The organism is Agrobacterium sp. 719_389 (genome assembly GCF_900188475.1).
Classification (GTDB): domain Bacteria; phylum Pseudomonadota; class Alphaproteobacteria; order Rhizobiales; family Rhizobiaceae; genus Agrobacterium; species Agrobacterium radiobacter.
Genome location: NZ_FYEM01000005.1, coordinates 55,774 through 113,444 on the forward strand (window position 1 = coordinate 55,774; position 57,671 = coordinate 113,444).

The following is a 57,671-nucleotide window of genomic DNA, read 5'->3' on the forward strand; positions in this document are numbered from 1 at the left end:
CCGCGACTACGGATACGAATACGGATCCGAATGTCTATAGCGACGGGACTGCCAATTATCTCCGCCTTGCCGAAAACGTATGGGTGAAGGTGACGGCGACAAATCCGTCGAGCGGTGGCACCACCGTTTCTCCCGCCTATCGCGACACCAGCAGCAACGACTGGTTTTACGACCTCAGCGGCGGGGCGGCTTCCGCCGATCGTTCCCTCGGGTTTTCCGTGTCCACCCTCAATCTCGGTAATCTCGATGTCGTCGCCGCAGCCATGGGCGGTTTTGCCGGCGGCGGCACGACCTACACCGACGCCGACGCCATCGACATGATGATGTCCTTCGTCGACGGGCAGCTTGAGGCGATGACCAGCACGGCTTCCAGTCTCGGTTCGCTGCAGAGCCGCATCAGCATGCAGGATAACTTCGTTTCCAGCCTGATGGATGTGATCGACAAGGGCATCGGCCGTCTTGTTGATGCCGACATGAACGAGGAATCGACCAGGCTGAAGGCGCTGCAGACGCAGCAGCAGCTCGGCATCCAGGCTCTCTCCATCGCCAATGCCAACGCGGAAAATATCCTCCAGCTCTTCAAGTAACGGGTTCGACCGGCGTGGGCGCGCGGGGATGAATGGGCGCAGGCTTGCCGATCACGCCCGCCTTCATCCTCGCACAAGTTTGAACACCTAACGTCGGGTCAGTATGGGGCGGATCGCATGGCGTGATCCGGCCGGGAAACGTGGAAGAGACGGGCAGGGTAGCAAGGATGACGGTGGTGCCGCCAAACGGCTTAGAGCATTTCCAGGAAAAGTGGACCCCGGTTTTCCGTCTGGAAATGCGGCGAGGCTTTTGCGATTCGCGCGGGCAACGAAACATGTCTGGCCCCTTTCTCCTGTTTTGCCGGAGGCAGACATGAGCGCGTCCATTGCACGGTTTCTCAAGGACTTCGGTGAAGCGCAACCGCAACCGGCGGCGCCGGCCCTCGGCGACCCGTTGGCCGATACAGATTTCCTCTCCGGTTTTGCCGATGGTGCTTCCGCTTTCGACGAATTTGCTCCCGTTGACGTGGAGAGCGAGAAACAGGCGGCCTATGACCGCGGCCGCGAAGACGCCACCCGCGAGATCACCGAGAAGATGCAGGCGGAACGGGAAGAGCTGATCGCTGCCCATGCGGCCGAGCTGGAGGCCCTGCGTTCGGGCCATCTCGAAGAAATTGCGGCGTCCCTGTCCCGTGGTCTGCGCGAGGGTATCGACGCGATCGCGGCCAATCTCAGCGAACAGACAGCCAATATCCTTGCCCCCCTTCTGACGGAAAAGCTGTCGCTCAAGGCGGTTACGGCGCTGGCCGATGTGGTGCGCGCCGCCATGCCGGATGGCGAAGGGGTTACGCTTGTCGTGAAAGGCCCGAAAGATTTGTTCGAGCGACTGAAGACGCAGCCGGGCTTTGAAGAAGAAACGATGAAATTTACCGAGACCACCGATATCGATCTTTCCGTCGAGTTGGGTGAAAGCGTGTTCGTGACGCGCATGTCCGCCTGGGCCTCCAGTCTTCGCAAGGTGATGAAATGAGTGAAGGCGAGAACCACCACCACGGCAAGAACGAGATCATCATCGTCAAGCGCCACAAGGGCGGGCACGACGGCGCCCATGGCGGCGCCTGGAAGATCGCCTATGCCGACTTCATGACGGCGATGATGGCGTTCTTCCTCGTCATGTGGCTGGTCAATGCCGCCAACGAGGAAACCAAGGCCTCGGTCGCCAGCTATTTCAATCCGATCAAGCTGTCCGATGAGAAACCCTCGTCCAAGGGACTGGAAAAGCCTGTCGATAAGGAAGAGGGCGTCCAGAAGAAGGATCAGTCCAACATCCAGGCGGAAAAAGTCACCAAAGGCTCCGCCGCGGCGACGGGCGAAGATCTGACCTCCCAGACCGGTGAGCAGTCGAATTTCTCTGAAGCGGACTTTTTCGAAAATCCCTATTCCGTGCTGGCTGAAATTGCCCAGCAGGTGGGGCAGCAGGCCAATGTCAGCGCCAAGGGCGAGGGCGGCGCTGCTGATTCCGGCCCGGCGACGGGCGCGAGCGGCGGTGAAGCCTATCGCGATCCCTTCGATCCCGATTTCTGGACCCAGCAGGTGAAAATCACCCGCGCCGATCAGCCGCAGAAACCGGTTGAACAGCAGCAGCTCGCGGAGAACAAGCAGGAGGATGCGGCCGAAAACGCCCAGGCGGTCGCGCTTAAGTCGTCCGAGACACCGGCCGACAAGACGGAAGACGGCAAGTCGATGGAAGTCGCCGCCGTGGTGCCGCAGCAGCGTCCGGACGCCGCAGAGCAGGCAGCGCTTTCTCAGCCCAGGCCGGAGCAGCAAAAGGCCAGCGACGCCGAGTGGGAAAAGGCCGATACGCTGCGCGAGGAAATCGAGAAGCAGATCTCAGGCATTACCGGCAAGCTTTCTGAAGGTCTGGTGGTGACGCCAGCCGAAGGCGGATTGCTGCTTACCATTTCCGACCAGACGGAAACGCCGATGTTCAATATCGGATCGGCCGTTCCCCGGCGCGAAATGGTTCTGGCCATGGAAAAAATCGGCAAACTGCTTCAGGAGCGGGGCGGCAGCGTGGTGATCCGCGGCCATACCGACGGACGGCAGTTCAAGGGTGAGGCCAATGACAACTGGCGGCTCTCCATGGATCGTGCGCACAGCGCCTATTACATGCTGGTGCGCGGCGGCTTATCGGAAGAGCGGGTAAAGCAGGTCTCGGGTTTCGCGGACCGCAGATTGCAGGTGCCGGCGGACCCTCTGGCAGACGCCAACCGCCGCATCGAAATCCTGCTTGAGGCCGATCGGGGGTGAGTGTGACGAAAACCTCGAAACGCTGGCTTCTTCTTGCGGCGACGCTTTGCGGTCTCGGCTCCGAGCCGAGCAAGGCGTTTTCGCAGTCGCAAGAAAATCTGATGCCCTATGCCATGTTGCGCTCCCTGCAGTTCGTGCAGGATTCGGTGGCCATGGGAGACCATTCCGCCGCTGAAATGCAGCGGTTTCTGCTACAGACGATCGATGAGCGGCTGAAGAGCGCCCCTTCGGCGATCTTCAAGGATCCGCGCAATGTCGATGCGGCGCTCATCTATGCGATGAGCGGCGGCAACCCGGCCACGCTGGAATTGCTGGTCGCGCGCGATGTAGACGGCAATTTCGATAGCCGTGTTGCCGATATCCTGCGCAAATACCTGTCCGGCAAGGGAACGCTGGTCGCGCAGAGCATCGCGGCCATGGTGCCTGAATATCGCGGCAAGCGGATTGGCGCCTATCTGGCGCTGATCGGCGGCAATGTGACGATCCCGCGCGATCCGCTTGCCGCACTCGGCTTTTACGACATAGCCCGGCTCGAAGCGCCCGGCACCATCGTTGAAGAGGCGGCGTTGCGCCGCTCGCTCGCTATCGCGGTTGAAGACGGCGATGCTGCGCGCGGCGTCGACTATGCGCAGCGTTATGCGCGGCGCTTCCTGCATTCGCCCTATGCCAGCCAGTTCGCCGACCTTCTGGTCTCGCTGGTGGTCAAACGCGCCGACTCCATCGGCGAAGAGGCGATACAGGAAACCTTCGCCATGATGGATACCGAGAGGCAGAAAGAAGCTTATCTGCGCCTTTCCCGCCTGGCGGCGATCAGCGGGAAGGATTCGCTGGCGCGTATGGCGGCGTTGAAGGCGAAGGCGCTGTCTCCGTCGCTACCGGGTGAGCCTGAAGTCCAGGCAAATCTCTATGAAAGCCTTTCCAACATCGGCACGCCAGATGTGGTGAGTGCGATCGAGACAATCGGGCAAATTCCAGAAGCACAGCTTTCGGATCGGGACAGAGCCCTGCGGGAGGCGGCAAGGGCGATTGCAGAGCAGGTGGTTCGTCCTCCTTCCCTGCAGTCTGGTGTTGGGGCAGACACTGCGGCCACGAAGGATACCGGGCGGAATACGCCCGAAAACGAGGCGACCGGTGCCGATGCAAAGAGCATATGGCGGGTTGAAACCCAGAAGGCTGACGATGAGGGCGAGAATGTCCGGCAACTCGTGACGAGTGGCCGTAGCAAGCTCGATGAAATCGACAGCCTGTTGAAGAAAGGCGAGGGGGCACCATGATCGACGCAACCATCAACGCGATAATGAATGCGCCACCATCCGATCCGCGCGCCGGCGTCAGGGACGACGCCAAGGGCGGCAGTTTCGGCGACGCCCTTTCCACGGTCCGGGACGAGCGGCCGCCGCAGGCTCTGCATTCGCGGCATCAGCAGGACAAGAACCCTGCCGAAGAACAGCATGCACAGGGTGATAGCGAGGCGGAAAAGATGGATGTCCCGGTCAAGCGGCCCGCAACTTTTCTGAATGCCATCGTCAACGAGCATGCCGGCGAAGGCCGCGCCCATGAGACGCTGGCGGAGTTTCAGAACGCCGTGAAAACGGCTCGCACACCCGAGAACGGCAAAACCGGCAAGAAGCTCAAGGACGACACCGACAAGGACGCCGAGACGGCGGCCGATGTGATCGATCCGAAGCTCGCGGAACTGCAGCTGGTTGCGGCCAACGCCGCCGATGTGGCGACAGCCAAGACGCCGCTTGAGGAAATTGCACAGGCGATTGCCGGCAAGACCGACACGGTGAAATCAGACCGGGCTGAACCTGTCCGGGGCAAGGCCGAGCATCTGGTCAAGGACATGCCGACAGGCATTGCAGCTGCCGGTAACGAGGCGGGCTCTGCTTCCGAAAACGAAGGTGATGCCTCGTCGTTCCGTTTCTCGTCTCCGCGTTCGGGCGCTGCCCGGGCTCTCGATATGAGCACGGTGCAGCGTGAGGGCCGTGTTGAATTCGATGCACGGGAAAGCAACGGCAAAGCGGCAGATACCATCACGGTCCTCGATTCGCGGCGTTTCATCGGTCTGGCGCCTTCCACCAACGCTTCGGCCCTGACCGGCCTGATCGTTAATGACCCGGAATGGGTGAGCGCCATGCAGCCCGGTTCGTCGCTTTCCAATGCGGCGGCCCAGAGCAGCACCGGAAAGGTCGTGCATACGCTGAAGCTGCACATGACGCCGATCGAGCTCGGATCGGTGACGATGTCGCTGCGTCTCGCCGGTGACGAGCTTGCCGTTCACATGACGGTGGAGAGCGTAGCGGCCTATAAAAAGCTCCAGGACGACAGCAAGAGCATCCTTGAGGGTCTCAAGGCGCAGGGTCTGACGGTCGATAACATCACCATCAGCATCGCTTCTTCCGACAAGAGTGACCAAACGGGCACACAGGGCAACAATCAGCAAAATCAGCAGGCGCAGCAGCAGGGCCAGCAGGCCGCCGCTGGGCGCAACCGTGACGAGTCCGGAGCACGGGGCAGCCGGCAAGGCAATGGCGATAATTTGGGGGTGCATAATGAAGGCATGGATGGCGCTCCTGGCTCTGCCCGCTCTTCTGCTGACAATGGCGTCTACCTCTGAGAAGGCGTCGGCTTCGGCGACATCAGGCGTCTGTGAAAGAGAGATCCAGTCGGCGGCACGCAAATATGGCGTGCCGGAGGGAATTCTCTATTCGGTGGGTCTGACCGAGACGGGCCGCAAGGGGCGGCTCGACCCCAATGCCATGAATATCGAAGGAAAACCGGTATTTGCGACCTCCACCGAGGAAGCCCTGGTGACTTTCGAGGCTGCAAAGCGCAACGGCGCCAAACTGATCGACCTAGGCTGCATGCAGATAAATCATTATTTCCACGGCGAAAACTTCGCATCAGCGCGGGAAATGTTCGATCCGCGCCGGAATGTGGAATATGCCGCCATGTTCCTTCGCAACCTTCACAACAGGCATGAAACCTGGACCATGGCGGTGGCCCGTTATCATGCCGGCCCGAACAATGATCCGGCGCAGAAGAAATACGTCTGCCGTGTTATCGCCAATCTGGTGGCGACGGGCTACGGGAAATGGACTCCCAACGCGAAAAATTTCTGCGACGGATAACAACCTGAAATTGCTTTCAGGCGCCGCAGGACTCGTATTTTGAAATGTGGCGATAGATTGATCGAAAAAAGGCATTTCAAGCGGTTTTTTCGGAATTTTGAAATTTCTACACAAAAATTTTGTGCCGTATATGGTTAATACCCACTATATATAGATCAAATCGGCACAAAATGGTTAATCAATTATTAATAACTATCGATGATTTCCTACAGTTGTCGCTGAATCCCCCGATTCGTACCAATGCCTTATTGGAAAACACCACACTGATTCGGAGGCGGACGAATGATCGTAGTGGTTGATGAGCGCGAGCTTGTTAAAGACGGCTATACATCTCTATTTGGGCGTGAGGGCATTCCCTCGACCGGGTTCGATCCGGTCGAATTCGGGGAGTGGGTCTCGACGGCGGCGGAAAGCGATCTTGCGGCTGTGGAAGCCTTCCTGATCGGCCAGGGCGACCGGAGCTTCTCCTTGCCGAAGGCGATCAGGGATCGCACGACGGCGCCTGTCATCGCGGTCAGCGACCAGCCCTCGCTGGAATCGACACTGGCGCTTTTCGACAGCGGCGTCGACGACGTCGTGCGCAAGCCGGTTCACCCCCGTGAAATCCTTGCGCGTGCGGCGGCCATCCGTCGCCGGCTGCAGGTCATATCGAACTTCACAGATGCGGGGCCGATTCGGGTTTTCTCCGACGGCCGCGACCCCGAAGTGGGTGGCGAGGTATTTCCCTTGCCGCGCCGTGAGCGCCGTATCCTCGAATATTTGATCGCCAATCGCGGACGCCGCGTTTCCAAGGCGCAGATTTTCAATGCCATCTACGGCATCTTCGATGATGACGTCGAAGAAAACGTTGTCGAAAGCCACATCAGCAAGCTGCGCAAGAAGCTGCGCAAGAAGCTCGGCTACGATCCGGTCGATTCCAAGCGGTTTCTCGGCTATAGCATTGATTGGCAATGATTTTCATTGACCCGCGTGGTCTTTTTCAAACGCGGTATTTCCGACAGCTTCACGCAAGCCAAACGCTTTACCTTCTCCCTGAAGATGACCACGAGGGTTTTTGAATGAGTATTTTCGGCACTATGCGAACCGGTGTGTCCGGCATGAATGCGCAGGCGAACAAGCTGGGGACCGTGGGCGACAACATCGCCAACGCAAGCACCACCGGCTACAAGCGTGCATCCACGTCGTTCTCCTCGCTCGTTCTGCCCTCCTCATCGGGCAGCTACGCGTCGGGCGGCGTACAGTCCAATGTTCGCTACAGCATTTCGGAGCAGGGAAACCTGTCCTACACCACCTCGAGCACCGACCTTGCGGTTCAGGGCAACGGCTTCTTCGTGGTTCAGGATGGATCGGGCACGCCTTATCTCACACGTGCGGGCTCCTTCCAGAAGAATTCCGAAGGCTTCCTGGAGAATGCTGCCGGCTTCAAGCTGATGGGCTATCCCTACGGAGCTAATCCGCCGGCTGCCGTCGTCAACGGCTTTACCGGCCTCGAAGCCATAAACATCAACGACTTCGGTTTGACGGCTTCGCCTTCCACGCAGGGCAGTTTCCCGGCAAACCTCAATCGTGACGAGGCAATCGTTGCTGCGGGATCGCGTCCGAGCGATAACGTTGCGACCTCGACGGTTGGCGCCAAGACTTCGCTGACAGCTTTTGATAGCGGCGGCGCCAAGGTTCTCTACGACTTCTATTACACGCGGATCGACAATGACGCTTCCGGCAACCCTCAGTGGGAAGTCAGCGTATATCGTCAGGACCAGTCAACGGATGGCGGCTTCCCCTATACGGCAACCGCGCCGGCGACGCTTGTCAAGGAAACTGTCACGCTGACCTTCGACCCCGCTACCAATAAGCTCACCAGCGGATCCGATAAATCGATAACGATCAACGACAGCAACAGCGGTGTGGCGCAGGCGATCGATATCGACATGTCGCAGATGACGCAGTTTTCCTCGAAATTCACGCCCGGTACTGCCGTTCTAAACGGTAACGGTCCGAGCCAGATCAAGGATGTCGAAATCGGCAAGGATGGTCTGGTGACGGCGGTCTATCAGGATGGCGGTCGCCGCAACATCTACCAGCTCGCGTTGGCCACCGTGCCGAGCGTCGACAATCTGAGCCCGCAGAACGGCAACGTCTATCTGCCGAGCAACGAGTCGGGTGTCGTCACCATCGGCTTCCCGCAGTCGGGCAGCTTCGGTTACATCCAGAAGGGTGCGCTGGAAGGGTCGAACGTCGATATCGCCAGCGAACTCACCGACATGATTGAATCCCAGCGTATCTACACAGCGAATTCGAAAGTCTTCCAGACTGGATCGGATTTGATGGACGTCCTGATCAATCTGAAGAGATAATACTTCTCACGAGGACAGATGAATGTCGCTCACGTCAGCAATGAATACTGCGCAGTCGATTTTCAATAATACAGGTAAGCAGACGGACGTTACCTCGAAAAACATTGCCAATGTCGGCAATGCGAACTACGTCAAGCGAACCGCCATTCTCGGCACGACCATGGCTGGAGCGAGTATCGTCTCCAACGGTCGTGCCCAGAATGAAAGTCTTCTCAGGCAGACAATCTCCAGCTCTTCTCTTGCTTCCGGCCAGAGCACCGTGCTCAACGGCCTTCAGGAAATGAAGAGCGTTTTCGGCGGCAACGATTATGAGAGTTCGCCGGCCACCTATATGAAGGAACTGCTGAAAAGCCTGGACGCTTACGCGGCCAAGCCGAGCGATGCCGCTCTGGCTGCGACGGCCGTCACCTCGGCCACGGATGTCGCCAGTTCCCTCAACAAGGCTTCGAGCGAATTGCAGGCGATGCGTCTGCGCGCCGACAAGGAAATCTCCCTCCAGGTCGACAAGCTGAACGGGCTGCTCGCGAAGTTCGAGGAAGCCAATAACGAGGTCAAGGCGCAGACGGCGATCGGCGGCGATCCAAGCGACGCTCTCGATCAACGCGAAGCGCTTCTGAAGGACATCTCCTCCATCATCGGCATCAATGTCGTCAATCGCCCCAATAACGATGTGGCGCTTTATACGACTGACGGCGCGACGCTGTTCGAGATCGTGCCGCGCAGGGTGACCTTCAAGACGCAGCCGGGCTACGATGCGACGACCACGGGCAACGCCATCTATGTCGATGGCGTAGCGCTGAAGGCGGGCAGCGGCAGCAACACAACGGCGGAAGGGTCGCTTCAGGGCCTGATGCAGGTGCGTGATGATCTGGCGCCGACGATGCAGAGCCAGCTCGACGAAATCGCGCGCGGCCTCATCACCATGTTTGCGGAAAAGCCCGCGGACCCGACCAGCGGTCTGCCAGACATGCCTGGCCTCTTTACCTACGGTTCGCCGTTGGCGACGACAATTCCGCCGGACGGAACTGTCTCTCCGGGGCTCGCGGCCAGCATTACCGTCAACCCGGCGTTAATTATTTCCAAAGGTGGCAATCCGGAATTGTTGCGTGACGGCGGTATCAACGGTACCGATTACGTGATCAATACCGCAACATCAGGTGGAACCGGTTTCTCCACCCTGATCCGCAGCTATGTCACTGCTTTTGACGCGCCCATGAATTTTGCCGCGTCGACACGTATCGATACGAATACCAGCATCCTGAAATACGGCACCAACTCGATGGGGTGGCTCGAACAGGAACGTTCCGGCGCGACTTCGGCAAACGAAGCGAAAAGCGCGCTTTATGAGCGCTCCGCCACTTCCTATTCGAACAGCACGGCGGTCAGCCTGGACGAGGAACTGTCGCTGCTCATGGATATCGAGCAATCTTACAAGGCCGCGACCAAACTGGTGACGACCGTTGATGAAATGCTCAAGTCCCTGATGGACATGGTGAGGTAAACGATGAAAACGTCATTCATTTCATCGCTGGCGATGCAGAACAGCATGCGCAGCACCATTCTTAAGGCTCAGCTTGAGATGACCAATCTCAATACCGAGCTGACGACGGGCAAGCATGCGGATCTCGGCGTGACGCTGGGCGCCAACACCGCCCGCAGCCTCGATCTCAATCGCGATATCGACCGCATCACCTCGCTGGTCAGCGTCAATTCGATTGCAACGCAACGCCTCAAGTCCTCGCAGACGGCGCTGGACGGCATGGCGAAGGCCGCGCAGGAGATTCAGAAAGTTCTGGTCCCCAATACCAGCAGTGAAGCACCGACGCTGTCGACGGTTGCCCAGACCATCTCGAATGCGTTCAACAACTTCACCAGCTTCGCCAATACAGCGGTCAATGGCGAGTATCTGTTTTCCGGCATCAATACGGATGTGAAGCCTGTCGATGACTATTTCGCGGATGGATCTCCGCTGAAGGAAGCCTATGAGACGGAGTTGAACGCGTTCATGGCGGCGCAGACGCCGCCGGTGGGTGATTTTGCCAGCCTGTCGAAACCGCAGGTCGAAGCCTTCATGACCCATATCGAAGGCGTGTTCAACGGCACGACCACGGTCACGAACCCGCCGCATAGCAGCCTGACGGCCGGCCAGAACTATGATTTCTGGACGACCTTCGGTTCGAAGGCGAGCGACACAAACATGACGAGCCGCATCAGCCAGAACGAGGTTGTCGAAACGTCGAGCAATAGCAATTCGCAGGGCATGCGTTATTTCGCCTTGACCGCGATGACGTCCATGACCTTCCTCGACGCGAAGGTGGACAGCGGCATCCGCGAAATGGTGGCGATGAAGTCGGTGACCAATATCGGCACCGCCATCAACGGTCTGAACCAGCAGCAAAGCCAGCTCGGTCTTTCCGAAAGCCGTGTCTCGAAAGCCAATGATTCGCTGGAGGCCCAGAAGAAGATCATCGAAACGCATCTGCTGGATATTGAGGGGATCGATACCTACGAGGCGAAGACCCGTCTCGATCTGCTGCAGCAGCAGATTGAAATCGCATACAGCCTCACGTCGCGTCTGCAAAAAATGAGTCTGGTAAACTACCTCTGATGAACAGAGGTGGCGGCAGATAAAGGATACATGAATGTACCAGTTTTCCTACGCCGAAATCATGGAGGATGGTGTCGCCAACGCGAAGGATCGCGAGCGGCAGGCGTTGACAAAATCGATCGACCTTCTGGTGGAGGCAAGGGATTCCTCTTCGCAGCGCCACACGATCGAAGCACTTTTTTACACTCGACGGGTCTGGATCCGCTTCATTGAGGATCTCAAGCAGCCCGACAACCAGCTGGCCATGGAACTCAGAGCCAATCTGATCTCCATCGCGATCTGGATTTTGAAAGAGTGCGAACTGATCCGGAAACGTCAGTCGACGAATTTCCAGGGCATAATTGACGTGACAACCATCATCAGGGATGGACTGAAATGAAAAGTACACTTCGAATTTCGCTGAAATCGGGCGAAAAGATTTTCATCAACGGCGCGGTTCTGCGTGTGGATCGCAAGGTGGCGCTCGAATTCCTGAACGATGTCACGTTCCTGCTTGAAAACCACGTTCTGCAGCCCGACCAGGCGACGACGCCGCTCAGGCAGCTCTATTTCATCGCGCAGATGATCCTCATCAACCCGGAAGGACGCGATCAGTCGACCAACATGTTCCGCAAGTCGGTCAGCATGCTGCTGAATTGCTTCCAGCATGACGAGGTTCTGGCGGAACTCAAGCGGATCGACGGGCTGGTTGCGTCGGGCAAGGCTTTCGAGGCGCTCAAAGCCATTCGTGGTCTTTATCCGATCGAGGAAAAAATCCTCAGCAATCAGGAAATGACCCCCGCAACCATTGAACAGATTCGCAAGGAGATAGCACCATGGCGGTAGATGCAGTCAGTTCGGCAGCGTCAAATCCCTGGGCCAATGCCGGTGCGAACAGCACTGATGGCAACGCGGCATCGCTCAACTACGACAGCTTCCTGAAGCTCCTCATCGCCCAGATGAAGAACCAGGATCCGACCAGCCCGATGGATGCCGGCCAGCAGATGTCGCAGCTGGCAAGCTTCTCGCAGGTCGAGCAGACGATCAAGACCAACAGCCACTTGAAGAGCATGCTGCAGGCCGAAGCGCTGACGCGCGCTTCTGATCTGGTCGGCAAGACGGTCAAGAGCGCCGACGACAAGGTCACCGGCGTGGTGAAGGAAGTCGAAGTCTATTCGGACGGCGTTGTCGCCATCACGGAAGCTGGTGACAAAGTGCTGCTGCAGGCTGGTGTGACCTTCTCGAACGGCCCGATCGCGACTACACCTGATGGCGATAGCGATTCGGATAAGTCAGCCGGTTCGTGATATAAAAGGGGCGGTATGATGCCGCCCTTCTGAATAAAGGATGCGACGATGAACGAGGCCGATGCGCTTGATATCATGCAGGCGGCAGTCTGGACGGTTCTCGTCGCGGCCGGACCGGCGGTTCTCGCCGCCATGATCGTCGGTGTCGTCATTGCCTTCATCCAGGCCCTGACCCAGGTTCAGGAAATGACGCTGACCTTCGTTCCCAAGATCGTCACGATCATGCTCGTGCTCGGCGTCGCCGCTCCCTTCGTGGGCGCGCAGATATCGCTCTTTTCCAATCTCGTCTTCTCCCGCATTCAATCCGGCTTCTGACGCCCGTCCGCTATGGATGCCACCTTCGCGCAAGCTTCGGCGGCTAGGGATAGGCTGAAGCATCGGGCCGAATTGCGTTCGCTTTTCGAAAACCGGTGCCGCGGAACCGTGCGGCGGCTTTTCCGTCGCCCTTCTCATGAAGAGACAGGACGATTTTATGGCGCAACCACCAGTCATCTCCTTGCCCAAGGTAAGTCCGAGCATGCGAGACATCGGTTTCGCATTGGGCATTGTGGCGATCCTTTGCGTTCTCTTCCTGCCCATTCCGGTCATTCTGGTGGATATTGGTCTGGCGTTTTCGATTGCGCTTTCGGTGCTTATCCTCATGGTGGCGCTCTGGATTCAGCGGCCGCTCGATTTCTCGTCTTTCCCGACCGTGCTGCTGATCGCGACCATGATCCGCCTGTCGCTGAACATTGCGACGACGCGTGTCATCCTGTCCCACGGCAATGAGGGACCGACGGCGGCGGGCGGTGTGATTGCGGGCTTCTCCAGCCTCGTCATGTCCGGCGACTTCGTCATCGGTCTGATCGTCTTTCTGATCCTGATCACCGTCAACTTCATCGTCATCACCAAGGGCGCGACGCGTATCGCCGAAGTCGGCGCCCGCTTCACGCTCGATGCTATCCCCGGCAAGCAGATGTCGATCGACGCCGATCTGTCCGCCGGCATCATTGACGAAAAGGAAGCCCAGCGCCGCCGCCGCGAACTGGAAGAGGAAAGCTCCTTCTTCGGCTCCATGGACGGCGCCTCGAAATTCGTGCGCGGCGACGCGATCGCCGGTCTCATCATCACCGCCATCAACGTCTTCGGCGGAATCATCATCGGTTATTTCCGCCACGGCATGCCGATCGGCGAAGCGGCTGATGTTTTCGTCAAGCTTTCGGTCGGTGACGGTATCGTCTCGCAGATCCCGGCCCTGATCGTATCGCTGGCCGCCGGCCTTCTGGTGTCGCGCGGCGGCACCGCCGGTTCGACCGATCAGGCGGTCGTCAATCAGCTGAGCGGTTATCCGCGCGCGCTGATGGTCTCGGCCATGCTGATGGGACTGCTCGCCGTCATTCCGGGCCTTCCCTTCCTGCCCTTCATCTTCCTCGGCGGCATCATGGCCTTCGGCAGCTGGTATATTCCACGCCAGGCGGAAGCCGAAAGCGCGCTGCGGCGTCAGGAAGAGGAGAACAAGGTTCTCCAGACCACCGAGGCGGAAAAGGATTCGGTCAAGCAGGTGCTGAAGACGGCAGAGATCGAACTGGCGCTCGGCAAGCAGGTTTCCACCCGTCTTCTCGGCGCGCATCAGGAACTGGCTTTCCGCGTCGGCAAGATGCGCAAGAAATTCGCGAGCCAATATGGTTTCGTGGTGCCCGAGATCAAGGTCGCCGACGACATCATGATCCCGGAAAAGGCCTATCAGATCCGCGTCCACGGCACGACCATCGCCTCCAGCAGCCTGCGTGTCGGTGATGTTCTTGTCGTGACGGGTGCAGGGCGCAAGCCGAGCATTCCGGGCGACGAAATCCGTGAACCCGCCTTCGGCATGCCCGCCGTCTCCATTCTCGAAACCTTCACCGAGGATTTGAAGCGCGAAGGTTTCCACCCGATCGACAACGTCTCCGTGGTGCTGACGCATCTTAGCGAAGTCATCCGCAACAACCTGCCGCAGCTCCTGTCCTATAAGGACGTCAAGATCCTCATCGACAGGCTTGATCCCGAATACAAGAAGCTCGCCGACGAGATCTGCTCGTCGCACATGTCCTATTCCGGCCTGCAGGCGGTGCTGAAACTGCTGCTCGCCGAGCGCGTGTCGATCCGCAACCTGCACCTCATTCTCGAAGCGGTCGCCGAACTCGCGCCGCATGTGCGCAAGACGGAACAGATCGTTGAGCATGTGCGGGTGCGCATGTCGCAGCAGCTCTGCGGCGATCTGGCCGACAATGGCGTGTTGCGCGTCCTGCGCCTCGGCAACAAGTGGGACATGGTTTTCCATCAGGCGCTCAAGCGCGACCAGAAGGGCGAAATCGTCGAATTCGACATCGATCCCCGCCATCTCGAGGAGTTTTCCGAGCAGGCATCGAAAGTTATCCGTGAATTCATGGATCGCGGCCTGCCCTTTGTCCTTGTAACCTCGCCGGAAACGCGGTCCTATGTGCGCATGATTATCGAGCGACTCTTTGCGACCCTGCCGGTTCTTTCGCATGTGGAACTGGCCAAGGGTCTCGAGATCAAGATTCTGGGCGCCATTTCATGATAACCGACCCGCAGGGGACAATCATTGCATTGTTCCTTGCCATTTGCCGTATCGGCGCATGCTTCATGACCATGCCGGGCTTTTCAAGCTCGCGCATCTCGCCGCAGATTCGCATGCTTCTGTGCGTCGCGGTGTCCATGGCGCTTCTGCCCGTGCTGTGGGACACGATCTATCCGAAAGTCTCCGGCGCAAGCCAGGGCACGGTCGTCGGCCTCATCTTTACCGAGGTTGTCATCGGTTCGATGTATGGCCTGATCGCGCGGTTCTACACGCTGGGTTTTCAGTTTACCGGCGCGCTCATCGGCGCTTCCATTGGCCTTAGTGCGCCGGGCGGCGCCGATGTCATCGAAGACGTGCAGGAAAACCAGATATCCAACTTCATCACCTTTGGCGGCCTGCTGGTGCTTTTCATATTCGATTTCCATCACATCGTCCTCAAGGCGCTGGTGGATTCCTATACCGCCACACCGGTCGGCGCGCTCATCAGCGGCCAGAAGATGCTGATTACGCTGACCGATACGCTCCGGGCCTCCTTCTCGATCATGCTGCGGCTCGCCAGCCCCTTCGTAATTTACGGCTTGATGTTCAACGTCGCGGTTGGCCTCATCAACAAGCTCGCACCGCAGATTCCGGTTTTCTTCATATCGACGCCCTTCATTCTCGCGGGCGGCATTTTCATGCTTTACCTGTCGGTCGCGGCCCTCATCCGCCAATTCGTGGATGGTTTCGGCCCGGTCTTCATCGGCTTTTGATCGGGAGAAAACGCCATGGCTTCGGACAAGCGCTCGGCCAAACTCAAACGTCTGGTAACGGTTCAGCGGCACATGGAGAAAATGGCCGAGGTGGAACTGGCGGACACCACTCGCACCCGCACTGAAGTGGCGCAATCCATGGAGAACGTGCTGGAGGCGATGAGTTCCATGGAGCCTGTGCATCAGACATTCTCCAAGCATTATTCGGACCGCTACGGCCGTCTCGTCGTCCAGGACCGCCAGCTTGAAGGCGTTCAGCAATTTCAGGAAAACAAGGTCCTGAGGGAAAAGACCAAGGCCGACAGGCTTGAGGACCGGATGCACATCGCCCGCGATCTTGAGGATCGCGAGGCCGACGATAATGCAATCTATGATTTGTTAGAAATTACGAATGTTTCCCACACACCAGCCTCCAGCAAGGTTGGCGATCCATAATCTGTCCCATTGTTGCATCGCGGGCGTTTTGAGGACGCCTCCGGCGATGTTTCTTGATTGAGCGGATGTGCCGGCTTTCTGTGCCGCCCATTCGTCAGCTCGGGAGATCTGGACGTGGCGATATCGGTGATAAGTGATCTGGTGATGGATGTGGTTCGCGCTGCGGATCCCCAGGAGGTTCAGGTCGCACAGGAAAAACTCAAGGCGAACAAGGCGGCTTTTGCCGCAACCAGCCTTGCCGATGCCGGCAAGGGTTTTGGCGCTGCGGTCGATATGCTGGATGGAGCTTCCTCGAAGGCTGGCCTCGGGGACACTAATATTCGCGCGGCCCGCACCGAAATCCCGGAAACCTACCGCAAATATGAAGCCTCGGTACTCCAGACCTTCGTGGCCAACATGCTGCCGAAAGACAGCGAGGAAGTTTACGGCAAGGGCAATGCCGGCGAGATCTGGAAAAGCATGATGGCCGAACAGTTTGCTGACACGATCTCCAGAAATGGCGGCGTCGGCATTGCGGAGCAGGCTTACAAGGATGCGTTGCGGAAAGCCGAAAGCAAAGGCATTACCGACGTATCGATGAATGAAAAAGACCATAATGCTGCAATTCGGATGGTGGCGGAGTTCGAGCGGCAGGTCCTCGGTGTTTCCAATGAGAAAACAGACGAGGCTTGATAATGAAAAACCTTAACGAGGAGACAAGCATGGACCTTATGTCGAACGACCACCGTATCCAATCCGTTCTCGGCCGCCTTGAGATGATCATCGACAATGAGAACGACAATATCGGTAAGGACCCACAGTTCGACTTCAAGGTCTCCAATGCCCACAAGAGCCGTTGCCTTTATGAGCTGACGATGCTGTTCCGCGATACGCCGCGCGAGGAAATCGCCGCCGGTTACATGGAACAGGTCAAGGGCATCAAGTCCAAGCTCGCCACCAATGCCAGCCGTGTCGAGGCGCATCTGAACGCGGTTCGCGCCGTTGCGGACTTGCTCAAGAACGCGATCCAGGAAGCCGATACGGACGGCACCTATTCGCAGGAACAGTTCATGTACGGCGCTGCCTCCTGATGTTGAAGCTTCTTCTCACCGGCGTCTGGGTTTGCGCCGTCACGCTCGGCGCGGTGTATTTCTCCGTCCAGTTGGCGACGGCGCCCGCGCCGGATGAGGCGGGGGCGAAAAAGGCCAGTCTGCAACTGGTCAAGGGTGAAAGCATCACGATCCCCGTCATCAATGACGGCGGGGTGAACGGCTATTTCCTCAGCCGTATTTCCTTGCGCGTCGACAAGACCAAGATGGCGAAGATCGAGCTGCCGGCAACACAGCTGATGACCGATGAATTGTTCACGCTGCTCGCGGGTTCTTCCATGGTCAATATCGCCAACATCTCCACCTTCGATCCCGAAGCCTTCAAGCAGCGCATCCGCGAGGGGCTGAACAAGAGGCTCGATGACGAGGTGGTCGAGGATGTGCTGATCGAACAGCTGGATTATCTGTCGAAAGCCGACATCCGTGAGCAGAACGGCAACGGCACGCCGCGCTCGGTCAAGCTCGTCGAAGGCGAGAAGGCCGAAGCCGGAAAAGAAGCGGCTGCGGCGCCAAGCCACTGACGGCCAAGGGGCGAGGGGGCTTTGGCCGGCTGCAGGATGCGGAGCACCTTTCTGGTTAATTGTCTCTTGCCGCATCCCCGGGCATTCGAGAGATTGCTTTCAAGCTAAATTCAACCTGCACCTGTATAAACAGACCCATGAACCACCATCCCGCAGACCATGCGTCGGATCGGTGGCGACGGGTTTGGTATTGGGGGTTGGCAATGAGTTTCGCGTCAGGTTTCGCGCGGCCGGGATCGCAACGGAATATCCACGGACTGCGCGTCTGTGATCTCGATTGGAATGGGGCGCTGGAATTGCTCAGTAGCAGGGCTTCAGCCTGTGAAGGGCACACGATGCTGTCCTTTCTTACTCTGGAGAAAGCGAAGCTGTCGCTCAAGGACAATGCCTACCGACAGATTCTGGAAAGCTGCCTGCTTCTGCCGCAGGGCAAGGCAATGAGGGCCGCCGCGCGCAACGGGAATGGCGAGCCTGTGCGTGCCGCCATCGACGGCGTCGCCTTCACCATGGCGCTTCTGACCTATATGGCGGTGCCGAAACGGATCGGTGTGGCTGGAGATGATGCGGCGCAGATCGGTGAGGTTCTCGCCAAGTTGCGGGCGCATGCGCCCTGGCACGATTTCGTCATGCTGAACCGGGATGCATCGGCCGTTAAGGTGGATGTTCTGCTGGCGGGAATGCTGAAGGAAAACCAGGAGACATGGCTGCACCGCACGGTCAGTCGCGAGAATGCGCGGGTCACCATCGCGGTTGGGCCCCTGTTCAAGGTTCTGTCATCCGAAGTGGCCGGTATGCCGGAAATTTTCCGCAAGCTTCACATGAGCTGGCTCTACAGCCTTTGCGCCGAACCCTGGCACATTGCGCTCGGCAAGAGCTGAGACAACGTCTGCAATCACAGCGTTAACCATTTGTTTGCCACGATCCTTTAACCTCTCGTAAGGTTTTGACAGTCGCCCGTGGCGGGCGGCGCCGAGCGCGGCAGACGGCTTCAGATGGTTGATGACAATCCGGACATGATGGCGATCCGCCCTGACGAGGATGATGTCGCCGCGCCAGTATCGCAATGGCGCAGACATTGGCTGCGGCTCCTGACGTCCGGATGCATCGCCGCTGCCACCGTTGCGGGGGCCGCCCTTCCGCTTCTGCTCATCGATTCCGGCTTTCGCGGTTATGTTTCGCAGGCCCGGATCGAGGTTACCCAGACCGCCTATGATGCCCCCGATACGGCCCGTTTTCTGGCGATGGCGCGCCGAACCCTGCTGTCACCCTCCGGGCTCGACCGTATAACCGCCGATCTCAAACTGAAACCCGCAGATATAGTCGGCGTTCGCAATCAGGGCGAGCTTGGCCTGCTTTTCGACCTTCTGACCGGCGCGGATTCGCGTCCGCTGTCCGCGCGTGAGGCGCTGAACGGCGCGGTGGGCCAGGCGATCCGGCTGGAACTGACACCGGATGAAAATACGCTGATCGTGACCGGTAAGGCCGCGACGCCGGAAACCGCCATGCGGCTGACCGATTATCTTTCGATGCGTGTGATCGCGGATGGCAAGGCCGGCACGATGACACCAGCCATGCGCGAGACGGAGAGGGCGCGGACAAGGCTCGATGAGGCGGAAGCCGCGCTGAACGGTTTCCAGATGCGTCACGGTGATGCCGTAATGTCCGAGGTGCAGCAACTCGAGCAGCAGCTGCGCGACGTAAACGACAGGCTTGCCGGAATTACCCCGCAGCAACAATCCATTCAGGCTGATTTGACGGCGGCTTCGGGCCTGAAACCGAATGATGTCTTTGTGAAGCCTCTGCCGGCCGGCGTGGCTTTTTCGGCGCTTGAGGACGTCAGGCAGAAGCATGCGAGCGCCAGCATGGCGCTTGCTGCCGTTTCGGTCGATTATGGCCCGAAACATCCCCGCAGCATCGCCGCCCAGAATGCAGTGGACGCGGCACAGGCACTTGCCGCCCCCGCATTGCGGCAGTTACTCGACGGTCTGCGGGCGGATGAAAAGCGCATCGCTCAGGAGGCCGCGACCGCCAATGGCGAGCACAGGAAATACCTCGACCGCCTGAGCGAGCTCGGTGTCGCCCCCGGCGAGTTCTCGAGATTGCAGGGTGAACTGGAAACAGCGCGAAATACCTATCTGGAGGCAAGCGAACGCCGTGACCTGTCCGCATCCGCCACGCCTGCGGTCGAAACACGTTTGACCAAGAAGGCGGCACCGGGAGAATTGACCCGCGACCTGACGCAGGCCGCCATGCTGGCGGGCGGCGGCGGATTAATCGGCTTGCTAAGCAGTCTCTATCTCCTGAGCTACCGCCGCCATGACGAGGAAGAAGAGGGCGCATGGCTCATCGAAGACGGTGCGCAACTTCCATCCTCCGTCGAGCCGCCGGTCCAGTCTCTGCAGGTTTCTGAATTCGAACCGATCGAGCCTGCTGTGTTTGACGATCTGCCGGATCTTGCCGCAGAGGGCAACATCGAGCCGGAGGAAGACAGCTTCGCAGATTATTATGGCGAGGCCGTCAATGATGACGACGATATGCCGCTGGACGAACGCGTGCGTCAGGTCCTGATGGGCAACCGCACGGTCGGCACTGCTGATCCGGCCTCCTCCGGGCTTCCTCCGCTCCTGGCGGAAGCTCTTGCCGGGCGCTTCGACCATGCTCAGGCCGAAGCCGAGGAGCTGATGGAATTGCGACGCGAATTGGCGTTCCTGAGAGAGCGTCTTACCGATTACGCCGATCACCGCGAAGACTACCGCAAAACAGCCTGAAAACGCCGCATTTTAGCTTGCATTCCTGCGAAGGGGGCACCATACGGAGCCTACGTAACCCAGCAGGAGCAGGACGCATGGCAGTTGTGATTGACGGGAAGGCGAAGGCGGCTTCGGTAACGGAGGCGGTCCGCAAATCGGCAGAAGCGCTTGAGGCGGAAAAGGGCGTAAAGCCCGGTCTCGCGGTTGTCATCGTCGGAAATGATCCGGCCAGCCATGCTTACGTGAACTCCAAAAGCAAGATGGCCAAGCAATGCGGTTTCAATTCCATCCAGCACACGCTGCCGGAGGAAACCACGCAAGCTGACCTTCTGAAGCTGGTCGGCGAACTGAACGCCGATGCCTCCATTCACGGCATTCTGGTGCAGCTGCCGCTGCCGAAACACTTCAATTCCGATGAGATCATCCAGTCGATCCTGCCCGAAAAGGATGTCGATGGCCTGAGCGTGCTGAACGCCGGCAAGCTCGCGACCGGCGATCTCGCCACCGGGCTCATCTCCTGCACGCCCGCCGGCGCCATGCTTCTGGTGCGCGGCATTCACGGCGATGATCTCTCCGGCCTCAACGCCGTGGTCATTGGCCGCTCCAACCTGTTCGGCAAGCCCATGGGCCAGCTTCTGTTGAATGCCAACGCCACGGTGACGATGGCGCATTCGCGCACCAAGGATCTGGCCGCCGTCTGCAAGACGGCCGATATTCTCGTCGCGGCGGTCGGCCGCGCGGCGATGGTGAAGGGCGACTGGGTGAAATCAGGCGCGACCGTCATCGATGTCGGCATCAACCGCATTCCCGCGCCGGAAAAGGGTGAAGGCAAGTCGAAGCTGGTGGGCGATGTCGCCTATGATGAAGCAAGCGCGGTTGCCGCCGCTATCACGCCGGTTCCGGGCGGTGTCGGCCCGATGACAATCGCCATGCTGATGGCGAACACCGTCATCGCCGCCCATCGCGCAGTGGGTCTGGCGGCGCCGAAGTTCTAAGCGGTTTAAAATGGCCGGCTACGCTTTCGGAGCCGGCCCCGTCGACGCGCGCACCACAAGTTCCGCCTTCCAGAGTTCCTGATATGGTTCCGTCTGGTTGAGCTTGATCCGGTTGATCAGGCGCTGGCCCACACGCACGCCCGCAGCCCTCAATGACGAGCGGGTGGTGGTGAGCGGGACGGAGAAATTATCGGGTTTCAGCAGCGGCAGCACATCGTCATGGGCGATCAGCGAAATATCCTTGCCGGGTTTTAAGCCTCGCTGATTGAGCGAGCGGATCGCGCCGAGCGCAAGCGCGGTACTGGCGCAGAGGATGGCGGTCGGTTTTTCCGGGCGTGAGAGCAGCGCTTCCATGCCGAGATAACCTTCCTCGTCGGTCATGCTGCCGTGTCTTACATTGTCCGCATGTAATGCCAGGCCGTTTGCCGCCATCGCCTTTTCCACTCCGAGACAGCGGCGGAAAGTGAAATCATAACCCGCGGGGCCGTTCAGCAGCCCGATGCGGGTATGGCCGAGCTGGAGGAGAAGCTGGGTGGCATCGCGGAAGGCGCCCTCATTGTCCACGTCGAGATAGGGATAGTCCTCCTCCACGCCGATGGAGCGGCCATGCACGAGGAAGGGCAGGGAGAGCGACTGCATCATGGCGATGCGTGGATCGTTGTTCTTCATATAGGCGAGATAGATGCCGTCGACGCTGCCGCTGGCCGCCAGCCCACGCAGGGCTTCGCGCTCCTTTTCCGGCTCGGTTGGCATGATGACGAGATGAAAGCCGCTACGTGATGCTTCCTCACCGAGGCCGCTCAGGAATTCGCCGAAATGCACATCCGAACGGTGATGCTCGCCAATCGGCATCACAAGTCCGATGGAGCCGACCTTGCCCGTCGCCAGCCGTTGCGCTGCCGCATTCGGGCGATATCCGGTTTTTTCGGCAGCCTCCATGACACGGCGGCGGGTTTCGGCGCTGACTTCCGGATAGCCGTTGAGCGCCCTGCTGATCGTCGTCTGCGAAATGCCCAGCAGTTGCGACAACTGTTTCAGGTTCATGTCTGTCATTCCTCCATGCGCGCGCCCGAGAATACGGCAAAGCCGCTCCTCAATTCCCAAAGCGCTTTAGATTTTTACCAGCCTCCACCGTATTTCTCAATCGAAAAGGATAGCCGCCTTCCTAATTAAATATGACTATTCATGAGGCGCTGCAACGTTTCCGAATAAAGAGCCTCTTGACTCTGTGTTAATGACAATGAGATGAATAGGCAGCCAAAGCGCTTTGATTGGAGAGGACGCTTTGAGCCTTTTATGTGATGGGAGGTAAATCACATGCGGAAGACTCTTTTGGCGACGGCTGCTGTCATGGCATTGCTGTCCGGTGCGGCCTTTGCCGCCGACCTGAAATTTGCACCCGGCGGGGACGCCAAGTTCAACTGGAAAAGCTACGAAGACTTCAAGGCGGCCCATGCCGACCTGAAGGGCCAGACGCTGACGATTTTCGGCCCCTGGCGTGGTGAGGATGAGGCTCTGTTTCAGTCGGTGCTCGCCTATTTCGCTGACGCGACCGGCGTGAATGTCCGTTATTCCTCGTCGGAAAACTACGAGCAGCAGATCGTCATCGACACGCAGGCGGGTTCGCCGCCCAATATCGCCATCCTGCCGCAGCCCGGCCTTCTGGCTGATCTCGCCGCCAAGGGCTTCCTCGTGCCGCTCGGCGATGCGACCGCCAGCTGGGTCAAGGAAAATTACGGCGCGGGCCAGTCCTGGGTCGATCTCGGCAGCTACAAGGGCAAGGACGGCAACAAGGCCTATTTCGCATTTCCCTTCAAGGCGGATGTGAAGTCGCTCGTCTGGTATGTGCCTGAGAACTTCGAGGAAGCGGGCTATAAGGTGCCCGAGAGCATGGAAGACCTGCTCAAGCTGACGGACCAGATCGTTGCCGATGGCGGCACGCCCTGGTGCATCGGCCTCGGTTCCGGCGGCGCCACCGGCTGGCCGGCGACCGACTGGGTGGAAGACCTGATGCTGCGTACGCAGCCGCTCGACGTCTACCAGAAATGGACGACCAACGAGGTGAAGTTCACCGATCCGGCCGTGGTCGAGGCCATCAACGAATTCGGCAAATTCGCCAAGAACGAAAAATATGTGAGCGGCGGCGTCGCGGCCGTGGCCTCCACCGACTTCCGCGACAGCCCCAAGGGCCTCTTCGACATTCCGCCGAAGTGCTACCTGCACCATCAGGCGTCGTTCATTCCGTCCTTCTTCCCTGAGGGCACCAAGGTCGGAACGGATGCGGATTTCTTCTACATGCCGACCTATGCGTCCAAGCCTGAACTCGGCAAGCCGGTTCTCGGCGCGGGCACGCTCGTCACCATCACCAAGGAAGCGCCGGCTGCCAAGGCATTCGTAGAATTCCTGCAGACCCCGATCGCGCATGAGGTCTGGATGGCGCAGTCCAGCTTCCTGACGCCGTATAAGGGCGTGAATGTCGACACCTATGCCAATGAGCAGATGAAGCGCCAGGGCGAAATCCTGACGACCGCGACAAGCTTCGGTTTCGATGGTTCCGACCTGATGCCCGGCAAGATCGGCGCTGGCGCATTCTGGACCGGCATGATCGATTTCGTCGGCGGCAAGTCTGCCGATCAGGTCGCTGCCGATATTCAGAAGGCTTGGGACGGCCTGAAGTAACAATCGGCCGAGCAGATTCCGGAAAACTGTTCTGCGGTTTCCCGATCTGAATCTGCGGTAAAAAGTCCCGGCGGCTCGCTGCCGGGCCTTACCAACGGAACGGCCCCGACGACCGCATAAATCAGCGCGGCGCGGAGAGGATCAAGGGAGGGAACATGGCTCAACAACTCGTGTCTGCCATCGGCGTCATGGTAGCAGGTGTTTTTGCCTGCGCTGCCTATTACTGGCTGTCCGACAAGGCGCTGCAGGCAATCTTTCCCGTCCGCTCGGGAGACGTCATTCACGCCTCCCGCAACCTCAACCGCCGCGCCGCCGTCCGGCCTTGGCTGTTCATCGGCCCGGCGCTGATCCTTCTTCTCGTTTATCTGGTCTATCCCGTCATCGCGACGCTGATCCTGTCCTTTTATGACCGCACAGGCAGTGAATTTGTCGGTCTCGCCAATTATCGCTGGGCGTTTTTTGATGCCGGTTTCCGCCAGTCGATCTTCAACAACATCCTCTGGCTGGCCGTGGTGCCTGCCGCCTGCACCTTCTTCGGCCTCGTCATCGCCGTCATGACCGACCGCATCTGGTGGGGCAATATCGCTAAATCCATCGTTTTCATGCCGATGGCTATCTCTTTCGTCGGCGCCTCCGTCATCTGGAAGTTCATCTATGAATATCGCGCCGAAGGTCAGGTGCAGATCGGCCTTTTGAACGCCATCGTAGAGTTTTTCGGCGGCAATCCGCAGGTGTGGATTTCCATGCCGTTCTGGAACAATTTCTTCCTGATGGTCATCCTCATCTGGATCCAGACCGGTTTCGCCATGGTCATCCTCTCGGCGGCGCTGCGGGGCATCCCCGAGGAGACCATCGAGGCGGCGGTCATCGATGGCGCCAGTGGCTGGCAGATCTTCTGGAAGATCATGGTTCCGCAGATCTGGGGCACCATCGCCGTTGTCTGGACCACGATCACCATTCTCGTGCTCAAGGTTTTCGACATCGTGCTGACCATGACCAACGGCCAGTGGAACACCATGGTTCTCGCCAATCTCATGTTCGACTGGATGTTCCGCGGCGGCGGCGACAGCGGCCGAAGTGCTGTTATCGCACTCATCATCATGGCGGCCGTCACCCCGATCATGGTCTGGAACATCCGCCAGGCCAACCGCGAGATGGAGGGCCGCTGAGATGAACATCTTCAAACGTCTTCGCCGCGTCGGCCTGCCGCGCCTCATCGTCCACGCCAGCGTCCTCGTCGTCGTGCTTCTCTGGCTCCTGCCCACGCTCGGCATTCTCGTCAGCTCGCTGCGCGACAAGGACCAGATCACCGTGTCAGGCTGGTGGACGGCCTTTTCCAGTTCCGAACAGACGGCGGCCGTGCGTCTTGCCGATGCTTCCGTGCAGAAGCAGGACGGCAGCCGCTACGTCATATCAGGCAATGTTTTCGAAAGCGGTGCCGGCGGAAGGGTCTCCGCCTTCGGCGTGCGTGTGCAGGAACCGAGAGCCTTCAAAGCGGGCGAGGCGGCCGATATCGGCGATGGCGAGACGCTTCTCGTCAATGCTGATGGCACCTATGAATACAGCAAGGCTTCGAGCTTCGAGGGTTCCCGTGGCAAGCGCGTCTATATTTCCGTTGGAACGCCGCCGGTCTTCACGCTCGATAATTATCGAACGGTCCTGACCTCGGAAGGCATCGGTCAGTCCTTCGTCAACTCGCTGACGGTGGCCGTGCCCGCGACAGTTATTCCCATTCTCATCGCCGCCTTTGCCGCCTATGCCCTGTCATGGATGAGCTTCTCTGGCCGCAATCTCCTGATTGCCATGGTGGTGGGCCTGATCGTCGTGCCGCTGCAGATGTCGCTGATACCGTTGCTGCGGCTCTATAATGAAATCGGCACCATCTTCGGCGTGCCGTCCAAGACCTATGCCGGCATCTGGCTGGCGCACACCGCCTTCGGCCTGCCGCTCGCCATCTACCTGCTGCGCAACTACATTTCCGGCCTGCCGAAAGAGATCATCGAAAGTGCGCGTGTCGATGGGGCGAGCGACTTCGAAATCTTCGTCAAGATCATCCTGCCGCTCTCCTTTCCGGCACTTGCCTCCTTCGCCATCTTCCAGTTCCTGTGGACCTGGAACGACCTGCTCGTCGCCATGGTCTTCCTCGGCACGCAGAAGGATGAGCTGGTGCTGACCGGCGCCTTGAACGCGCTGCTCGGTTCGCGCGGCGGCAACTGGGAAATCCTCACCGCCTCGGCCTTCGTTACCATCGTTGTGCCGCTTGGCGTCTTCTTCGCCCTTCAACGTTATCTCGTGCGTGGCCTGCTCGCCGGCTCCGTCAAGGGAGGCTGATAATTCCATGAACGCCCATACCAGACAGGATGAGACTATGACCGCTCCGGTGACTTCCGCTTTGACGCCCAACAAGGATTGGTGGCGCGGCGCCGTGATCTACCAGATTTATCCGCGCTCCTATCAGGACTCCAATGGCGACGGCATCGGCGATCTCAAGGGCATCACCGACCGGCTGGCGCATATTGCCGGTCTCGGTGCAGACGCTATCTGGATTTCGCCCTTCTTCACCTCGCCGATGAAGGATTTCGGTTACGACGTCTCGAATTATGTCGATGTCGATCCGATGTTCGGCACGCTTGCCGATTTCGACGGGCTGATCGCTGAGGCCCACCGTCTCGGCATCCGTGTGATGATCGACCTCGTCATGTCGCACACCTCGGACCAGCATCCATGGTTCGTGGAAAGCCGCGCCAGCCGCAATAACCCCAAATCAGATTGGTATGTCTGGTCGGACAGCAAGCCGGACGGCACGCCGCCCAACAACTGGCTGTCGATCTTCGGTGGCTCGGGCTGGCAGTGGGACCCGACCCGCATGCAATATTACATGCACAACTTCCTGACATCGCAGCCGGACCTCAACCTGCATAATCCGGAAGTTCAGGAAGAGCTGCTGAACATTACCCGCTTCTGGCTGAAGCGTGGCGTCGATGGTTTCCGCCTCGACACCATCAACTTCTATTTCCACGACCTTGAGCTGCGCGACAACCCGGCGCTGGCGCCGGAGCGCCGCAACGCGTCCACGGCGCCTGCGGTCAATCCGTATAACTTCCAGGAACATCTCTACGACAAGAACCGCCCGGAAAACCTCGCCTTCCTGAAGCGTTTCCGCGCCGTGCTGGACGAATTCCCTGATATCGCCGCCGTCGGCGAAGTGGGCGACAGCCAGCGCGGTCTCGAAATCGTCGGTGAATATACCTCCGGCGACGACAAGATGCAGATGTGCTACGCCTTCGAGTTCCTGGCGCCTGACGCGCTCACCCCGCAGCGTGTTGCCGATGTGCAGGCGGATTTTGCCAAGGCCGCACCGGAAGGCTGGGCCTGCTGGGCTTTCTCCAACCATGATGTCGTGCGCCATGTCAGCCGCTGGGGCGAACATGTCGAGGACAAGGACGCTTTCGCCAAGGTGCTTTCGGCACTCCTCATGACGCAGCGCGGTTCCGTCTGCATCTATGAGGGCGAGGAGCTGGGCCTCACCGAAGCCGATATCGCTTTCGAGGATTTGCAGGACCCCTACGGCATCCAGTTCTGGCCGGAATTCAAGGGCCGCGACGGTTGCCGCACACCGATGGTGTGGGACGCCGGCCATGCGCAGGCCGGTTTCTCGACCTCGGACAAGACCTGGTTGCCCATTCCCGCTGAACACAAGCAGCGCGCCGTCAGCGCCCAGCAGGGCAACGAAGGATCAGTGCTGGAGCATTACCGCCGGTTCCTGTCCTTCCGCAAAAAGCATCCCGCTTTTGCCAAGGGCGGCATCGAATTCCAGCCGGTTGAGGGGGATGTGCTGAGCTATACCCGCACGCTCGGCAACGAAACCGTTCTGTGCCTCTTCAATCTGTCCGCAACGCCGGCAAAGGCGACGCTGCCGGAAGGGAACTGGGAGGTTCTCGACGGCCATGGCTTTACTAGCGGCCTTGAAGGCAGAAGCGTAGAACTTCCGGCATGGGGCGCTTTCTTCGCCCGTTACGCCTGATAAGACAGGGAGGAACAACCCATGACAAGTCTCGTTCTCAAGGATATCCGCAAATCATACGGGCAGGTGAAGGTTCTGCACGGCATCGATCTGGAGATCGAACAGGGCGAATTCATCGTTTTCGTCGGGCCGTCCGGCTGCGGGAAATCGACGTTGCTGCGCATGATTGCGGGTCTGGAGGAAATCACCGGCGGTGAGATGTTTATCGACGGCCAGCTGGTCAATGAAATCCCGCCCTCGCGTCGGGGCATTGCCATGGTGTTCCAGTCCTATGCGCTTTATCCGCATATGACTGTTTACGACAACATGGCCTTCGGCATGAAGATCGCCAAGGAAAACAAGCAGGAGATCGACCGCCGCGTCCGCGCCGCTGCCGAAATCCTGCAGCTGACGCAATATCTGGAGCGTTTGCCCAAGGCTCTTTCGGGCGGTCAGCGCCAGCGCGTCGCCATCGGCCGCGCGATCTGCCGCAATCCCAAGGTCTTCCTGTTCGATGAACCTTTGTCGAACCTCGATGCCGCGTTGCGTGTCGCAACCCGCATCGAGATCGCCAAGCTCAACGAGCAGATGGCCGATACAACGATGATCTACGTCACCCACGACCAGGTGGAGGCGATGACGCTGGCTGACCGTATCGTCGTTTTGAATGCGGGTCGTGTGGAGCAGGTCGGCGCGCCGCTCGAACTTTACGAAAACCCGGCCAATCTCTTTGTGGCGCGCTTCATCGGTTCGCCCGCCATGAACATCATTGCTGGGAAGATTGTCGGGACCGGAGAGCGGACGTCGATCGAGTTGGTCGGCGGCAAGACGCTTGCCGTCAATGTTCCGACCCCTGCATCCGAACGGGGCAAGGCCGCAAGCTTCGGTGTCCGGCCGGAAGATTTGAGCATCGTCACCGGCGATGATTATCTTTTCGAAGGAAAAGTGTCGATCGTCGAGGCTCTGGGCGAGGTGACGCTTCTGTATCTCGAAGCGCCGAAGGGCCAGGAACCCATCATCGTCAAGGCACCGGGCATTGTCTCGGTCGCCAAGGGGCAAACCCTGCGTTTCGCCGCCCCGCAGGAAAAGCTTCACCTCTTTAATGCCGAGGGCAAGACCTACCGCGTCTGATTGCAGTCGACCCCAAAAACACCCCGGAACGTCCTCGTTCCGGGGTTTTTCCTGAGCTTTTTACGGCTGTGGAAAAATGTCGGAAATGTCCCGCTTCCGGTCTGTTTAAGCCTGCGCTGATATGAATTGTTAAAGACTATGGCCTAGTCTCGATCCATTGACTGAGCATGGGAGCTGGGTGTGCAGAGCGGTACGGGTGTCATCAGGAACCATTACCTGAGCAAGGAAGAATCCTTCATGTATGACCGCGAAAACCGGTTCCGCATGGAAGATACCATGAACGCAGCACGCATCGAATATACCGAAAAGGCCGTGATGCACATGGCGGCGCGCCGTTGCGATGTCATCCGCATCTCACAGACAGAAGCGGTGCTGGCGCTGCTGACGAAATATAACCTGCCGAACCAGTTCTATCTCGATATTCCCGACGCCCGCATCACCAAGATCGGCTGCGTGATGTTGCGCGTCAACGCCAACAACACCATCCACGTCCGCTTCCTGCGGATGTTGACGCAGAAGGAACTGGACCGCATCTTCGTGTTCAGCACGCATCCGGCGCATAGAGACCGGAAGCTCGATATCCGGTCTTTCTGAAGGCAATGTGACGAAGTGGGCTTAAGAGAGCCCACCCAGAACCGTCTGCTTCAACTTCAACTCTGGCACTTCCGTGAAGGCAAGATCGCTGCGGCCGAAATATTTTTGCTGATTGATGGCTGACCAGTCGTTGCAGACGAGTTTGTAGCGCTGTTTCGTTTCGGGCTTTTCCGGCATGGCGTAAAGATAATCGCCGGTGCGCGCGGCGAGCGGAATGTCGCCGTCCTGGTTGCAGCGCTTGAGGATTTGGGCAAGCGCCGCGCCATCCACCTCCGTCACCATCAGCGTGCCGTCGAAACGCACCGAGGCATTAAAATCATAGCGGCGAATATCGCCATCAGGCAGGCCCGCGCCCAGCGAGGTATGGGCAATGAAGCCGACATCCGCGCCGGTTTTTGCGGCGATGAGCTGCGCCACATGGCGGCCCGCCTCATCGACGTTCATCGCCTTCGCGCTTTTGCCGACGATGGCCCGCTCTTCCGCCGTCAGGTGCTTTTCGAGCGTCTGCTCGATCAGGGGTTTGAGGGCCGGGGACGCAGGCGCATTGAGGTCGATCGCGACCGTTTCCATGGCAGTAGCCTTGCCGGGGGCCGCCATGGTCGCAATCGTCATGGAGGTGCACCAGGAGCCGGTGTGAATATATCGGGTCGCGCCCTGCTCATGCACGAAGTTCAGGTGGTCATGGCCTCCGATCATCAACGTGCCATCCGGCAGCAGGGGCAGGATATCGCGGTCCGCAACGACACCGGCATGGCTCATCACGATGTTGATCGCATCCGCCTTGACGATGCCGGGAAGATTGGCCTTCGCCCATTCGACCGGCTGCGGAATGTCGAGCGTCTCGCGCGTCGCCTTTGGATAGGTGTTGATCGCGTTGGTGGCGAGACCCGTAACGACGACCCTCTGTCCGCCGACATTCACTTCGGCGCTACCAGGAGCAAAAGGCTTTTCGCTGCGCTTGTCGACGATGTTGGACAGCACTGTGATGCCGAGCGCCTGGGCGCGACTGACGAAATTGGCAAGATCATTGTCGATATCGGGCTCATGATTGCCGATATTGACGACGGTGGGGGCAAGCTTTGCGAGCGCCGCCAGGAACGTCCATTCGATTTCGCCGGCAGACCGTGTGGCCACCGCATTGCCGAGTTCGAACAGGTCGCCATTCAGCAAGATGATGTGGGGTGCCTTGTCGGCGGCGATGCGCGTTTCTATGGCTGCGAGCAGCTGGCCGATGCGCTCATAGGCCGAATGCAGGTCCGAGATGACGATTGCACGCAGTACCACGTCCTGCGCCATAGCCGGCGTAGCCGCCGCCATCAGCGGCAGCATGGCCGTGCCCGCCATAAGCTTCAGCACGTCGCGGCGTTTGCTTGAGAAAATCGTCATGTCAGGCCCCATCATCCGAAACTGCGCCGTCGTCCCACGGCTGGCTGGAGAAGGCCCTATAGGGCGATCATCACAGCCGCATGACAAGTCTGACGTTTAAGATGTGGGAAATAAAGCGGTTTCTGGCGGCATCCCGGCGACACCGCAAAGCAGGGTTGAAAGGCGAAAGCCGCATCCGGCCTTCGCCTCCACAAAATCAATGGAAGAGCACGCTGGCGCCCTGATCGGCCGGGCCGGCATTGCGGCGGAAGGGGGCGAAAAGTTCGCGGCCCATGCCCCATTCGTTGCCGGAGAGGTCGGCGCGCGCCGGTTCGCGTTTTGCCAGCTCGGCGGCGGAAACCAGCACCTCGAGCGAGCCGGAAATGGCGTCGAGACGGATGATGTCGCCGTCGCGGATGAGCGAGATCGGCCCGCAATCGGAAGCCTCTGGCGTAACGTGGATGGCGGCAGGCACCTTTCCGGAGGCGCCGGACATGCGCCCATCGGTCACCAGCGCCACCTTGAAGCCGCGATCCTGCAGCACGCCAAGCGGCGGCGTCAGGCGGTGCAGTTCCGGCATGCCATTGGCCTTCGGGCCCTGGAAGCGGACGACCGCAATGAAGTCGCGGTTAAGCTTGCCATCCTTGAAGGCGTCCTGAAGTTCCTGCTGGTCATGGAAGACGATCGCCGGCGCCTCGATGATGTGGCGCTCCGGTTTGACGGCGGAAATCTTGATGACCGATTTGCCGAGATTGCCGGTTAGCATCTTCAGGCCGCCCGTCGGCTGGAACGGTGTTTCGACGCTGGAGAGAACCTTCGGGTCGTGGCTCTGTTCGGGGGAGGGCTGGCGGGTGACGGCGCCCTTCTCGTCAAGCATGGCATCCACGGTGTAAGCCTCGAGCCCCTGTCCGAAGACGGTGCGCACATCGTCATGCACGAAGCCCTGTTTCAGCAGCTGCTTGATGAGGAAACCCATGCCGCCGGCGGCGTGGAAATGGTTTACATCGGCCAGCCCGTTGGGGTAAACGCGGGCGAGAAGCGGCACGATGTCCGAGAGATCGGAAATATCCTGCCAGGTAAGGATGATGCCGGCGGCGCGCGCCATGGCGATCAGATGCATGGTGTGGTTGGTGGAACCGCCCGTCGCATGCAGGCCGACGACGCCGTTGACGACAGACCTTTCATCGATCATCTCGCCGGCCGGGGTAAATTCATTGCCCTGCGCGGTAATCGCCAGCGCGCGCTTTGTGGCCTCACGCGTCAGCGCATCGCGCAGCGGCGTGCCGGGATTGATGAAGGAAGAGCCGGGCATATGGAAACCCATGATCTCCATCAGCATCTGGTTGGAATTGGCGGTGCCGTAGAAAGTGCAGGTGCCGGGACCGTGATAGGATTTGGATTCCGCTTCCAGCAGCTCGGCGCGGCCGACCTTGCCTTCGGCATAAAGCTGGCGAATGCGCGACTTCTCGTCATTCGGCAGGCCTGATGTCATCGGGCCGGCAGGAACGAAGACGGCGGGCAGGTGGCCGAAGGCGAGTGCGGCAATGACGAGGCCGGGCACGATCTTGTCGCAGACGCCGAGATAGACGGCGGCGTCGAACATGTTGTGCGACAGGCCGATGCCGGCCGCCATGGCGATGGCGTCGCGGGAAAACAGCGAAAGCTCCATGCCGGGCTGGCCCTGGGTTACGCCGTCGCACATGGCGGGAACCGCGCCCGCCACCTGCGCTATGCCGCCCGCCTCCTTGGCCGCATCGCGGATGATCGCCGGGAAGGCCTCATAGGGCTGATGCGCCGAGAGCATGTCGTTATAGGCGGTGATGATGCCGAGATTGGGAACCCGGTCGCCGGCAAGGATGTCCTTGTCGGCGGGGGAACAGACGGCAAATCCATGCGCGAGATTGCCGCAGGACAGAACGGAACGGTGAACGCCTTTTGAAACCTGCAGCCGCAGCCGCTCGAGATAGGTCTCGCGGTAGGGCTTGGAACGTTCGACGATGCGGGCGGTGATGGCCTGAATGCGGGAATCGGCGGACATGGGCGTTCATCCTGTTCGTTGGTCGACAACCGGCGTTCCGGGAGGTGAGCGGCCGGTTGTCGTGTTTCAGTCTTCATGTCTTCGGGCGCTTGTCGCGGGGCCGCGGAAGCGGCGACCGCGTTGGCTTATGGCGCCCAGTATATATCCACGGGCGTCTCGGCCCGGTTCAGCACGGCACGGATCGGCATTTCATCCTCATCCTCGCCAGACTGCGCCTTCTCCAGCGTCGCCTTCTTCGCCGCACCTTCGATATGCAGCACGAGGAAATCGGCATCGTGCAGGCTGGAGAAGTTGAAGGTCAACCGCTCCTCTCCCGCATTCTCCGCCGCCATGGTCAGGACGCCGCGCGGTTCATCAAGGTCCAGCGCTTCGTAGAGATTGTCTCCACCGGGGAAGAACGATGCCGTGTGGCCATCCGTTCCCATGCCAAGAATGACGACATCGAACGGGTCACAGATCGCCTCGGTCTTGACGGTCGCAAGCGTCGCCGCATCCTCCGGCGAGGCCGCGGGCTGGAACAGCGGCACGAAATAGGCCGACTTCGCCTTGTCCTGCAAAAGGTTCTCCGCAACGAGGCGGTGGTTCGAACGGTCGCTTTCCGGCGGCACGAAACGCTCATCCACCAGCGTCACGCTGATATTGGGCCAGTCGAGATCGTGTTTGGAAAGCGCCTGAAAGAACAGCTTGGGCGTCGAACCGCCGGATACGGCGATGCTTGCCGCACCGCGATCCTTCGTTGCCGCATCAAGGCGTTTGGCAACCTCCGCCGCAAGAGCGGTTGCCAGTTCGGCGGCGGTGTCGAAGACGTGGATCGTTTCGCTCATCGCCAGGCCCTCAATCGGCATCGTGCCAGGTGCGGCCGTCACGCTCGATCAGTGCGATCGAGCCGCTCGGGCCCCAGGTGCCGGCGGTATAACCCTGCACGCCCTGTCCCAGCTCTTCCCAGCTCTTGAGAATGGGATCGATCCAGTCCCACGCGGCCTCGACCTCGTCGCGGCGCATGAACAGCGTCTGGTTGGAGCGGATGGTGTCCATCAACAGCCGCTCATAGGCATCGGGGCTGCGCACGTTGAAGGCTTCGGCAAAGCTCATGTCCAGCGAGACCTGACGCAGGCGCATGCCGCCCGGGCCGGGGTCCTTGATGAGGAGCGACTGCTTGACGCCTTCATCCGGCTGCAGGCGAATGACCAGCTTGTTGGCCTCGATCTTGCCGGCCGCATCGTCGAAGATCGAATGCGGGATCTGCTTGAAGGTGACGACGATTTCCGAAACGCGGGTCGCGAGGCGTTTTCCCGTGCGGATGTAGAAGGGAACGCCGGCCCAGCGCCAGTTGGCGATTTCAGCCTTGATGGCGACGAAGGTTTCGGTGTTGGAAACACCGCCTTCCAGCTCTTCCAGATAGCCCTTGACCGGGCCGCCTGCGGAAGCGCCGGCGCGGTACTGGCCGCGCACAGTCAGCTTTTCGACATTGCTGGTGTCGATCGGCTTCAACGAACGCAGCACCTTGAGCTTTTCGTCACGCACGGCTTCCGATTTCATGGAAGCGGGCGGCTCCATGGCGACAAGGCAAAGCAGCTGCAGGATGTGGTTCTGAACCATGTCGCGCAGCGCGCCGGCCTTGTCGTAATAACCGGCGCGGCCTTCGAGGCCGACCGCTTCGGCGACCGTGATCTGAACGTGGTCGATATGGGCGGAATTCCACAGCGGCTCATAAAGCGCGTTGGCGAAACGCAGCGCCATCAGGTTCTGCACCGTCTCCTTGCCGAGATAGTGGTCGATACGGAAGATCTGCTCTTCCTTGAAGACGTGGCCGATCGTGTCGTTGAGTTCCTGGGCAGAGGCCAGATCGCGGCCGATCGGCTTTTCAACGACGATGCGGGTCGAACGGGTGATGAGCTTGTGTTCGCGGATCTTGTCGGCGATATCGCCGAAAATGCCCGGTGCGACAGCCAGATAGAAGGCGCGCACGCGCTCCTTGCCTTCGTCCAGCAGCTTCTTCAGCACGTCCCAGCCATTGTTGCCCTTGGCGTCAACAGGCACGTAGAAAAGCCTGTTCAGGAAAACTGCAACCTGTGCGTCGTCGTATTCGCCGGCCTTCAGGTGCTCCTTCAGAGCGTCCTGCGCAAATTTGCGATATTCCTCATGGGTCATGACCGAACGCGACGCGCCGATGATGCGGGTCGGCTCCGTGAACTGGCCTTCGACCTGCCGGTGATAAAGGGCCGGCAGAAGCTTGCGCTCGGCAAGATCGCCCGTGCCGCCGAAAACGACACAATCAAAAGGTTCAACAGGAATGATCTGACTGCTCATATCGATTCTCTCGATCTTCAAGGGTTGGGGGCATCAATAATCTAATCGATTTAAAAATGCCAGACTCAGTTATGTGAAATTATGAATTTTGCTTCCGCCAACTCGCCCGCCGCCGGTAACAGTCTATAAACATTACCCTAAAACCTGTCTCGCAGCGCGTACCACGAGAGCGCCAGGAAAAGCAGCGGCGCACGCAGCGATGCCCCGCCGGGGAAAGATGGCACCTTCAGCCGGGCGAAGGGCGCCAGCATGTCCTTTTTGCCGAGAACCAGATCGGCATAGAGCTTGCCGCAATAATTCGACAGCATCACCCCATGGCCGGAATAACCGCCGATGGAAGTGACGCCGGGCATGACGTCGCGCACGAAGACTTTGCGCGGCAGGGTAATGCCGACGGAGCCGCCCCAGGAATGGGTGATTTCGACAGCATTCAGCTCGGGATAAATCTCGGCGATCTGCCGGCGGATATGGCTGGAAATATCGCGCGGCGCATCGGCCGTATAGGCCTCGCGCCCGCCGAACAGCAGCCGGTTGTCGGCCGTCTTGCGGAAATAACGCACCACGAAGCGGGAATCGGCGACCGCTTCCTTGTCGGGAATGATATCAGGATAGGCGTCGAGCGGTGCGGTGGCGCCGATGAAGGAGCGGATCGGCATGATGTGGGCGGCCGTCACCGGTTCCAGATTGCCGATATAGGCATTGGTGGCGATCAGCACCCGCGGTGCGGTGATGGTGCCGAAGGGTGTCTCGATGATGGTCTTGCCGCCCGCCTGCCGGATGGACCTGGCGGGGGTCATCTCATAAATGGCGGCGCCTGCCGCTTGCGCCGCCTTCGCCAGCCCGACCAGCAGCTTCAGCGGGTGGATATGGCCGGTGCCGGTATCGCGCGTGCCGCCGAAATAATGGGTGGAGCCGACACGTTTGCGTGCTTCGCCACGCTCCATGTAGGAAATATGCGAATAGCCGTAACGATTGTTCATCGCATCCACGCTTCTGCGATAATCATCCTCGTAAGCCGCCTTGTGCGCCACATAGAGCTGCCCCGGCAGATATTCCATGTCGATGCCGCGGCTGCTTGCGAAATCGCGCACGTAATTCTTGGCGTTCTCGGCAATGTCGAACAGCAGCTTCGATTGCTCGAAGCCGATCTCGGCTTCCATTTCGTCCGGAAAGGAGCGCTGGCCGGTGCCGAACTGGCCGCCATTGCGGCCGGAAGCGCCATCACCAAAACGATGCGCTTCGATGAGGGCGACGGAGACGCCGTTTTCGGCGAGGTCAGAGGCGGCCTGCAGGCCGGTATAACCGCCGCCGATGATCGCGACATCAACTTGCTTCGACCCGTCGAGGGCAGGATAGTCCGGCCGCTCGCCGACGGTTGCCTGATACCAGGAAATTCCCGGCGCAATCGGGCTTTGCCATGTCATGCTCGTGGTTCCTCACACGTTGAGAAGCAGAAACTCGCGCTCCCAGGGGCTGATGACCTGCATGAAGGTCTCGAACTCCCCGCGTTTCAGGCCCGCATAAAGGCCCACGAATTCATGGCCAAACACCCGCTCGAACTGTTCTTCGCCTTCCAGCAGCGCCACGGCCTCCAGAAGCCCGCGCGGCAGGTCGATGGAGCCTTCATTGGCCGTCTCAGCGGTCGGTTCGGTCGGTTCGATATTGTTGACGATGCCGAGCCAGCCGCAGCCGAGCGAGGCGGCAAGCGCGAGATAGGGATTGGCGTCCGAACTCGGCAGACGGTTTTCGACGCGCCGCGCCTGCGGGCCGGAAATCGGCACGCGGAAAGCGGTCGTGCGGTTGTCGTAACCCCAGGCATTGTTGACCGGGCAGGCCATATCAGGCGTCAGGCGGCGATAGGAATTCACATAGGGCGCGAGCATGACAAGCGCGTTCGGAACGTAACGCTGCATGCCGCCGACGAAGGAGAAGAATTCTTTCGAAGGGCCGCCATCCTTGTTCGAGAAAATATTGCGGCCGCTGTCGATTTCCACCACCGACTGGTGAATATGCATGGCAGAACCCGGCTGGCCCTGCATCGGCTTGGCCATGAAGGTGGCGTAGATGCCGTGCTTCAGCGCCGCCTCACGGATGGTGCGCTTGAACAGGAAGACCTGATCGGCAAGCTCGATGGGGTCGCCGTGGCGCAGGTTGATTTCCAGCTGGGCCGGACCTTCCTCGTGGATCAGCGTGTCGATCTCGAGGCCCTGTTTTTCGGAGAAATGATAGATATCGTCGATCAACTCGTCGAACTCGTTGATGCCGGCGATGGAATAGCTCTGCCCACCGACGATGGAGCGGCCGGACCGGCCCTTTGGCGGATGCAGCGGATAATCCGGGTCGTCGTTCATGGCGACGAGGTAGAATTCGATTTCGGGTGCGACGACCGGTTTCCAGCCCTTTTCCGTATAAAGCGACAGCACGTTCTTCAGCACGTTGCGCGGCGTGTAGGGGACGAAATTGCCTTCCGCATCCACGACGTCGCAGATCACCTGCGCGGTCGGGTCGCTCTCCCACGGCACGACCGAGAGCGTGGAAAGATCAGGCACCAGCTTCAGGTCGCTGTCGCGCGGCTCGTAACGGAAATTCGCGGTCTCATCAGGATATTCGCCTGAAATCGTATGGCGGTAGAGCGCGGAGGGCAGGGCAAGCGAGGTGTCGCCCGTGAACTTTGCCGTCGGCATCATTTTGCCGCGCGCAACGCCTGCAAGATCGGGGGTGATGCATTCTATGTCCTCGATACCGCGCGCCCGCAGCCATTGCGCGGCTTCGCGCCAGGAGGAAACGCCACGGGTGGAGGAGAGGTCGAGGGGAGGTGTCTTTGCCATGGTTGCCTGTTTCTTCGGGCGGAGCATGGTTTTCTTCGGGGGCATGTATCACCGGGTCTGTGTTTCTGGTGGAGCCATCATAACCGTAGTTTGGCAATTGGCGAGGGGGAAAGCGCCATTGACAAGCGGCGGCACTTCGAAAAGAGGAAAGGAAACGGATCGGATGAAATGATGACAGAGAAATGTGACGTGCTGATTTTGGGGGCGGGCGCCGCCGGCATGATGTGCGCCATCCGCGCCGGCCAGCGCGGCCGCTCCGTCGTCATTCTCGACCATGCGAAGGCGCCGGGCGAAAAGATCCGCATCTCCGGCGGCGGCCGCTGCAACTTCACCAATATCCATGCCGGGCCGAAGAATTATCTCTCCGCCAACCCGCATTTCGCCAAATCCGCTCTCGCCCGTTATACGCCGCGCGATTTCATTGCCCTTGTTGAAAAACACCGCATCGCCTGGCACGAAAAGACGCTCGGCCAGCTTTTCTGTGACGACAGCGCCAAGGATATCATCCGCATGCTGCTTGCCGAAATGCAGGCGGTCAATGCGAAGCTGCGGCTTGAAACGTCAGTCTCCGCAGTCGCCCATGATGGCGGCCGTTTTCGCGTCACGACATCAGGCGGCGTCATCGAGTCTGAAAGCGTCGTTGTGGCGACGGGCGGTAAATCGATCCCGAAAATGGGCGCGACCGGTTTTGCCTACCAGATCGCCGAACAATTCGGTCTCAAGCTTATCGAAACGCGGCCCGGTCTCGTGCCGCTGACGCTCGATCCCGCTTTGCTGGAAAAGCTGAGCCCGCTTGCCGGCGTCGCGGTTCCGGCCGAGGTTTTCCATGGCAAGACTGCGTTTGAGGAAGCGCTGCTCTTCACCCATCGCGGTTTGAGCGGACCCTCGATCCTGCAAATCTCATCCTACTGGCGCGAGGGTGATGTGGTCCGCCTGAAGCTTGAGCCGCATCGCGATATAGCCGCGCTTCTGAAGCAGGCGAAACAGAAGAACGGTCGGCAGTCACCCCAGACCGCTCTGTCGGAAATCCTGCCGAAGCGTCTTGCCCAGCATGTCGTCGAACAATCCGGCCTCACCGGCCATCTCGCCGATATGTCCGACAAGGTTCTGGCAAAGCTCGCGGGCGAGGTGCAGGACTGGCAGATCAAGCCCGCCGGTTCCGAAGGTTATCGCACGGCGGAAGTCACGCTCGGCGGGGTGGATACGACCGGTCTCGATTCCCGCAGCATGGCGGCGAAATCCGTGGCCGGGCTTTATTTCATTGGCGAATGTGTTGATGTGACCGGCTGGCTCGGCGGTTATAATTTCCAGTGGGCCTGGGCGTCCGGGCAGGCAGCGGGCGAATTCGCCTGAGGCACTGCCCGTTAAGACCTTGTTAACGGGCGTGGAGTCATCCTGACCGAATGCCAGCAAAGCCGGATCGCATTGCGCTCCCGCTGCACATGATGTCCTGCTGGAGGCTCTTAACAGGGCATGGGTCGGTTGAGTTTTTCGTCAGGAACCCGCGCATGAACAGAACAGCACATCGCCGCCCTCACGCCATTGCCATCGCCCGCGCCGAAAGCGAGAGCCGGCAGTTGGCTTTTCGCCTGAGCCTTATCGCAGCCGGTGCTCTGGCAGCTCTGATCGCCCTCTTTTATTGATCGGCGGTTCGCGGTCTTCGTCAAGCCCATGACTGTGCGGAAAAACCGCCACGGCCAGGATGCCTCGGCCATATCGGCATAAAACTTCTCTTCCTGTATAATGGCTTCGCGCCGCGTGCGCGGCTGCCGGTTTTCGATGATGGCCCGTGCTGCAAAAATCGCGTGCATGTCGCTCTCCTTCTGATGCGGAGGGGCCATGATGCACGCCGTTTTTTGATTTATCTGCGCAAGAAAATGCGCTACGTTTTTCAGCAATGAAAAACGTTACCTGGGACTCCTACCAGCTTTTTCTCGATGTGTCACGCAGCGGCGGCCTGACCGGGGCCGCGGCGATAACGGGTTTGAGCCCCGCGACCATCGGACGGCGCATGATCGAACTGGAGGAGCGTATCGGCAAGGCCCTGTTCCAGCGCAGCCAGACGGGATACGCCCTGACGGCGGATGGCCGCGCGCTGTTCGACCGGCTTATGGCAATGGAGAATGCAGCCAGGGATATCGAGGGATGGCAGAAGGCGTCGTCCGCCTCATCCGTGGTGCGCATTGCCGTCGGCACCTGGAACGCCTGGCTGCTGACCGGCAACTTCTCCGCCATCTGCACCGACCGCGATGATTTCCGCATCGATCTTTTCATTGCCGAACAGAGGGCGTCTCTGGCGCATCGCGAGAATGACATCGGCATTCGCGCTTTCGAGCCGCAGGAAAAGAACCTCGCCGCCATCAAGACGGGGGAGGTGGCTTATGCGCCCTACAGGCTGCGCAACGCCGCCACTGCCGTCGCCGACCGCTGGCTGGCGGTGGCGGAGGAAAACGCCATTTCAACCTATCTGCGCTGGCCGCATGAGAACCGCCGCAATGATATCGCGGTAACGGTGAACCGGCCGACGGCGCTTCTCGATCTTGTGCTGGCCGGGGCAGGCGTCGCCGTGCTTCCGTGCTTCGTGGGCGATGCGGATGCGCGGCTTGCCCGGGAAGGTGACGAGATGGAAACCCTTCGCCACAATCAATGGATCGTCATGAACAATGACGATCGCCACCGCCGCGATATCAGGATGGTGGCGGATCGGATGACCCGTCTGATCAAGGGGCACTCGGACCTTTATGCCGGGCGCAAGAGCCGCCCGGCATAAAGAAAGGCTGTCATTTCAGGCGGCGTCACGCCCCTGCGCGACGATGACGGGAATCAGAAGATCTCCCCAGTTGCCGCCGCCGCCATGGTGGCGGGCCGAGCGTACGAGCTCGACGGAAACACCGGCCTCAACGGCTTTCATGACGGCCTGGTTGAGGCGGTGCAGATCATTGGCCAGCATGCGGATGGCGGCCTGCTGATCCTGCGTCATGGCGGAGGACTGCTCCTCGGCGCGTTCCTTGACGTGGGTCTTGATGGGGTTGTGGGCATTCATGGCATTTCTCCTCTCTTTATTGGTTGGGGTTCTTGATCCGGTTTGCAAGCCCTTCCCGTCGCCGGGAAGGGCCGTTTTTCGATTTATTCTGCCGCCGGGCGGAACTGGTCGTGCTCGGTGGATTCCTTCATGGCTGTCGTCGAAGACGTGCCGCCGGAAATGGCGAGCGACACGGCGTCGAAATAGCCGGTGCCGACCTCGCGCTGGTGTTTGGTGGCGGTGTAACCATTGGCCTCTGCTGCGAATTCCGCTTCCTGCAGCTCGGAATAGGCCGCCATCTGCCGGTCCTTGTAACCGCGCGCCAGTTCGAACATGCCGAAATTCAGCTGGTGGAAGCCGGCGAGCGTGATGAACTGGAACTTGTAGCCCATCGCCCCGAGTTCCCGCTGGAACTTGGCAATCGTCGTGTCGTCGAGGTTCTTTTTCCAGTTGAACGACGGCGAGCAATTGTAAGCGAGCTTCTTGCCGGGATGCACCTTGTGCACGCCCTCGGCAAACCGCCTAGCCTGTTCGAGATCCGGCTTTGATGTCTCGCACCAGATCAGGTCACAATAGGGCGCATAGGCAACCGCACGGGCGATGCAGGGTTCGAGGCCATTCTTCACCTGATAGAAGCCCTCGACGGTGCGGCCGGCATCGTAATCCACGAAGGGACGGTCGCGCTCATCGATGTCGGAGGTCAGAAGCTTGGCGGCCTCCGCATCCGTGCGGGCGATGACCAGCGTCGGTACACCCATGACGTCTGCCGCAAGCCGCGCCGCCGTGAGGTTTCGAATATGCGCCGCCGTCGGGATCAGAACCTTGCCGCCGAGATGGCCGCACTTCTTTTCAGATGCCAGCTGGTCTTCATAGTGAACACCGGCTGCGCCCGCCTCGATGAAGGCTTTCATGATCTCGAAGGCGTTGAGCGGTCCGCCGAAACCGGCCTCCGCATCGGCAACGATCGGCGCGAACCAGGTGTCGACCGAAAGGCCCTTGCCCTCCGCCGTCTCGATCTGGTCGGCGCGCTGCAAGGTGCGGTTGATGCGCTTTGCAAGCTCCGGCGCGGCGTTGGCCGGATAAAGCGACTGGTCCGGATACATGGCCGACGCCGTATTGGCGTCCGCGGCAACCTGCCAGCCTGAGAGATAGATCGCCTTCAGCCCGGCGCGAACCATCTGCATGGCCTGGTTGCCGGAAAGCGCGCCGAGCGCATTGACGAAATTCTCCTCGTTGATCAGCTTCCACAACCGGTTCGCGCCCATTTCGGCCAGCGAATGGCGGATCTCGACGGAGCCGCGCAGCCGCTGCACATCAGCGGCAGTATAGGTGCGTTCGATGCCGTCAAAACGTCCCTGCGGTGCGCCCGGAACAAGTTTGTAAAAATCCGTCATACTTCTCTCTCCCATGACAAATGCGGTTTCGGAAACGTGCTGCCTCAACGTTGTGAAGCGCCGTTCGATGTGACTACATTTACATTTTTGGAGATTTGAACGCCAGAACAAACATAAAAACAGTGACTTGAAAGAGGTTATCCTGTAGAGTGCATGACAGGGTGGAGCTGTAAAATTGTAAATTTTGTAAAAGCCATTCACCCCGAGAGTTTGTAACAGGCTTGTATGAGTCGCCGGGATGGAGAGGCAGGACGGTGTCGGAAAACAAGATTTTTGCAGGCCCGCGCGTGCGCCGCATTCGCAATGGTCTGGGGCTGACGCAGACGGCCATGGCCGAGGCGCTGGCGATTTCGCCGTCCTATCTCAATCTCATCGAGCGCAACCAGCGACCGCTGACCGTGCAGCTGCTTTTGAAGCTCGCCTCTGTCTATAAGGTCGATCTTGATGATCTGCAGGGCGAGAGCGCCGGTTCCGCCGGACAATTGCGTGAAGTCTTCGCCGATCCGCTGCTGGTGGGTGAGGTGCCGTCGCCGCAGGAGCTGATCGAGGTCGCAGATGCGGCGCCCAATGCGGCAAGCGGTGTCCTCAAGCTTTACCGGGCCTACCGGGAACAGGCGCAGCGCCTTTCCGACCTTTCCGATCTTCTGGCGCGGGAAGGGCACGAAACGGCGCTCTCCTCCACCCGCCTGCCGATCGACGAAGTGCGGCATGTCTTTGAAAACCGGTCGGCCTATTTCCACGCCATCGATGCGGCGGCGGAAGAGCTCCATAAACAATTGGCGGCGGGCGATGATCTCGCCTCCGGGCTGAGGGCATGGCTGCAGAAAAACCACGGTATCGTGGTCAGAACCTTGCCTGTACACGCCATGCCGAACCTCAGGAGGCGTTATGACCGCCATTCGATGCGGCTGTTTTTATCCGAGCGCCTGTCGCAGCCGGATCAGCTGAGGGAAATGGCCATGGAGACCTGTCTTCTGGCCCTTCGCGAAGAGATAGGCGCGGAGCTTGACGGGCTTGGTTTGAAAGGGGAGGAGGCAAAGCGCATCGCCCGCTTCGAGCTGGCGCGTTATGCCGCCCATGCCCTGATGATGCCTTATGGCGCATTCCTTGCTGCCGCCCAGCGCGCGAAATACGATCTTGATGTTTTGCGGTCGCGCTTCAACGTGTCGTTCGAGCAGGCCGCCAATCGCCTCGTCAGCCTGCAACGGCCAACGGCTGCGGCAATACCGTTTTTCCTGATGGAGATCGACAATGCCGGCAACCGGTTCCGCCTCGCAGGGGCCGGTGGTTTTCCGAGGGCGCGGTTCGGCGGCCTCTGTCCGCGGCTTAATATCCATGCCGCCTTCGCCCAGCCGGGGCAGGTGCTGGTGGAGGCGGTGGAGATGCCTGACGGTGATGCCTTCCTCACGGTTTCGCGCACACTGGAAGGCCCGCAGGCGGGTTTCGGCGAGAGGGTGCGGCGAACGGCCGTGCTTGTCGGTTGCGATCTCGCTCAGGCGGGAGAGACGGTCTATGGCCCAGCCGCCTCGGGTGCGTCGCCTGTTGCCGTCGGCCCCTCGTGCCGGCTGTGCGAAAGACAGGGCTGTCTGTCGCGCGCCGAAGCACCGCTGACACGGCCGCTGGGGCTGGATGAAATGGTGACCGGCCTTAGTGTTTTCGACTTCCAGTAGGTGTTTCCATCCGCTTTTTTGCGGCCGGAACACATTTGGTTGAAAATGCTGTGCTGCACATTTCCCGCTTGCTCCCTTTTGTTTTCCTTTCTAGTCTCTCCAAAAAAAGGGGATCACGCTTCCACCGTGAGGATGCGTTAACAGGAGACATCATGAAAAACCGTTCTCTCCGTCTGACCTTGGCTCTCACCACCGCGCTCGTTGCAGCAGGCTCGGCAATGGCCCAGGAGAAGGTCGTCCACGTCTATAACTGGTCGGATTATATCGACGAATCGATCCTTACCGATTTCACCAAGGAAACCGGTATCAAGGTCGTCTATGACGTGTTCGACAGCAACGAACTTGTGGAAACCAAGCTTCTGGCCGGCAGCTCCGGTTATGATGTCGTGGTGCCGACCGGCCCCTTCCTTGCCCGCCAGATCAATGCCGGCGTGTTCCAGAAACTCGACAAGTCCAAGTTGCCGAATCTGAAGAACCTGTGGCCCGAGGTCTCCGAGCGTCTGGCGAAATACGACCCCGGCAACGAATATGCCGTGAACTACATGTGGGGCACCACCGGCATCGGTTATAACGTCGCCAAGGTGAAGGCAGCGCTTGGCGATGTTCCCGTCGATAGCTGGGATATTCTCTTCAAGCCGGAAAATGCCGAAAAGTTGAAATCCTGCGGTATCAATATTCTCGATGCGTCGGACGAAACCTTCGCCATCGCCATGAATTATCTCGGCAAGAATCCCGACAGCAAGGAAACGGCCGACCTGGAAGCCGGCGGCGAGGTCTATTCGAAGATCCGTCCTTTCGTGAAGACCTTCAACTCCTCCGCCTATATCGACGAACTCGCGAATGGCGACAGCTGCATCACCATCGGCTGGTCGGGCGACATCCTGCAGGCGAAGAGCCGTGCCGAGGAAGCCAAGAACGGCGTCGAGGTGAACTACATCATCCCGAAGGAAGGCACCTATATGTGGTTCGACAACCTTGCCATCCCCGCGGATGCCAAGAATGTCGAGGAAGCCCACACCTTCATCAACTATCTGATGCGGCCGGAAGTCATCGCCAAGGCGTCCAACTACGTTCAGTATGCCAATGGCAACCTCGCTTCGCAGGCGCTGATGGATGAGTCCGTCGCCAAGAACCCGGCGGTCTATCCCAATGCGGAGACGATGAAGAAGCTCTTCACCATCTCGCCCTACGGACCGAAGGAACAGCGTGTGCTGAACCGCGTCTGGACGCAGATCAAGACCGGCAGCTAAGACCTCCGCTCGCTGGTTGAGGAACGGCCGGCGGGCCTGTTTCTCAAATCCTTTGCCGGCAGGTCCCGCGACCTGCCGGTGTCGCCCGCCCCGAAGCATCGTTCGAAAGACCAACGGGATTTGAGGGTGGGTGAATGGCGAAAACTCTGGGGCCGGTCAAACGCAAATTTAGCCCTTGGGACAGTCCCGATGCGGTGCCCTTCATCCGCTTTGAAAACGTCACCAAACGTTTTGGCGATTTCGTCGCCGTCAATAATCTGACGCTCGATATTTACGAGCGCGAGTTCTTCTCGCTGCTTGGTCCCTCCGGCTGCGGCAAGACCACGCTGATGCGCATGCTCGCCGGTTTCGAGGAACCGACCGAGGGCCGCATCCTGCTGCAGGGCAAGGATATTTCCGGCGTTCCGCCCTATAAGCGCCCCACCAACATGATGTTCCAGTCCTATGCGCTTTTCCCGCATATGTCGGTGGAAAAGAACGTCGCTTTCGGTCTGGAGCAGGATGGTCTGCCCAAGGCGGACGTCGCCGCCCGCGTCGAGGAAATGCTGCGCCTCGTCAAGCTCACGGAATTCGCCAAGCGCAAGCCCAGCCAGCTTTCCGGCGGCCAGCGCCAGCGCGTGGCGCTCGCGCGTTCGCTTGCCAAGCGGCCGAAGGTGCTTCTTCTCGATGAGCCTCTCGGCGCGCTCGACAAGAAGCTGCGCGAAGAAACGCAGTTCGAGCTGATGGATATCCAGACCAATCTCGGCCTCACCTTCCTCATCGTCACCCATGACCAGGAGGAGGCGATGACGGTTTCGGACCGGATCGCTGTCATGGACAAGGGCAATGTCGTGCAGGTGGCGACACCGGCCGAGATTTACGAGGCGCCGAACAGCCGCTACGTGGCTGACTTCATCGGCGACATCAATATTTTCGACGCGAAGGTCGTCGCCAATGCCTCGGATATCGGCAAGCCTGGCCTGGTGACGCTGGATTGCGAAGGGCTGAAAGTGGCGGTGGAGCAGGAATGTGCTGCCGCGACCGGCAGTCAGGTCGCTTACGCCATCCGCCCGGAAAAGGTTCGCATCTCGCTAGACCAGCCCGCCGACAGCAGCGTCAACTCCGCCTATGGCGAGGTCTGGGATATCGGTTATCTCGGCGACTTCTCGGTCTTCATCGTCAAGCTTGCCGATGGCCGCGTCATCCGCGCCGCGCAAGCGAACGTCTCGCGTCTCGTGGATCGTCCGATCACCTTCGGCGACATGGTGTGGCTGAACTGGAAACCGGATTCAGGTCTTGTCCTGACACGCTGAGGGAGGCTTTCATGGCGATCACCACTCCCGAAAACCGGCAAAGCCCCTGGCGCTGGCTGGTCGTCGCGGTTCCCTATTTCTGGCTGCTGCTGTTTTTCGCAGCGCCCTTTTTCATTATCTTCAAAATCTCACTGTCGGATACGGCGATCTCCATGCCGCCCTATACGCCGGTCTTCGAAGGTTTTTCGAAGCTCGGCGAATTCTTTTCGCAGCTGGATTTCGAGAATTATCTGTTCCTGACGGAAGACCCGCTCTACATCGACGCCTATCTGTCGTCGCTGCGTATCGCCTTCATCTCCACCTTCCTGCTGCTGCTGATCGGTTATCCCATGGCGCTGGCCATGGCGCGCGCACCGTCATCCATTCGCCCGACGCTGGTGATGCTGGTGATCCTGCCGTTCTGGACCTCGTTCCTGATCCGCGTTTACGCCTGGATCGGCATTCTGAAGCCGGAAGGCCTGCTGACGGTGCTGTTCCAGTCGATCGGCCTTCTGGGGCCTGACCAGCAGGTCAACATCTTCCGCACCGAGACGGCGATCTTCATCGGCATTGTTTATTCCTACCTGCCCTTCATGGTGCTGCCGCTTTATTCGGCGCTGGAAAAGCTCGACAACACGCTTCTGGAAGCCGCTGCCGATCTTGGTTGCCCGCCATGGAAGGCCTTCTGGAAGATCACGTTTCCGCTCTCCCTGCCGGGCGTCGTGGCCGGGTCGATGATCTGCTTCATCCCGATAACAGGTGAGTTCGTCATCCCCGATCTCCTGGGCGGCGCGCAGACGCTGATGATCGGCAAGACGCTCTGGACGGAATTCTTCGGCAACCGCGACTGGCCTTTGGCATCCGCCGTTGCCGTGCTGCTTCTGCTGTTGCTGGTGGTGCCCATCGCCATCTTCCAGAACCAGCAGAAGAAGGTGGGGTGAGGCCATGAAGCGCGGAAAATTCGACATCACCGTCCTCACCCTCGGTTTTGCCTTTCTTTATATCCCGATCATCATCCTGATCGTTTATTCCTTCAACGCCTCCAAGCTCGTCACCGTCTGGGGCGGCTTTTCGCTGCAATGGTACCGCTCCATGTGGTCGAACCAGGGGCTGATGGATGCCGCCTGGGTGACGCTGCGCGTCGGTATCCTCAGCGCCACCATCGGTACTATTCTCGGAACCTTGGCGGCGCTGTCGCTCACCCGCTTTGCCCGCTTCCCGGGCCGGGTGCTGTTTTCCGGCATGATCTATGCGCCGCTCGTCATGCCGGAGGTCATTACCGGCCTGTCGCTGCTGCTGCTCTTCGTGGCGGTCGGGGTGGATCGCGGTTTCTGGACCGTGGTCATCGCCCACACCACCTTCACCATGTGTTACGTGGCGATCGTCGTGCAGTCTCGTCTTTTGACCTTCGACCGCAGTCTTGAGGAGGCGGCGCTCGATCTCGGCTGCCCGCCGGTCAAGACCTTCTTCCGCATCACCCTGCCTTTGATATTCCCCGCCGTTATCGCCGGCTGGATGCTGGCCTTTACCCTGTCGCTCGATGATCTTGTCATCGCCAGCTTCGCCACCGGTCCCGGTGCGACGACGCTGCCGATCAAGATCTATTCGCAGGTACGCCTTGGCGTGACGCCGGAAATCAACGCCATCTGCACGATCCTCATCGGGCTCGTAACCATCGGCGTTATCGTCGCCTCCATCGCATCCAAACGCACGGAGTTGCAGCGGATGCGGGATGAACACGCCGCTGCCCGACACTGATCAAACGGACCGCTTTGATTTTCTCGCGTTACTGTTGAAATCGCGATTAATTCAGGAACTTTTAATTTAGTTTCGGCGCTTTACGGTCTCAGAATAGGAATTTTCGTCGGTAATTGCTCGATTTTGGTTTTAACCGCTTGTTAATAGGAGTTGGCGGAAAGTAAACCCAACGCAGGGCTGTCAAATTTCTGATGGCCGGGATTGATAATTTCCATATCGCGAGGTTGTCCCCCTTTCTCTCGTTGAAAAAAGCACAACTAATACAGGCGGTCGCAAGGCCGCCTTTCTTTTTGCCACGACGGCCGATGCCATTCAGCTGTTGTCCGGATGATCCATCGATTTCGAGACGAGCAGCACGGGAATAAGCCCGGCAATGATGATGATGATCGCCGGTACGGCGGCATCCTGCACCTTAGAGCGCGATGCATCCTCATAAACCAGCGTTGCCAGCGTGTTGAAACCGAAAGGCCGGAGCAGGATGGTGGCCGGCAGTTCCTTCATGGATTCGATCAGGACCAGAAGAAAGGCAGTCAGCGCCGCCGGCCGCATGTTCGGCAGCAGCACCTTGAACAGGGTCTGTGCCCGGTTGCGCCCAAGCGTTCGCGAGGCCATGTCGATATGCGGCGAGAGCTTCTGGAAACCGGCATCGAGCGTGCCTTCCGCCATGGTCATGAAACGCACGGCATGTGCATAGATGATGGCGAAGGCGGTGCCTGAGAGCAGCAAACCGCTGGAAAAGCCGAAATGCGTGCGAATGAACCCGTCGATGCCGTTATCGAGGCTTGCCAATGGAATGAGTACGCCAATGGCGAGCACGGTTCCCGGCACGCCATATCCCATGGAGCCGAAGCGGGCGGCGACCTTCGAGGTACGCGAGCGCTCGGTGCGGATGGAATAGGAAAACACGAAAGCGGCAATCAGCGTGACGAAGGCCGCGGAAAGCGAAACTTCGAGACTGTGTCCGAGCGCTTTCAGAAGCTTCGGCGCGAACAGCGCGTCGAGCCTCTTGGCTGCGTAACCGCCGAGCACGATCACCGGAATGAAGAACCCGCTCGCCACGGGTGCGGAGCAGAATAGGCTTGCGCACCAGCGCCGCCAGCCGGTCAGCGCCTTCAGCCGGTGGCGCTGCGCCATGCTTGTCGCCTTCGGCGCGCCGAAGCGCTGCTTTTCCCGGGCATTGCGTTCGATGACGATCAGTGCACCGACAATGATGAGGATGATGGCGGCGATCTGGGTCGCATTGGCAAGATTGCCGCGATTGAGCCAGGTCTCGTAGATGGTAAAGGTCAGCGTCTGGACGCCGAGATATTCGACCGCGCCAATATCGTTCAGCGTCTCCATCAAGACCAGCGACAGGCCGACGGCAATCGCCGGCCGCGCCATCGGCAATTGCACGGAGAAGAACACGTTCAGAGGCTTTGCGCCAAGCGTGCGGGCCGCGTCAGCCGCAAACCGCCCCTGCATCGAAAAGGCAGCACGGGCCGAGAGATAGACATAGGGATAGAGTACCGAACTCAGAACGATGACAGCGCCGCCGAGCGAGCGTATATCCGGAAACCAGTAATCGCGGATGCTGTGATAACCGAAGACGGCGCGAAGGGTGCTCTGCACCGGGCCGGTAAAGTCGAGAAACTCACCGAACGCATAGGCTGCCAGGTAGGACGGAATGGCGAGCGGCAGGACAAGTGCCGCCGACAATAGTCGTCGCAGCGGAAACTCGAATGTGGTGATGAGCCAGGCGCAGACAATACCGAAAAATGCCGTCGTCGCGGCCGTCATCCCCAGCAGCATGAAGGTGCGAAAGCCGGCGCGCGGCAGAACATTGGCGAGAAGATGCTGCCACCCCTCCGTGCTGCCGGTCAGCGCCAGCCAGAAAATTGCCAGAATGGGCATGGCGGCAATGGTTGCGACAATGATGGCCGCAATCGGCAATAGCGAAACGCGTTTTGTCGCGGGAAGGGGAGCCGTCATGGGCATGCGAGCCTGCTGTCTTGCAAAAGCCTTAACCGGCTGATCCTTCAGCCGGCGGCTTTCGCATTGCTACGCCCGCATGACGTCAGTTGGCAAGAACCCGCTGCGACGGAAAGGTGATTTCCACCAGCGTTCCTTCATTTGGCGTCGAGGTGATGGAGAAATTCGCACGGTTGGCGTCCACCATGGCCTTGGTCAGCGGCAGGCCGAGCCCGGTGCCGTCGCCGCGCACGCGCTTGCCTGACGATGCCACCTGCCGGAAGGGTTTCATGGCCTGTTCCAGTTCCGCGCGCGTCATGCCGATGCCGGTATCGCGGATGCGCAGCGACACGCTGCCATTGGCCTCATAGGCGGTGGACACGACAATCTGGCCGCCCGATGGCGTAAAGCGGATGGCGTTCGACAGGATGTTCAGCACGATCTGCTTGATTGAACGCAGGTCGGCGACGATCTGCGGCACGGATTGGGAAAGCGCTGTGCGGATGATGACACGCTGGTTGTTGGCCTGCGGCTGCACCAGCGACACCGCCTCGGCCACCGTTTCGTTCAGCGGCACGGCGATGAAATCCACATCCATCTGCCCCGCTTCGATCTTGGAGATGTCCAGAAGATCGTTGACGATGTCGAGCACATGCCGGCCCGAACGGCCGATATCATTGGAATATTCCACATAACGCGAATGGCCGATAGGCCCGAAGCGTTCAGTCGCCATCATGTCGGCAAAGCCGATGATGGCGTTGAGCGGCGTGCGGATTTCATGGCTGACGCGGGCCAGAAAATCGGTCTTGTGCGCATTGGCGGTTTCTGCCGCGCGCTTGGCGTTGCGCAGTTCCTCTTCCGTGCGCTTCCACTGGGTGATGTCACGAATGACAACGCAATAGCCGTGTGAGGATTTGAGCCGCCCGATGGTCATGAACAGCGGCAGGAAACCGCCGGATGCCTCGCGGCCGATCACTTCGCGGCCATCATTCAGCACGCTCGCGACACCGTTATTGGCAAGGCCGGAAAGATAATCCAGCACGGCGCGCTGGCTCTCATGGGCAAAGAGGGTGACGAAAGGCTTGCCGGCGATTTCACCATTATCATAATTGAACAGCGCGCTGGCGGAACGGTTGAGCGAGCGGATTTCGCCTTCGTCTCCCAGAAGCACCACGCCATCGGTGGCGGTTTCCAGAATGGAGTGCAGTTCCTCCACTTCGCCCTGCAAGAGGGAGAGGCTGCCTGCTTCCGCATTTTCGATGTCGCCGGCCGCTATGTTTTCGTTGGCGGCCGCAACCGGCGTTTGCTTTTCCTCAAGCGGCACCAGCGACAGCATCAGCGCCTTGGTTTCTTCCCAGCGGATGGATTGCAGTCGCGCCTTGACCGGAATGATGTCGTTTTCGGCGCTGACGACGACCATGCCGCCCTCATTGTCAGGCATCTGCTCCAGATCCTGCCGCTGCAGCAACGCTTCCAGCCCGCCGACATCTTGCAGTTCGGCAAGAGACCCATAGCCCGTCAAGCGCAGGAAATCCGGATTGGCGTGGATCAGCCTGTCGCCGGCATGCACCAGAAGCGCAACCGGCATCTGGTCCAGCGTTTCGGCCGTCAACGCGTTTGCGGGGCGAACGGACGGGCTGACCATGGAGGCGGCAATATCGGCAGTCGGCTGCTCGTCAATTGCAGTCTCCTGCTTTTCTTCAGAGCCGCTTTCACCCGCCGCTGCGCGAATAGCCGCGGGCTGCTCGCCACGAACGTAGTCCGCAAAAAGATCGTCTTCATCAGGCGGTTCGGTCGTCTTTTCGTCGGTTTCCGTGTCTGAGGGTGCGCTTTCCGGCGCATCCGCAACGATATCCTGCTGGATATCCTGTCCTGCCGGTTCGGCGGAAATGATCCCCGCATCCGCGTCCGAATTTTCCTCCGAAGCAGAATCCGCCGGCGCCAGGGCCCGGCCGATTTCGCGGAAGGCGGCCTGCTCGCCTGCGGTCAGGCCCTCGCGGGAGCGGGAACGGCGCTCCTCCAGATGGACGACCTTGTCGGAATAGGTTGGCTCCAGCGCCGGCGCTATGACAGGCGCTTCGAATTCCGGCGGGGTATAATCAAGGTGCGGTTCTTCGACAGGGACCGCATCCGATGCGCCGTCTGCCGCATCGAGGTCCGTTGCCGGGGCCTCATCCTCATCGGAATCGCCGCCTTCGTCGTCATCCTCATCGATAAAGGCCAGCAATTCGTGGCTTTCATCCTCGATAGACGGCTGCGGTAGTGCTTCCGCCGGATCGGCCTCTTCGCCATCGAGGAAGGTCAGGCCCGTGGCATGCGGGTCTTCGGTGGCATCGGCAAGCCGCACGATACCGAAACCGCGGAAACCGTCGAATTCGCGTGAGCGCGTATAGGTGGGCAGGGCGGCGAGATCGATCGGCACCATCAGCGATGTGCCTTCCACCGGCCAATGGATCGTCTTGCCCGACCAGGTGTCGCGACGGCCGAGAAGCTCGCGGATCTTGCCGTCGGGATCGAGATTGAACAGGGTCGCGACATCGGCAAAGCTCATGCCTTCCACGGCAGCAGCCTTCGCGCCCACGGCTTCTGCAAACTCATGCGAGATGGAGCTGAAGCGCCCTTCCGCATCGATTTTCCAGACGAAACGGGAGGCGCGCGCACCGGCATTGAAAACAAAAGGTTGCGCTTCCGCGCCAGCGCCGAGGTCGGTCTCCGCTTCCGTCTCCGTCTCCGTCGTTATCTCCTCATCCGCCGCAGGAGCAGCCTCTGCCGCTGCGGTTTCGAGGATTTCATCGTTCGCAACTGCGCTTTCTTCGGCCCGGGCCTCTTCGGCAGGGGCGTCGACGATCACCCGCTCGGTTAAGGGAGCCTCTGCTTCATCTTCATCAAGTTCGAAAAGATCGGCGATGTCGTCAGTCATCGCCATATCAGCAGCGGCGTCGGCATCCTGTGCGGAAAGCTCCGTCGGGGTCTCCGCTCCGTCTTCCGGCAACGTTAGGAGGCTGTCCCCATCCTGCTCCGCGGCCACTTCGTCTTCGGGATCGGCCGGCAGTTCCTGCACCTCGTCCATATCTTCGATGCCAGCGACGGCATCGAGCACGGAATCGAAGGAGGCGGCTGTTGCGACAGCAGGCGCGGCCTCCGCAACCGGCAAGGCGGGCTCCGCGGCGGCTGGGGTTTCCTGCGGCCTGTCTTCCGCAAAACCATTAACAGGGTCGAGTGTGCCCAGCGCGGTTTCGACCACGAACATCAGGTTCAGTTCGGGCGATGCCGCGATCTGGCCGGTGGCGGCGGGCAGATAGCCCTTGCCGGTCGGCACCGGCCGCTTGACGAGATGACCGGACTGGCCGGCTGCCATCTTCACCAGCGTGCGCGCCGTGTGCGGTGTGATGCCGAGAGACGAAAAGCCGGGCGAGGCGGCGATAATCTCGTTCTCACCGTTCAGAACCGCCATATGAATATCGGGGTCGTCAAAACCTTCGATCATGCGCCGGGCGCATTCGGCCGTGTCGGGTGCGGCCTGATCGGTGAGGGCGGAAAACAGGATGGCCGGCTGGCCGGGTTCGGCCTCGATGATCTCCACGCGCGCGGTGACGGCAAGGCTGCGGAAACCCGATGTGATGCGAATGGTAAACGGCAGGCTGTCGCCCGCTTTGGAAAGCCGCGCCGCCGTGGCCGCCAATTGCCGGAAGGTCACGTCCTGCGGTTTCGGGCCCTGTTCCAGAAAATCATAAACCATCGGCGTGCCGAACAGCGCCGCACCCCGGCCATTGGCCCAAATGGCATTTTTAAGGTCCAGCGAGAACAGCGCCATGGCCGCGCCACGTCCGAAACCTTCACGCACCCGTTCATGTACTGCTATATCGATAAAGGGATACTGGACGGCGGGCATGTCGAAACCTATTCTGGCACTACCGGACCTTGCGGGCTTTCGGCTTCCTCATGAAGCCCGAAACGTAAACCCGCCGAGGCATCACGTTAACAGAATTTTAAATAACTTCACAGCGCTGCCGGGTCCACCATCTGCGGGATGAATCGCCAAATAGAGTTAACATCAACAGGTGGCTTCCGCCTCCTCATGCCAGCCCGGCCAATCGAAAAGCACTTGCCTTTCGACGCCTTTTTTCGCAAAATTCGAAGAGGCACTTGCAAATGGGGGAAACACCTTTTATGTCACCCCCCGTGACGCCGCTTCGGCGTTTCATGTGCGGTTGTAGCTCAGTTGGTTAGAGCGCAGGTTTGTGGCACCTGAGGTCGGTGGTTCGACCCCACTCAACCGTACCATTCCCCTCTCCCGATAAGTTTATATGTCACAGTGACTTACCGGGAGAGGGGAACATTGTCTCCCTCTGATGTTGTTCATGCCTGCGGATCCCTCCTGAAGCCCTGCCGCCGCGCAGGCTGCTTCCGATTTCCGAAAACCCTCAAAATAATTGTCGTGACCGTGTCGTTCCCATGCCGCATGGGTAACGCATGAACCCGGCCACATGCAGCCCGGCAAAAACCATTTGGCTAAAATCTCTTGCGCTGGTATTGTCCGCCCAACGAAACCTTATGAAAGCCAGCAGCATAGCGTCTACGCTTGTGCGCGGCGAAATGGACAAGACAGTGATCGACCCCGGAAACGGCCCAAAGCCGTCGGAACAAGGGGCGTCGGTGGCGAACAAAGGGAAAGCGAAGCGATCCCGTCGTGGCAAGAAACACAAGCGTGACGGTCAGCCCCGTGACGCTGTTGTGCTGTCGCATGATGTTGCCGCGGATGTTCCGGCCGGTTCCTCCTACGTATCGGCTCTCGAGCCGGATGCCGAGCCGCGCAAGAGAAAGCGTCGCAGGCGCTCTCGCGGCAAGGGGACCTCTCAACAGGTTGCCCCAGCTTCCAGCGTGCAGACGCAGGCGCCAGCCGCAACCGATGCGGCCAATCCTTCCTCCGTGCCGCCGGGCGGCGGGCGAAAGTCGCGCCACCGCAAGCGTGGGCATCGCGATCCGCGCGGGCGCGATCCACAGGGTCGCCCGCTGGTTCCCACCCATGCGCCGAAACATGTCGGCAAGCAGAATGGCCGCGCCAACGGGGCCGGGCAGGAGCCGCATCGGCAGTCTGAAACATCCGCCCGCCACACAGGCCGCCAGCACGAGCATGGCCAGGAGCCGCCGGCGGATATGTATGCCGCGCTTGATCTCGGCACCAATAATTGCCGCCTCCTGATCGCGCAGCCGACGCGGCCCGGTCAGTTCCGGGTCGTCGACGCCTTTTCGCGTATCGTCCGGTTGGGTGAGGGGCTGGTGTCGAGCGGGCGGCTTTCCGACGACGCCATGGATCGTGCTGTCGAGGCGCTGAAAGTCTGCTCCGCGAAACTCTCGGGCCGCCCGATCAGGCGCATGCGTCTCATCGCCACCGAGGCCTGCCGCGCTGCATCGAATGGCGAAGAGTTTCTGGCGCGTGTGACGCGGGAAACGGGACTGAAGCTTGAAATCATCAGCCGCGAGACGGAAGCCCGCCTTGCGGTGTCTGGCTGCGCCTCGCTCGTCGGGCGTGAAGCACGCTCCGTCGTGCTGTTCGATATCGGTGGCGGATCCTCGGAAATCGCCGTTATCAAGGTCGGGGAAAATCGCTCGAACCGGCTCGCCAATCACATCACCCACTGGACCTCGCTGCCGGTTGGCGTCGTCACGCTTTCGGAACGCCATGGCGGCCGCGATGTGACGCCGGATGTCTTTGCCGCCATGGTGCGGGAGGTCGAAGGGTTGCTCGATGCCTTCCATTGCCCGCCTCTGGCGCCGCAGATGCATCACGAGGATTTTCACCTGATCGGAACGTCGGGCACGGTGACGACGCTTGCCGGCGTCCATCTCGATCTGCCACGATACGATCGCCGCAAGGTGGATGGCCTCTGGCTTTCCGACGCCGAGGTGACGGCGATGCAGGACAAGCTTCTGGCCTGGGATTTCGCCGGCCGCGCCGCCAATGCCTGCATCGGGCCTGACAGGGCCGATCTGGTTCTGGCCGGCTGCGCCATTCTCGAGGCCATTCGCCGCCGCTGGCCGGCGCGGCGCATGCGGGTGGCCGATCGCGGTCTGCGCGAGGGCCTGTTGACGGATATGATGGCGGATGACGGCGCATGGCGGCGCAACCGCATAAGGCGCATGCAGATGACACGGCAGGACAGGACGGAAGGTTTGACATGAGCAAGGCGCCGACAAGCACCAATCGCACCGGCCGAAAGATCGGCCAGAAGGTCAAGAAGACCAAGCTCAAGGCCTCATCGCGCCGTTGGCTTGAACGTCATATCAATGACCCCTACGTCCAGCGCGCCAAGCTTGAAGGCTATCGCGCCCGCGCCGCCTTCAAGCTGCTCGAAATCAACGACAAGCACCAGATATTGAAGGGTGCCACCCGCATCATAGACCTTGGCGCCGCACCCGGAAGCTGGTCGCAGATCGCTTCGAAGGTGACGGATTCCACCGAGGACGATATCCGTGTTGCGGCGATCGATTTTCTCGAGATCGATCCCATTCCCGGCGTAAAAATCCTGCAGCTCGACTTCCTCGATCCGACGGCACCCGAAAAGCTGATGGAGGCTGTTGGCGGCACGCCCGATCTGGTGCTGTCCGATATGGCGGCTCCGACCACTGGCCACCAGAAGACCGACCATATCCGCACCATGCATCTGTGCGAAGTCGCTGCCGATTTCGCCGTTCAGGTGCTGGCGGAAGGTGGCCATTTCCTTGCCAAGACCTTCCAGGGCGGCACGGAAAAGCAGCTGCTCGACATGCTGAAGAGGAACTTCAAGCAGGTGTTGCACGTCAAGCCGGCGTCCTCACGCTCGGAATCGGTGGAAATGTTCCTGCTTGCCAAGCACTTCAAGGGCCGCAAGAGCGAGCCCGTTGACGCATCCGAAGCCGACGAAGCGGCAGACGACTGATCACTCCGCCGGCTGCGAGACCTTGCCGCGGTGGCCGGAAACGGCCGCCCCGGCATTGCCGTCCATGCGGATGATCGGCACGATGGCGAACAGCGATACCAGCGCCACGATGGTGAAGGCGACGTGGAAATCGGCAAGCTGCAGATGCGAGCCTGACATCATGCTGCT

Annotated in this window: 51 protein-coding genes and 1 tRNA gene (2 of these 52 only partly in view); 39 read left to right on the forward strand and 13 right to left on the reverse strand. The window is 59.9% G+C overall.

What is annotated here, in order from left to right; genetic code table 11:
- The 23 genes from CFB10_RS10945 to CFB10_RS11060 all read left to right on the forward strand — a co-directional run.
- Window positions 1–587: the 3' end of a flagellin gene (locus tag CFB10_RS10945; protein WP_020010430.1), read on the forward strand. Its footprint begins 706 nt before the window's first position; the window shows 587 of its 1,293 coding nt (coding positions 707–1,293); its start codon lies beyond the left edge, outside the window; its stop codon occupies window positions 585–587.
- A 313-nt stretch (window positions 588–900) separates the two neighbouring features.
- Window positions 901–1,557 carry a hypothetical protein gene (locus CFB10_RS10950; protein WP_020010431.1) on the forward strand — a complete coding sequence of 219 codons (657 nt, stop codon included), beginning with the start codon at window positions 901–903 and terminating at the stop codon, window positions 1,555–1,557.
- Complete coding sequence (locus CFB10_RS10955) at window positions 1,554–2,837, forward strand: MotB family protein (RefSeq protein ID WP_020010432.1); 1,284 nt, start codon at window positions 1,554–1,556, stop codon at window positions 2,835–2,837. The genes CFB10_RS10950 and CFB10_RS10955 overlap by 4 nt, the downstream gene beginning before the upstream one ends.
- Window positions 2,834–4,111, forward strand: coding sequence for a chemotaxis protein MotC (gene motC, locus CFB10_RS10960; RefSeq protein WP_020010433.1), 1,278 nt, complete (start codon window positions 2,834–2,836; stop codon window positions 4,109–4,111). The genes CFB10_RS10955 and motC overlap by 4 nt, the downstream gene beginning before the upstream one ends.
- The gene (locus CFB10_RS10965; protein WP_020010434.1) at window positions 4,108–5,457 is read left to right on the forward strand and encodes a flagellar hook-length control protein FliK; all 1,350 of its coding nucleotides are present in this window, start codon (window positions 4,108–4,110) and stop codon (window positions 5,455–5,457) included. The genes motC and CFB10_RS10965 overlap by 4 nt, the downstream gene beginning before the upstream one ends.
- Window positions 5,405–5,971 carry a lytic transglycosylase domain-containing protein gene (locus tag CFB10_RS10970; RefSeq protein ID WP_020010435.1) on the forward strand — a complete coding sequence of 189 codons (567 nt, stop codon included), beginning with the start codon at window positions 5,405–5,407 and terminating at the stop codon, window positions 5,969–5,971. The genes CFB10_RS10965 and CFB10_RS10970 overlap by 53 nt, the downstream gene beginning before the upstream one ends.
- Before the next feature lie 282 nt (window positions 5,972–6,253).
- Entirely contained in the window at window positions 6,254–6,925 is a 672-nt protein-coding gene (locus tag CFB10_RS10975; protein ID WP_004432529.1) for a response regulator transcription factor, read from the forward strand.
- Window positions 6,926–7,029: 104 nt separating this feature from the next.
- Entirely contained in the window at window positions 7,030–8,325 is a 1,296-nt protein-coding gene (locus CFB10_RS10980) for a flagellar hook protein FlgE (RefSeq protein WP_020010437.1), read from the forward strand.
- A 22-nt stretch (window positions 8,326–8,347) separates the two neighbouring features.
- Window positions 8,348–9,826 carry a flagellar hook-associated protein FlgK gene (gene flgK, locus CFB10_RS10985; RefSeq protein ID WP_026363657.1) on the forward strand — a complete coding sequence of 493 codons (1,479 nt, stop codon included), beginning with the start codon at window positions 8,348–8,350 and terminating at the stop codon, window positions 9,824–9,826.
- A gap of 3 nt (window positions 9,827–9,829) precedes the next feature.
- Window positions 9,830–10,933 (forward strand): flagellar hook-associated family protein, encoded by a 1,104-nt coding sequence (locus CFB10_RS10990; protein WP_020010439.1) that lies wholly within the window; start codon window positions 9,830–9,832, stop codon window positions 10,931–10,933.
- Between the two features lie 34 nt (window positions 10,934–10,967).
- A complete protein-coding gene (flaF, locus tag CFB10_RS10995) occupies window positions 10,968–11,312 on the forward strand; it encodes a flagellar biosynthesis regulator FlaF (protein WP_004432537.1) in 345 nt (114 codons plus the stop codon).
- Window positions 11,309–11,758 (forward strand): flagellar biosynthesis repressor FlbT, encoded by a 450-nt coding sequence (flbT, locus tag CFB10_RS11000; protein ID WP_020010440.1) that lies wholly within the window; start codon window positions 11,309–11,311, stop codon window positions 11,756–11,758. The genes flaF and flbT overlap by 4 nt, the downstream gene beginning before the upstream one ends.
- Window positions 11,749–12,219: a flagellar hook assembly protein FlgD gene (gene flgD / locus CFB10_RS11005; RefSeq protein WP_020010441.1), complete on the forward strand. Its 471-nt coding sequence runs from the start codon at window positions 11,749–11,751 to the stop codon at window positions 12,217–12,219. The genes flbT and flgD overlap by 10 nt, the downstream gene beginning before the upstream one ends.
- Before the next feature lie 48 nt (window positions 12,220–12,267).
- Window positions 12,268–12,534, forward strand: coding sequence for a flagellar biosynthesis protein FliQ (gene fliQ / locus CFB10_RS11010; protein ID WP_003503352.1), 267 nt, complete (start codon window positions 12,268–12,270; stop codon window positions 12,532–12,534).
- 157 nt (window positions 12,535–12,691) lie between these two features.
- Window positions 12,692–14,779 (forward strand): flagellar biosynthesis protein FlhA, encoded by a 2,088-nt coding sequence (gene flhA / locus CFB10_RS11015; RefSeq protein ID WP_026363658.1) that lies wholly within the window; start codon window positions 12,692–12,694, stop codon window positions 14,777–14,779.
- Complete coding sequence (fliR, locus tag CFB10_RS11020; RefSeq protein WP_020010443.1) at window positions 14,776–15,531, forward strand: flagellar biosynthetic protein FliR; 756 nt, start codon at window positions 14,776–14,778, stop codon at window positions 15,529–15,531. Before flhA ends, fliR begins: the two co-directional genes overlap by 4 nt.
- A 15-nt stretch (window positions 15,532–15,546) precedes the next feature.
- A complete protein-coding gene (locus CFB10_RS11025; RefSeq protein ID WP_020010444.1) occupies window positions 15,547–15,966 on the forward strand; it encodes a hypothetical protein in 420 nt (139 codons plus the stop codon).
- Between the two features lie 114 nt (window positions 15,967–16,080).
- Window positions 16,081–16,638, forward strand: coding sequence for a rod-binding protein (locus tag CFB10_RS11030; protein ID WP_003503348.1), 558 nt, complete (start codon window positions 16,081–16,083; stop codon window positions 16,636–16,638).
- Between the two features lie 29 nt (window positions 16,639–16,667).
- Window positions 16,668–17,036: a hypothetical protein gene (locus tag CFB10_RS11035; RefSeq protein WP_026363659.1), complete on the forward strand. Its 369-nt coding sequence runs from the start codon at window positions 16,668–16,670 to the stop codon at window positions 17,034–17,036.
- Window positions 17,036–17,575: a flagellar basal body-associated FliL family protein gene (locus CFB10_RS11040; RefSeq protein ID WP_020010447.1), complete on the forward strand. Its 540-nt coding sequence runs from the start codon at window positions 17,036–17,038 to the stop codon at window positions 17,573–17,575. Before CFB10_RS11035 ends, CFB10_RS11040 begins: the two co-directional genes overlap by 1 nt.
- Window positions 17,576–17,778: 203 nt before the next feature.
- The gene (locus CFB10_RS11045; protein ID WP_026363660.1) at window positions 17,779–18,453 is read left to right on the forward strand and encodes a WecB/TagA/CpsF family glycosyltransferase; all 675 of its coding nucleotides are present in this window, start codon (window positions 17,779–17,781) and stop codon (window positions 18,451–18,453) included.
- A gap of 114 nt (window positions 18,454–18,567) precedes the next feature.
- Window positions 18,568–20,343: a hypothetical protein gene (locus tag CFB10_RS11055; RefSeq protein ID WP_026363661.1), complete on the forward strand. Its 1,776-nt coding sequence runs from the start codon at window positions 18,568–18,570 to the stop codon at window positions 20,341–20,343.
- Window positions 20,344–20,420: 77 nt separating this feature from the next.
- Window positions 20,421–21,320, forward strand: coding sequence for a bifunctional methylenetetrahydrofolate dehydrogenase/methenyltetrahydrofolate cyclohydrolase (locus CFB10_RS11060; protein ID WP_026363662.1), 900 nt, complete (start codon window positions 20,421–20,423; stop codon window positions 21,318–21,320).
- 18 nt (window positions 21,321–21,338) lie between these two features.
- Here the strand turns inward: CFB10_RS11060 and CFB10_RS11065 are convergent, their stop codons facing one another.
- Window positions 21,339–22,364 (reverse strand): LacI family DNA-binding transcriptional regulator, encoded by a 1,026-nt coding sequence (locus CFB10_RS11065; protein ID WP_026363663.1) that lies wholly within the window; start codon window positions 22,362–22,364, stop codon window positions 21,339–21,341.
- Window positions 22,365–22,637: 273 nt separating this feature from the next.
- Between CFB10_RS11065 and CFB10_RS11070 the strand changes: the two genes are divergently transcribed.
- The 6 genes from CFB10_RS11070 (at window position 22,638) to CFB10_RS11095 (ending at window position 29,727) form a co-directional block, all read left to right on the forward strand.
- The gene (locus CFB10_RS11070) at window positions 22,638–23,999 is read left to right on the forward strand and encodes an ABC transporter substrate-binding protein (RefSeq protein WP_020010452.1); all 1,362 of its coding nucleotides are present in this window, start codon (window positions 22,638–22,640) and stop codon (window positions 23,997–23,999) included.
- 155 nt (window positions 24,000–24,154) lie between these two features.
- Entirely contained in the window at window positions 24,155–25,168 is a 1,014-nt protein-coding gene (locus CFB10_RS11075) for a carbohydrate ABC transporter permease (protein WP_026363664.1), read from the forward strand.
- Window position 25,169: 1 nt separating this feature from the next.
- Window positions 25,170–26,330, forward strand: a complete 1,161-nt coding sequence (locus CFB10_RS11080) for a carbohydrate ABC transporter permease (protein ID WP_020010454.1) — start codon at window positions 25,170–25,172, stop codon at window positions 26,328–26,330.
- Between the two features lie 37 nt (window positions 26,331–26,367).
- The gene (locus CFB10_RS11085; RefSeq protein ID WP_020010455.1) at window positions 26,368–28,023 is read left to right on the forward strand and encodes an alpha-glucosidase family protein; all 1,656 of its coding nucleotides are present in this window, start codon (window positions 26,368–26,370) and stop codon (window positions 28,021–28,023) included.
- Between the two features lie 21 nt (window positions 28,024–28,044).
- Window positions 28,045–29,133 carry an ABC transporter ATP-binding protein gene (locus tag CFB10_RS11090; RefSeq protein WP_020010456.1) on the forward strand — a complete coding sequence of 363 codons (1,089 nt, stop codon included), beginning with the start codon at window positions 28,045–28,047 and terminating at the stop codon, window positions 29,131–29,133.
- Window positions 29,134–29,370: 237 nt separating this feature from the next.
- Window positions 29,371–29,727, forward strand: coding sequence for a hypothetical protein (locus CFB10_RS11095; RefSeq protein ID WP_034501163.1), 357 nt, complete (start codon window positions 29,371–29,373; stop codon window positions 29,725–29,727).
- 21 nt (window positions 29,728–29,748) lie between these two features.
- Here the strand turns inward: CFB10_RS11095 and CFB10_RS11100 are convergent, their stop codons facing one another.
- From CFB10_RS11100 to CFB10_RS11125, 6 genes are all read right to left on the reverse strand, one after another.
- On the reverse strand, window positions 29,749–31,113 hold the full coding sequence (locus tag CFB10_RS11100; protein ID WP_020010457.1) for a metallophosphoesterase: 1,365 nt from the start codon (window positions 31,111–31,113) through the stop codon (window positions 29,749–29,751).
- 196 nt (window positions 31,114–31,309) lie between these two features.
- The gene (edd, locus tag CFB10_RS11105) at window positions 31,310–33,130 is read right to left on the reverse strand and encodes a phosphogluconate dehydratase (RefSeq protein WP_020010458.1); all 1,821 of its coding nucleotides are present in this window, start codon (window positions 33,128–33,130) and stop codon (window positions 31,310–31,312) included.
- A gap of 125 nt (window positions 33,131–33,255) precedes the next feature.
- On the reverse strand, window positions 33,256–33,954 hold the full coding sequence (pgl, locus tag CFB10_RS11110) for a 6-phosphogluconolactonase (RefSeq protein ID WP_026363665.1): 699 nt from the start codon (window positions 33,952–33,954) through the stop codon (window positions 33,256–33,258).
- Window positions 33,955–33,964: 10 nt separating this feature from the next.
- The gene (gene zwf / locus CFB10_RS11115; protein ID WP_026363666.1) at window positions 33,965–35,440 is read right to left on the reverse strand and encodes a glucose-6-phosphate dehydrogenase; all 1,476 of its coding nucleotides are present in this window, start codon (window positions 35,438–35,440) and stop codon (window positions 33,965–33,967) included.
- A gap of 137 nt (window positions 35,441–35,577) precedes the next feature.
- The gene (locus tag CFB10_RS11120; protein WP_020010461.1) at window positions 35,578–36,864 is read right to left on the reverse strand and encodes an FAD-binding oxidoreductase; all 1,287 of its coding nucleotides are present in this window, start codon (window positions 36,862–36,864) and stop codon (window positions 35,578–35,580) included.
- 12 nt (window positions 36,865–36,876) lie between these two features.
- Window positions 36,877–38,313, reverse strand: coding sequence for a glutamine synthetase family protein (locus CFB10_RS11125; protein WP_020010462.1), 1,437 nt, complete (start codon window positions 38,311–38,313; stop codon window positions 36,877–36,879).
- 123 nt (window positions 38,314–38,436) lie between these two features.
- Between CFB10_RS11125 and CFB10_RS11130 the strand changes: the two genes are divergently transcribed.
- A complete protein-coding gene (locus CFB10_RS11130) occupies window positions 38,437–39,621 on the forward strand; it encodes an NAD(P)/FAD-dependent oxidoreductase (RefSeq protein WP_026363667.1) in 1,185 nt (394 codons plus the stop codon).
- 110 nt (window positions 39,622–39,731) lie between these two features.
- On the opposite strand, the gene CFB10_RS11135 is transcribed toward CFB10_RS11130, so the two are convergent.
- The gene (locus CFB10_RS11135) at window positions 39,732–40,079 is read right to left on the reverse strand and encodes a hypothetical protein (protein WP_026363668.1); all 348 of its coding nucleotides are present in this window, start codon (window positions 40,077–40,079) and stop codon (window positions 39,732–39,734) included.
- 86 nt (window positions 40,080–40,165) lie between these two features.
- Between CFB10_RS11135 and CFB10_RS11140 the strand changes: the two genes are divergently transcribed.
- Window positions 40,166–41,038: a LysR family transcriptional regulator gene (locus tag CFB10_RS11140; protein ID WP_020010465.1), complete on the forward strand. Its 873-nt coding sequence runs from the start codon at window positions 40,166–40,168 to the stop codon at window positions 41,036–41,038.
- Between the two features lie 15 nt (window positions 41,039–41,053).
- On the opposite strand, the gene CFB10_RS11145 is transcribed toward CFB10_RS11140, so the two are convergent.
- Both CFB10_RS11145 and aceA read right to left on the reverse strand, forming a co-directional pair.
- The gene (locus tag CFB10_RS11145; protein WP_004432604.1) at window positions 41,054–41,311 is read right to left on the reverse strand and encodes a hypothetical protein; all 258 of its coding nucleotides are present in this window, start codon (window positions 41,309–41,311) and stop codon (window positions 41,054–41,056) included.
- A gap of 83 nt (window positions 41,312–41,394) precedes the next feature.
- Window positions 41,395–42,684 carry an isocitrate lyase gene (gene aceA, locus CFB10_RS11150; protein ID WP_020010466.1) on the reverse strand — a complete coding sequence of 430 codons (1,290 nt, stop codon included), beginning with the start codon at window positions 42,682–42,684 and terminating at the stop codon, window positions 41,395–41,397.
- 254 nt (window positions 42,685–42,938) lie between these two features.
- Between aceA and CFB10_RS11155 the strand changes: the two genes are divergently transcribed.
- From CFB10_RS11155 to CFB10_RS11175, 5 genes are all read left to right on the forward strand, one after another.
- Window positions 42,939–44,354, forward strand: coding sequence for a short-chain fatty acyl-CoA regulator family protein (locus CFB10_RS11155; RefSeq protein WP_003503301.1), 1,416 nt, complete (start codon window positions 42,939–42,941; stop codon window positions 44,352–44,354).
- Between the two features lie 152 nt (window positions 44,355–44,506).
- The gene (locus CFB10_RS11160) at window positions 44,507–45,604 is read left to right on the forward strand and encodes a polyamine ABC transporter substrate-binding protein (protein WP_003503300.1); all 1,098 of its coding nucleotides are present in this window, start codon (window positions 44,507–44,509) and stop codon (window positions 45,602–45,604) included.
- Window positions 45,605–45,738: 134 nt separating this feature from the next.
- A complete protein-coding gene (locus tag CFB10_RS11165) occupies window positions 45,739–46,896 on the forward strand; it encodes an ABC transporter ATP-binding protein (protein ID WP_026363669.1) in 1,158 nt (385 codons plus the stop codon).
- 11 nt (window positions 46,897–46,907) lie between these two features.
- Window positions 46,908–47,816, forward strand: coding sequence for an ABC transporter permease subunit (locus tag CFB10_RS11170; RefSeq protein WP_020010468.1), 909 nt, complete (start codon window positions 46,908–46,910; stop codon window positions 47,814–47,816).
- 4 nt (window positions 47,817–47,820) lie between these two features.
- Window positions 47,821–48,633 (forward strand): ABC transporter permease, encoded by an 813-nt coding sequence (locus CFB10_RS11175; RefSeq protein WP_020010469.1) that lies wholly within the window; start codon window positions 47,821–47,823, stop codon window positions 48,631–48,633.
- Between the two features lie 312 nt (window positions 48,634–48,945).
- Here CFB10_RS11175 and CFB10_RS11180 read toward each other — a convergent pair whose 3' ends face one another.
- Window positions 48,946–50,610, reverse strand: a complete 1,665-nt coding sequence (locus tag CFB10_RS11180) for an iron ABC transporter permease (protein ID WP_020010470.1) — start codon at window positions 50,608–50,610, stop codon at window positions 48,946–48,948.
- Window positions 50,611–50,689: 79 nt separating this feature from the next.
- Complete coding sequence (locus CFB10_RS11185; RefSeq protein ID WP_020010471.1) at window positions 50,690–54,475, reverse strand: ATP-binding protein; 3,786 nt, start codon at window positions 54,473–54,475, stop codon at window positions 50,690–50,692.
- Between the two features lie 315 nt (window positions 54,476–54,790).
- On the opposite strand from CFB10_RS11185, the gene CFB10_RS11190 reads away from it, so the two are divergent.
- From CFB10_RS11190 to CFB10_RS11200, 3 genes are all read left to right on the forward strand, one after another.
- Window positions 54,791–54,867, forward strand: a tRNA-His gene (locus CFB10_RS11190).
- A 270-nt stretch (window positions 54,868–55,137) separates the two neighbouring features.
- A complete protein-coding gene (locus tag CFB10_RS11195; protein WP_020010472.1) occupies window positions 55,138–56,766 on the forward strand; it encodes a Ppx/GppA phosphatase family protein in 1,629 nt (542 codons plus the stop codon).
- A complete protein-coding gene (locus tag CFB10_RS11200; RefSeq protein WP_020010473.1) occupies window positions 56,763–57,503 on the forward strand; it encodes an RlmE family RNA methyltransferase in 741 nt (246 codons plus the stop codon). The genes CFB10_RS11195 and CFB10_RS11200 overlap by 4 nt, the downstream gene beginning before the upstream one ends.
- Here the strand turns inward: CFB10_RS11200 and CFB10_RS11205 are convergent, their stop codons facing one another.
- Window positions 57,504–57,671 carry the final stretch of an MDR family MFS transporter gene (locus CFB10_RS11205; protein WP_020010474.1) on the reverse strand. Its footprint extends 1,230 nt past the window's final position, so 168 of the gene's 1,398 nt are visible here — the last part of the coding sequence; its start codon lies beyond the right edge, outside the window; its stop codon occupies window positions 57,504–57,506.

Excerpts from the sequence above, each read along its gene's own strand:
- CFB10_RS11085 (WP_020010455.1), top strand. The coding sequence starts at position 26,368 with ATGACCGCTCCGGTGACTTCCGCTTTGACGCCCAACAAGGATTGGTGG.
- flgK (WP_026363657.1), top strand. The coding sequence starts at position 8,348 with ATGTCGCTCACGTCAGCAATGAATACTGCGCAGTCGATTTTCAATAAT.
- CFB10_RS11100 (WP_020010457.1), bottom strand. The coding sequence starts at position 31,113 with ATGACGATTTTCTCAAGCAAACGCCGCGACGTGCTGAAGCTTATGGCG.
- zwf (WP_026363666.1), bottom strand. The coding sequence starts at position 35,440 with ATGAGCAGTCAGATCATTCCTGTTGAACCTTTTGATTGTGTCGTTTTC.
- CFB10_RS11195 (WP_020010472.1), top strand. The coding sequence starts at position 55,138 with ATGAAAGCCAGCAGCATAGCGTCTACGCTTGTGCGCGGCGAAATGGAC.
- aceA (WP_020010466.1), bottom strand. The coding sequence starts at position 42,684 with ATGACGGATTTTTACAAACTTGTTCCGGGCGCACCGCAGGGACGTTTT.
- CFB10_RS11095 (WP_034501163.1), top strand. The coding sequence starts at position 29,371 with ATGTATGACCGCGAAAACCGGTTCCGCATGGAAGATACCATGAACGCA.
- CFB10_RS11165 (WP_026363669.1), top strand. The coding sequence starts at position 45,739 with ATGGCGAAAACTCTGGGGCCGGTCAAACGCAAATTTAGCCCTTGGGAC.
- CFB10_RS11045 (WP_026363660.1), top strand. The coding sequence starts at position 17,779 with ATGAGTTTCGCGTCAGGTTTCGCGCGGCCGGGATCGCAACGGAATATC.
- CFB10_RS11170 (WP_020010468.1), top strand. The coding sequence starts at position 46,908 with ATGGCGATCACCACTCCCGAAAACCGGCAAAGCCCCTGGCGCTGGCTG.
- CFB10_RS11135 (WP_026363668.1), bottom strand. The coding sequence starts at position 40,079 with ATGCACGCGATTTTTGCAGCACGGGCCATCATCGAAAACCGGCAGCCG.
- CFB10_RS11180 (WP_020010470.1), bottom strand. The coding sequence starts at position 50,610 with ATGCCCATGACGGCTCCCCTTCCCGCGACAAAACGCGTTTCGCTATTG.
- edd (WP_020010458.1), bottom strand. The coding sequence starts at position 33,130 with ATGTCCGCCGATTCCCGCATTCAGGCCATCACCGCCCGCATCGTCGAA.
- CFB10_RS10975 (WP_004432529.1), top strand. The coding sequence starts at position 6,254 with ATGATCGTAGTGGTTGATGAGCGCGAGCTTGTTAAAGACGGCTATACA.
- CFB10_RS10955 (WP_020010432.1), top strand. The coding sequence starts at position 1,554 with ATGAGTGAAGGCGAGAACCACCACCACGGCAAGAACGAGATCATCATC.
- fliR (WP_020010443.1), top strand. The coding sequence starts at position 14,776 with ATGATAACCGACCCGCAGGGGACAATCATTGCATTGTTCCTTGCCATT.
- CFB10_RS11160 (WP_003503300.1), top strand. The coding sequence starts at position 44,507 with ATGAAAAACCGTTCTCTCCGTCTGACCTTGGCTCTCACCACCGCGCTC.
- CFB10_RS11130 (WP_026363667.1), top strand. The coding sequence starts at position 38,437 with ATGATGACAGAGAAATGTGACGTGCTGATTTTGGGGGCGGGCGCCGCC.
- flaF (WP_004432537.1), top strand. The coding sequence starts at position 10,968 with ATGTACCAGTTTTCCTACGCCGAAATCATGGAGGATGGTGTCGCCAAC.
- pgl (WP_026363665.1), bottom strand. The coding sequence starts at position 33,954 with ATGAGCGAAACGATCCACGTCTTCGACACCGCCGCCGAACTGGCAACC.
- CFB10_RS10950 (WP_020010431.1), top strand. The coding sequence starts at position 901 with ATGAGCGCGTCCATTGCACGGTTTCTCAAGGACTTCGGTGAAGCGCAA.
- CFB10_RS11040 (WP_020010447.1), top strand. The coding sequence starts at position 17,036 with ATGTTGAAGCTTCTTCTCACCGGCGTCTGGGTTTGCGCCGTCACGCTC.
- CFB10_RS11145 (WP_004432604.1), bottom strand. The coding sequence starts at position 41,311 with ATGAATGCCCACAACCCCATCAAGACCCACGTCAAGGAACGCGCCGAG.
- flbT (WP_020010440.1), top strand. The coding sequence starts at position 11,309 with ATGAAAAGTACACTTCGAATTTCGCTGAAATCGGGCGAAAAGATTTTC.
- CFB10_RS10970 (WP_020010435.1), top strand. The coding sequence starts at position 5,405 with ATGGCGCTCCTGGCTCTGCCCGCTCTTCTGCTGACAATGGCGTCTACC.
- fliQ (WP_003503352.1), top strand. The coding sequence starts at position 12,268 with ATGAACGAGGCCGATGCGCTTGATATCATGCAGGCGGCAGTCTGGACG.
- CFB10_RS11070 (WP_020010452.1), top strand. The coding sequence starts at position 22,638 with ATGCGGAAGACTCTTTTGGCGACGGCTGCTGTCATGGCATTGCTGTCC.
- CFB10_RS10990 (WP_020010439.1), top strand. The coding sequence starts at position 9,830 with ATGAAAACGTCATTCATTTCATCGCTGGCGATGCAGAACAGCATGCGC.
- CFB10_RS11200 (WP_020010473.1), top strand. The coding sequence starts at position 56,763 with ATGAGCAAGGCGCCGACAAGCACCAATCGCACCGGCCGAAAGATCGGC.
- CFB10_RS11120 (WP_020010461.1), bottom strand. The coding sequence starts at position 36,864 with ATGACATGGCAAAGCCCGATTGCGCCGGGAATTTCCTGGTATCAGGCA.
- CFB10_RS11125 (WP_020010462.1), bottom strand. The coding sequence starts at position 38,313 with ATGCCCCCGAAGAAAACCATGCTCCGCCCGAAGAAACAGGCAACCATG.
- CFB10_RS11035 (WP_026363659.1), top strand. The coding sequence starts at position 16,668 with ATGGACCTTATGTCGAACGACCACCGTATCCAATCCGTTCTCGGCCGC.
- flgD (WP_020010441.1), top strand. The coding sequence starts at position 11,749 with ATGGCGGTAGATGCAGTCAGTTCGGCAGCGTCAAATCCCTGGGCCAAT.
- CFB10_RS11080 (WP_020010454.1), top strand. The coding sequence starts at position 25,170 with ATGAACATCTTCAAACGTCTTCGCCGCGTCGGCCTGCCGCGCCTCATC.
- CFB10_RS11075 (WP_026363664.1), top strand. The coding sequence starts at position 24,155 with ATGGCTCAACAACTCGTGTCTGCCATCGGCGTCATGGTAGCAGGTGTT.
- CFB10_RS11185 (WP_020010471.1), bottom strand. The coding sequence starts at position 54,475 with ATGCCCGCCGTCCAGTATCCCTTTATCGATATAGCAGTACATGAACGG.
- CFB10_RS11060 (WP_026363662.1), top strand. The coding sequence starts at position 20,421 with ATGGCAGTTGTGATTGACGGGAAGGCGAAGGCGGCTTCGGTAACGGAG.
- CFB10_RS11065 (WP_026363663.1), bottom strand. The coding sequence starts at position 22,364 with ATGAACCTGAAACAGTTGTCGCAACTGCTGGGCATTTCGCAGACGACG.
- CFB10_RS11090 (WP_020010456.1), top strand. The coding sequence starts at position 28,045 with ATGACAAGTCTCGTTCTCAAGGATATCCGCAAATCATACGGGCAGGTG.
- CFB10_RS11025 (WP_020010444.1), top strand. The coding sequence starts at position 15,547 with ATGGCTTCGGACAAGCGCTCGGCCAAACTCAAACGTCTGGTAACGGTT.
- CFB10_RS11175 (WP_020010469.1), top strand. The coding sequence starts at position 47,821 with ATGAAGCGCGGAAAATTCGACATCACCGTCCTCACCCTCGGTTTTGCC.
- CFB10_RS10980 (WP_020010437.1), top strand. The coding sequence starts at position 7,030 with ATGAGTATTTTCGGCACTATGCGAACCGGTGTGTCCGGCATGAATGCG.
- flhA (WP_026363658.1), top strand. The coding sequence starts at position 12,692 with ATGGCGCAACCACCAGTCATCTCCTTGCCCAAGGTAAGTCCGAGCATG.
- CFB10_RS10965 (WP_020010434.1), top strand. The coding sequence starts at position 4,108 with ATGATCGACGCAACCATCAACGCGATAATGAATGCGCCACCATCCGAT.
- CFB10_RS11055 (WP_026363661.1), top strand. The coding sequence starts at position 18,568 with ATGGTTGATGACAATCCGGACATGATGGCGATCCGCCCTGACGAGGAT.
- CFB10_RS11140 (WP_020010465.1), top strand. The coding sequence starts at position 40,166 with ATGAAAAACGTTACCTGGGACTCCTACCAGCTTTTTCTCGATGTGTCA.